The following is a 57,671-nucleotide window of genomic DNA, read 5'->3' as shown; positions in this document are numbered from 1 at the left end:
AATCACCCGGATCTTGGAGCGCGAATCAGCATGAGCAGCAACTCCGTTCAGGAGCAGGCTGGTGCAGGACTTGATTCACTCTCACAAGAGCAATACAACGAACTTCAACAATTAAACAAAGTATATACAAGCCAATTTGGCTTTCCATTCATATTGGCCGTTAAAGGCCATACCGCAAGTTCCGTCCTCGAATCCATGCGGCAACGTCATCGCCGAGGCAGGGAAGAAGAATTCGAGACTGCAATGAAGGAAGTATTCAAAATTGCGGGCATTCGTTTGGAGCAGTGGCTTGCACAGATCGGTCATGAACATGAGTTCGTGAGCAAGCCAGCCACAGTGCAGCAGCGGACGATGTATTACGGCAAAGGGGATGTGTGGATGTACCGTTCCTACGCCAAACCGTTGACGGGTATCCAGTCCATTCCGGAATCTCCTTTTATGGGACGCAGCAATATTCTGTTTGGATTGAACATCAAGGTGGCTGTGCAGGGGGATGAATTCTTGCCTTCTTTTGCAGAAGGGGATAATTCGCTGGTGGTCGCAACCGATTCGATGAAAAATTTCATTCTCAAACATGCAGCGGATTACACAGGAGCGACGGTGGAAGGATTTCTTGCGCTGGTAAGTCGGCGTTTCCTGGAGACGTATCCGCAGATGAGCAAGGTTCAGATGACAGCGGACCAGATTCCGTTTGAAGATATACCCATTGGATTAGAAGGAAGTTATCGACCGAGTGCGCTCGTATTTCGTTATTCGCAGAATGATCGGGCGACAGCTGCCGTGGAAGCAGAACGATCAGGAGACTCGATTGAACTCAGCAACCATTTCAGTGGTGTAGCCGATCTGAGACTGATCAAGGTCAAAGGCAGTGAATTTGCCGGATTCATGCAGGATGAATATACCACTCTTCCAGAGACATGGGATCGACCGTTATTTATTTTTCTGAATATCAATTGGCGTTATGAAGATCCGAGAGATGGCATGGACGATCAGCGTGGACGGTATGTAGCGGCGGAACAGGTCAGAGATTTGACTGCTGCGGTATTTCATGAGTGTCGATCCGCTTCCATTCAACATCTGATCTACCAGATTGGACGAAGGTTGTTAAGTCGATTTGAGCAACTGAGTGAGGTTTCATTTGAGTCCAACAATCGGACATGGGAGACAGTGCTGGAGGAAGTAAAAGAGGGGGAAGGCAAAGTGTTTACCGAGCCGAGACCGCCATATGGATTCCAGGGTTTCTCGATGACAAGGGATGATCTGGGAACAGACGGCCGTGACTCCGGGAAAGCAGGTGACGTCTAATGGCGCTGTCTGATGGACGAATTACAACTCATGTGCTGGATACATCCAAAGGCGTGCCTGCTTCGGGTGTTCGGATCGAGCTGTATACCCTGAAGAGGGATGGGGAGCAGGAAAGCAAGACAAAAGTGGCTGAATCGGTTACCAATGCGGATGGACGTTTGGATGCACCGCTACTGGATGGAGGCAAGTTGGAGTCAGCCATATATGAGCTTCAATTCCATGTCGAGAGTTATTACGCACAGCGTTCGTTGGAGGAGCTAGGCCAGGCATTATGGACGATTGTTCCGATTCGTTTTGCCGTATCTGATACCTCAAGCCATTACCATATTCCATTATTGATTGCTCCAGGAGGTTACAGTACATACCGGGGAAGCTGAACATGCACACATCCGGTTCTGATTCAGGGGGAGGGTCATCCACATGACAACATTTGATACCATCATCCGGGGGGCCCGGGTGGTGCTGAGAGATCGGGTAGAACAACTGGATATTGGCATAACTGGTGAAAAAATAACGGAACTATCCACGCGGCTGACCGCTGGTGAAGCGACTTGCATCATAGAAGCTGAGGGGCTTACAGTGATGCCGGGTGTCGTGGACATTCATGTACACTTCAATGAACCCGGACTCGCCAGTTGGGAGGGATTTCGATCGGGTTCGGCAGCTCTTGCCGCAGGTGGAATCACGACCTATGTCGATATGCCGCTTAACGGTGTACCACCAACCACAAGGCCGGAAGCATGGGAGATGAAAAAGAAAGTAGCTACCGACCAATCCTATGTTGATTATGCCTTCTGGGGAGGTTTGGTTCCCGGCAATCGTGAGGAACTTGCTCCACTGGCAGGGTTGGGTGCTGCCGGATTCAAGGCATTTATGTCTGAGCCGGGAGGCGAAGGGGAAGACATCTTTGCCAGAGCCGATGACCACACGCTATTGGACGGAATGCATGAAATTGCAACATTGAAACGTGTGCTGGCACTTCATGCAGAGGACGAAGGCATGGTTGCCGAACTCGGCGCGAAAAGCATTGCGGAGGGAAAGACTGAACCGATGGATTATGTCCGGTCCCGTCCTGTTGAAGCCGAAGTCGTCGCGGTTGCGCGGGCATTGAGATACGGTGAACAGACCGGGTGTGCGCTGCATTTTGTGCACATTAGCACCCGGGAAGCACTGGATCTGATTGCAGCGGCCAAACGGCGTGGGCAGGATGTCACTTCGGAGACATGCCCTCATTATCTGACGCTAATTGATCAGGATGTGGTCCGATTGGGTGCTGTAGCGAAATGCGCTCCACCGCTTCGCAGCTCTTCCGAACAGGAGCTGTTATGGGATGCACTGACGTCAGGATTAATTGATGTTATTGCTTCAGACCATTCTCCATGTCCGCCATCCATGAAACAATCCGATAGCTTTTTTGAAATCTGGGGCGGTATATCCGGTGCACAAAGCACACTGCTAATCATGCTGGAGGATGGACATCTTCAGCGTAATATCGACCTCCCCTTACTTGGAAGAGTGCTCTCCCTTCAGCCTGCCAGAAGGCTTGGTTTGGAGAACAAAGGAGAGATTGCGATTGGCAAGGATGCAGATCTGGTCCTGATTGACTGGGAGAGAAGCACAACCCTGAACACGGAGGATCTGCTCTATACGCATAAACAGAGCCCTTATGTGGGACGTACATTTAACTGTCAGATTGCAGACGTATTTTGCCGTGGGCAACGGGTATATAACTCGGAATCCGGATTATCTCCTGTGCCTCTCGGGCAACACATTGTGGCTTACTCTTCTAGTCCCATCGAAGCGGGAATGGAGGAGACGCCATGACAGAATCTGGAGTATACCGGTCATCCGGTACCAATAATGCACCTCTTCCTTTGCCGGATGTGGAACAGGTGGAGCTGCAAGCCATGCTTGACTGGCTGTCGACATATGGCGCGGATGCACAGGGCGGCGTTACAAGACTGTTGTATGACTCGGCTTGGTGTGAAGCACAAGGTGCCCTTGCAGCCAAAATGCAGGAGAAAGGGCTGTCTCCCGAATTTGACCAGTCCGGTAATCTGTATGGCACACTCAAGAGTGAGGGTAAGGAATCAGCGACTGGTGCTGAAGAATTGCCGATTGTGACCGGATCACATATTGATACGGTGGTGTATGGCGGCAAATATGATGGTGCTTACGGTGTGGTGGCTGGTGTTCTTGCTTTGGAGTATTTACAGAAGCATTTTGGAGCACCGAAGCGAACACTTCAAGTGGTATCGTTATGCGAAGAAGAGGGAAGTCGATTCCCTTTTGCGTATTGGGGTTCACGCAGTATAACAGGAATAACGGCTCTGGAAGATGTAGAGCATCTGAAGGATCAAGATGGCGTTACCTTTGCACAAGCGATCCGGGATGCGGGTTTTGGACCTGATAGTGCATATAGACCTGCCGCGAAAAATTACGGTGCCTTTATTGAGCTTCACATTGAGCAAGGTGAGGTTCTGGAACGTCTTGGACATTCGATTGGAGTTGTATCCGATATCGTAGGTCAGAAGCGGTTCAGTATTACCGTAAGCGGGGAAGCGAATCACGCAGGAACGACGCCGATGTCCTGGCGCAAAGACGCACTTGCCGGAGCAGCCGAGATGATTACTGTGGTAAGGAGTGTCGCATTGGATGCAGGAGAACCGCTTGTAGCTACGGTTGGGCGAATCACGGCCGATCCGGGTGTTGGGAATGTAGTTGCAGCACGGGCGGTGTTTTCACTCGATATCCGCCATATCAGGCAGGAGAGTATTGATCGCTGCTGGCAGGATATGCTCCAGGCATTTAGTCGTATCGCAGCCGAGCAGCAGCTTGTACTGGACTGGCAAGAGCATCTATCCGTCACACCTATTCCCATGAACGCACAGATGATCTCAGACATTCAGGATACCTGTGAGCAGGAGCAGTTGTCCTACTGGTTAATGCCAAGCGGCGCGGGACATGATTCGCAGATTTTTCAGCCGGCTTGTCCGACGGCCATGATCTTTGTGCCGAGTCAGGACGGTATTAGTCATAATCCACTTGAATATACAGCTGAAGCAGACCTGATGCACGGTTTTCAGGTTCTGGTCCGGCTACTCTATAAATACGGTTACGGGAGTTGAATGCAGATGTCCAACTATAAAGAGTTATCTCCGTCCTTGCGGACCATTATGACCCCGGGACCCGTTGAGGTTGATCCGCGTGTGCTAAGAGCATTATCCTTTCCGATCCTGGGGCAGTTTGACCCGGAGTTCACATCCTTGATGAACGAGACAATGGCGATGCTGCGAGAGCTGTATATGACAGATAACGAGTGGTGTTATCCAGTTGATGGTACATCCCGTTCAGGGATAGAAGCTGTGTTGGTCAGCCTAATTCAGCCCGGTGACAAAGTTCTCGTTCCGATCTACGGGCGATTCGGACATCTGCTGGTTGAAATCTCGGAACGTTGCGGTGCAGAGGTTGTCTTTTTTGAAACGGAATGGGGAACGGTATTTGATCCGGAAGAGGTGATCAAGGCGATCCATACCCATAAACCAAGTCTGGTTGCGATGGTTCACGGTGAGACTTCCACCGGACAGATGCAGCCCCTTGCCGAGATTGGCAAAGCCTGTCGTGATCTTGATATTTTACTCGTTGTGGATGCTGTGGCTACCATTGGTGGGACTCCGGTGGAGACGGATGCGTGGCATCTGGATGCGGTAATGGGTGGTACGCAGAAATGCCTGTCTGTTCCTTCAGGGATGGCACCTCTCACATACAACAGTCGAGTGGAGCAGAAACTGATGAGCCGCAAAACAGTTGAACGCGGACTGCGAGATGCAACCAGTGCGAGGGCAGAAGGCCGCACGATTGCCAGCAATTATTTTGACCTGAGCCAATTGCAGGATTACTGGAGTTCAGCACGGTTGAACCACCATACAGAAGCTACCTCCATGCTCTACGGTCTTCACGAAGGATTACGTATTCTGCTGCAAGAAGGATTGGAGGCAAGGTTCCAGAGACATCTGGTGAATGAACGTGCGTTGGTCGCTGGAATTCAAGGAATGGGACTACAGTTGTATGGGGATATGTCTAGCAAACTTCCGGTAGTCACCTGTATCACCATTCCGGAGGGGATTGATGGTGAGTCGGTGCGCAGCATGTTGCTGAACGATTTCAGCATTGAGATTGCCAGTTCATTTGGACCGTTGAAAGGGCAGATCTGGCGGATCGGTACAATGGGATTCAGCTGCCAACGCAAGAACGTACTTCATGTGCTGGGAGCGCTGGAAGCTGTTCTTCTCCGTCATCGTCACGTATTACCAGCCGGTGAAGCGGTGCAGGCCGCATTGGATGTGTATGCAGGGAAGGAGGGTGCCTTATGTTAAACCAGATGCCAATCTCCAGAGAGGTTATGGTCACCTCTCCTCATTATCTAGCGAGTGCAGTTGGAAGTTCTATCCTCCAGCAGGGCGGTAATGCTTATGATGCTGCTGTTGCGGTCAGTGCAGCTCTGGGTGTGGTATATCCGCATATGACCGGACTTGGAGGGGACGCCTTCTTCCTGATTCATGATGGAACGAGCGGTGAGATTATCGCTTATAACGGAAGTGGCCGCTCAGCCGCAGGCATTCATGCCGATACGTTCAAAGCGATGGGCATGAATGCCATCCCTCAACGCGGTGTGCTTAGTGCCATCACGGTTCCGGGAATGGTGGATGCCTGGTGGGAAGTCTGGTCTCGGTACGGTAAGTTACCGTGGGAGCAGTTGCTTGAACCTGCCGCACAGTATGCGGAAAAAGGATGCCCTGTATCCCGGAATCTCCGCCTGTGGATGGAAAGGGATGAAGATTTCATTATGGGCCATACACCGCTGCGAGCGGTATTTGCGCCTTTGGGTACACTTTTGCAGGAAGGTGAACTGCTGATCCAGCCTGATCTTGCTGCCTCCATTCGTCTGATTCAGACGGGTGGAAGAGACTCTTTTTATACAGGAGAGCTTGCGGATCGTCTGACTTCGGCTATTCGTGAGGATGGGGGCATGCTTGCCCCAGCAGACTTTGCAGGCCATCGGGGGGAGTGGGTGAAACCGGTCAGTACGGGGTATCGTGGCTATGAAGTTCATCAGATGCCGCCCAACTCGCAGGGATTCTCGATGCTGATGATGTTAAATATGCTGGAGCATACGGATCTGTCCTCTGTAGCACGTACCTCACCGGAATTCTATCATCTGATGGCGGAAGTGGTGAAAAAGGCGTTTCGTGATCGTGATCGTTATCTGACTGACCCGGATTTCAGGGATATTCCGCTGGATCATCTGTTATCCAAGGGTTATGGAGACCAACTGTGGAATGAGATTCAGTCTGCTCCACCTGTGGCACAGCCGTTTTTGTCCAAAACGATAGGTCAGGACACGGCGTATGCAGCGGTTGTTGATAGCGAAGGCAATGCCGTTTCATTCATCCAAAGCCTGTATTTTGACTTCGGTGCAGCGTATGTTCCGGGGGATACGGGGGTTATCATGCAGAACCGGGGGTCGTTTTTCTCCTTAGATCCGAGGGATGCCAACGTTCTGGAACCCAACAAACGCTCATTCCACACCCTCATGCCGGGCCTTGTTACACGAGATGGCAAACCTTATATGCTCGTGGGTACACAGGGGGGAGAAGGGCAACCGCAGACACAATTATCTGTGCTTACCGGAGTGCTTGATTATGGGCTGAACATTCAGGAAGCAATCAGCCTGCCGCGTTGGGTGTATGGACGTACCTGGGGCGAAGAAGGCGATACGATGCGTGTGGAGAACCGATATCACGATGACGTATGTGCAACCCTTGCCCAATGGGGACATAACGTTGAAGCGAGAGCGCCGTGGGACGGCATTATGGGACAGTCGCAAGGCATTGTCATTCGTGAGGACGGCATGATTAGTGGCGCAGCAGACCCTAGAGGTGATGGTATGGCTATTGGGTGGTAACAGCTACATTGGACATTTATAAGTTCAACTAGATATTTACACGATAACAGCGATCGGAAGATTGGTCTGTCAGCGGAGTGCAAGTGTAAATATGTATGAGTTGTAATATATAGACAGACACAGATAGGGGAGATTGGCATGGGAACGATCCTGCTGAAAGGTGCACAGCTTGTGACGATGAATGCAGAAGAAGAAGTGTTCATCGGAGATCTGTTGATCGAGGATAACAAAATCAAGGAGATTGCAGCGCACATCGACATGCAAGCTGACCAAGTCATTGATGCTCGTGGTAAAGTGCTGTTGCCAGGTTTCATCCAGACGCATATTCATCTGTGTCAGACCTTGTTCCGTGGACGTGCGGATGATCTGGAACTGATGGATTGGCTCCGTCAACGTATCTGGCCGCTGGAAGCAGCGCATGATGAGGAGTCCGTGTATTATTCGGCAATGCTTGGACTCGGCGAATTGATCTCCAGCGGAACCACGACCATTCTGGATATGGAGACGGTACATCACACGGACTCGGCGTTTCAGGCGATGGCACAGAGCGGCATCCGGGTCATCTCTGGCAAAGTGATGATGGATCATGGAGACGAAGTTCCGGAACCCCTGCGTGAGGATACAGCAACTTCGCTGCAACAGAGTGTAGATCTGCTGGAGAAATGGAACGGGTTTGGCGGAGGTCGCATTCAGTATGCTTTCTGTCCACGCTTCGTTGTATCCTGTACCGAAGAATTGCTGGTAGAGGTGCGCGACCTGTCGAATAAATATCATGTCAAAGTCCACACCCATGCCTCCGAGAATCGCGGAGAGATTGAACTGGTAGAACACGAACGCGGAATGCGTAATATCGTATACCTTGATCATATCGGTCTGGCTACCCCAAGATTGGTGCTGGCCCACTGTGTATGGCTGAGTGAGGAAGAGAAGGAGATCATCCGCAAGCGCGGTGTCAAAGTCACTCACTGTCCTGGATCAAATATGAAACTTTCCTCCGGGGTAGCAGATATTCCGGATCTACTGAATCGGCAGATCGCGGTTGGGATTGGGGCAGATGGTGCCGCATGCAACAATAATCTGGATATGTTTCAGGAGATGCGCCTGACGGCCCTGATGCAGAAGATTCCTCATGGTCCAACGGTGATGGATGCTCGGACCGTATTACGCATGGCTACCATGGGCGGTGCAGAGGTGCTTGGCTTGTCGAAGGAAATTGGCAGTCTCGAAGTGGGCAAAAAGGCAGATATGCTGTTGCTGGATCTGGATGATTTCCACACGTACCCTTCCTATGAGACGGATGTCTATTCCCGCGTAGTGTATTCCGCAACACGTAGCTGTGTGGATACCGTTATTATTGACGGAAGTATCGTGCTCAAGAATCGTAAGATTCAGACGATTGATCGTGGCATTGTGCTGCGTGAGTCGGATAAGAGTATTGCAAGATTGATGAAACGTATCTGATCGAAGGAAGTTTATGCAATTCCAGAAAGGATGGAGACCGCTATGGAAATGCATGATCTGTGTGCAATTGCAGCCCGTGAAACGCGCTGCGTGCTCGCAACAGCGATTAAGGTAGAGGGTCATGCTTACCGTAAGCAGGGAGTCTCTATGCTGTTGACCGAGGATGGCAAAATGGTTGGCAGTATCAGTCCGGGATGTCTGGAGAGTGATCTTCAGGCCCGGGTGAGCCATGTGCTGGATACGAAGCAGATGGAATTCGCGGAATACGACATGCGTCCCGAGGATGATCTGTCCTGGGGTGAGACGATTGGCTGCGGCGGACTCGTTGTTGTGTTGCTTGAACCCGTGTGTGGTGAACTCCGATATACGTTGCAGAAGATGCAAGAGTGTTTTCAATCCGGCGTTGCAACAGCGTTAACCCGAACGTTCCAAGATGGTTACACAAGGGTTCGATATGGCTGGAGACAGATTGAACCAACGGGTCCCCGGCGCCAGCCAATCTTGCGTCCTTCGCTCGTCCCACCTCATGATCGCGTGACGAACAATAATCCAGCTTCATTGCAGGTTGATGTACAACACAGCAGTGGTAATATCAAGCATGAACATACGGCATCAAAACAATATTCTCCCGACATACCTCGCCTTACGCTTGTGCCTGAAGTGGTACCTGTTTTGTCAAACGAATCTCACTCTTCCCATCTATCCGGTGATTCACAACATATCTCTGAGTCTGATGCTGAAATAGCGACAAACAACATGGTTTCAACGAATCCCTGGGACCTCCCGCAGCAACTTACTTCGCTGTACACGCCTAAACCTCGCCTGATTATCATCGGAGCCGGGAATGATGTTATTCCTGTTGCCAGACTCGCCCAATCCGCAGGATTCCGTGTTGTGGTAGCCGATTGGCGAGAGTCCTTGTGCACCTCGGAAAGGTTCCCAGAAACTGAACTTATACTTGGTTTCCCATGTGAGATCATGCCTCAGTTAAACGTAAACAACGGAGATTATTTGATTTTAATGAGTCACAATTTTCCCCGCGAACGTGAACTGTTGGAGATGGTAGTGGACTGTGAGTACGCGTATCTTGGCATCATGGGTTCCAAAACACGAACAGCCCGTCTGCTGGATGGCTTACCACCGTTGAAATATGTGCATTCTCCCGTTGGTTTGAGCATCGGAGCAGACGGTCCCGAACAGATCGCCATCAGCATTGCAGCGGAATTGATCGCATGTAAACATAAGGTTTCTTCCTTGAGTTCTGAGGTGCAGAGGGGGAGCGTTGCACATGCGAATGACGGGCATAGTTCTGGCAGCTGGTAAGAGTCGTCGCCTTGGTCGGGATAAACTCTCGGTTGTCATGCCAGACGGGAGGTCCCTGGCTGGCTGGTCACTGGAAGCTGCGCTGAATTCGGATCTGGATCAGGTGGTCTGTGTGGTCAAACCGGAAGATTCATTGGCATGGCTGCCTGTAAAATGGATTGATTCAGCCACGTATGCCTATCATCCCACAGCAAAACTTCGAATTGTGGTCTGTGCTGACTATGCCTGCGGCATGGCCAATTCTCTTCATTCTGGCGTATTGTCGGCCATGGAGTACAAACCGGAGGGCATTCTCATGTTACTGGGTGATCAGCCTTTATTACAAGTACAGGATATTAATCAGGTGACCACAGCACTGGCTATCCACAAGCTAAGTGACTATGTCGCAGCTACCGACGGAGAGGGAGGCAAGCCGCCCGTTGCTTTTCGCTCCCATATGTTCGGACCTCTGTTATCCTTGCATGGAGATGAGGGGGCACGCAAGATTATGCGCAGCGCTAACTATTCAGGTGTACATGTACCACTGTCTGAGACTAGTTTCTGGGATGCGGATACAGAACCGGAATTGGAACGCATTCTGAGTCATGTATATGAATCACAGCAGACAGACTAAATAACAGGAGAAGATTATTAACTATGTATAATTTAATAACATGATCAGGTCAGCCAGGCAGTCTGGTTGGCCTATTTGTCTTCTTTTCACGTATGGTGAAAGAGAGCCAATGTTAGCTTTCGATAGATCGTGATGCATCAAGCACAAATAAAACGCAGGTTTTATACATTTATCCAAAACGATGTAAAGGTAATTGACGTTGCTGCTGAACTCTCATATGATTTGAAGAATTATTTGGATCAGACGGTTGAATTTCCTGCCCAAGGAAGAGAGAGAAAGGGGATGCAGCGATGGTAACACCGGCATACGGTTCTGGAGCCATGCCATCGGTATGGCAACCTGAGAACCTGCAAGAACTGCAAACGTTAAGAAGAAGACTCAAAGGAATATGTTGTTTCACGGCAGGTGGAACATTGCTACGAACCCAGTGGGAGGGTGGCTTGGTTCCAGCGCCTGAACATATGATTAGTCTGGCTCGTATTCCTGAAATGAGCGGTATATCTATTCGTGGAGATGAGATAGTCATTGGAGCAATGACCCGATTAAAGGAATGTGCTGCACAAGCGTTGCTGCATCAACTGCCGATTCTGCAAGAAGCTGTGAATGCAATTGCGGCCCCTTCCATTCGTAATGTGGCAACCATTGGCGGGAATATTGTGTCCGGAGTAGGGGATACGCTGCCTGCTTTGCTTGTATATGATGCGAAGCTGCAGTGGTTGACGGATAGCGGAATCGAGACCCGCAGCGTGTCTTCCTGGCTTCAGGGTGGACGGGATGGCATCCGTAATCCAGGGGATGTATTAATCTCGATTCATATCCCGATGAGACCGTCATCTCTGCTTGATGTGGACAGTGAGCAGAGACATGCAGCACGAGAAGTTTCCTTTTACCGCAAGCTGGGTCGACGGGAGACGTTCAGTGCATCGCTGGTGACGGTTGCGTTATACGGTGAGATTGATTTGAATAACCGCTGGACCAAGATTGCGATTGCAGCTGGTGGAGGCTCAGGCATGACGATGCGACTTCTGGATTCGGAACGACAGCTTCTTGGTAGCGAAGCTACTGTCATGCAAGCGGCGACTCTTGCAGCTGCTGTGACTGACGAGTTTACGACATATGGCGATGTATTTGCAACGGAACATTATCGCAAACAGACCGCGGGCAACATGCTTGGCGCCGGGCTATGGGAAGAACTTCACGAATAGAAGACTTCGATCACACAAAGGAGGAGAGGCATCATGCTGCTGAATCGGAAACAGAGCGGGAAACGCTGGCACCTGCGGCCAGATGGGGCACCCAAAGTTACAGGCCAACTTCAATATCTGACGGATATGACGTTACCTGACATGATCCATGGCAGAGTATTGCGAAGCGAATATCCTTATGCTCGTATACTGTCTATAGATACTTCGGAAGCTGAGGCATTGGAAGGTGTCTATGCGGTGCTGACCTCCAAAGATGTGCCTGGTCTGAATCGTTTTGGCATAGCGACCCCGGATCAGCCTGTGTTCTGCGAGGATATTGTACGTTATGTTGGGGATGCCATTACAGCGGTAGCTGCGGATTCCCCGGAACGTGCGGCGCTTGCACTGGATGCGATCCGTGTAGTGTATGAGGAACTCACACCTCTGAATAGTACAGACGCTGCCTTGGCTCCAGGTGCACCAGAGCTGCATGAGCATGGACCAGGTAATGTGCTGCATCGGACGGAGATCAAACGTGGAGACGCCGAGCAAGCTTTTGCCACTTGTGATCATATCGTGACAGAGACGTATTATACGCCTCGCCAGATGCATGCGTACATGGAGACAGAAGGTGGCCTGTTTGTCCCGGATGAAGAGGGAAGGCTGAATGTATACGCGGCAACGCAACATGGCTATAAAGACCGGATGCAGCTTGCACGCATTATTGGCTGTCCTGAAGAAGATATCCGGGTGGTGTCTTCACCGATTGGTGGTTCATTTGGCGGAAAAGATGAACTAAACGTACAGCCCTATGGTGCACTACTGGCTTTAAGATGTGGACGTCCTGTGAAAATGCATAATTCACGTAAAGAATCCGTGCGTGCAGGGTTGAAACGTCACCCAATGAAGATTGAAATGCAGACCGGCATGAGTCGAGAAGGCATCATCCAAGCGCATCGTGTCCGTATAACAGCAGATACCGGAGCGTACGCCACACTTGGTGCACCCGTACTGAACTTCTGTACCGAGCATTGCCTTGGACCGTACGCTATTCCAAATGTGGATGTGGAAGGCGTATCTGTATATACGAATAACGGGCTGTCAGGTGAGTTTCGCGGATTTGGCGGGAATCAGGCGATTTTTGCCATGGAAGGCCAGATGGATCGGCTTGCAGCAATCATGAACATGGACCCTTGGGAGTTCCGCAGACGTAATATGAGGGAAAAGAATGATCCTGGACCACTGAATCAACGCATTCTGGTTACGGATGGATTGTCCCAAGTATGGGAGGCATTGGATCGCTCCGAACTGTGGCAAAAACATCAGAGTCCCCCGGCAGATCCTGCTCTGCCGCCGTGGATCAAACGCGGAGTCGGAGCAGCCATCGCTATGCATGGTGCAGGGCTCGGTTATGGCATTCCAGATCCTGCGGGAGGCCGTCTGTCTCTGAACAACGAAGGCAAGATTGAGGTGGCGTTCAGCTACGAGGAATTTGGTCAGGGGCTCATTGCAACGCTGGAAATTATGTTATGTGATCTGTTTCAATGCAGTACATCGGATCTCAGTATTATCATCGGAGATACGGATCGTGTGCCCCACAGCGGATCAAGTACAGCTTCACGTTCAACAACGATGGCATGGATGGCTCTTCAACGCTTGCAGACTCCATTTCGTTCCCGTGTTCTCGCTGTCGCGTCTGAAATGTCAGGTGTTCCGGCAGATGAACTGTTAACAGGACCTGGGGGTATATGGCGCAAAGGCCAGCTTCCTGCCGAAACTTCAGAAGTAGAAACAGATGTGCAAAGAACAGGAAAGAGCGAGAAGAAAGTAGCATTGGCGCTGGAAGGCGTAAATCAAACGTCTGAAGAAGCAGGAAAACTAGAGAAGGCTGAAAGAATTGAAGTGGCTGAGATCGTTGCTGGAGGGACTGAAAGTGATCAAACTGCTGAAAGTAGTTATTTAGGTGCATCTCCATACCTGGCGAAACAGGGAGTTTCATCAGGCTTATTGATCTCGTATGCTGAACTCGCAACGCAGGGCGAAGCCGATGAATGGATTTTTGATACAAAGTTTGATTACCCAACTACGCCAGACAACGTGGTAGGCGGGCATTATTTGTATACGTATGCGGCGGTTGCGGCAGAGGTGGAAGTAAATACTTTGACCGGAGAAACCAAGCTTCTTGATACGCGCCATGTTGTTGCGGCAGGTCCAGTTATCAACCCTATGGGTTATATCGGACAGATTGAAGGTGGCAGTGTCATGGCGCTTGGATTCACGTTAACGGAGGATGCGGTCATGCAGGACAGCCGTTATGTAACCACGAACCTCGACACGTATCTGATCCCAACCATTCAGGATATTCATACCAATCTGGAGGTTGAGGCTATTGAAGACTTACCCGAATGTGATGCGTTTGGTCCTAGGGGGATCGGTGAGATAGGCTCCGTTGCGCTTGCGCCGGCCATAACAGCTGCAATTCACCAGGCGACAGGCGTTTGGGTTAACCGTCTTCCTGTACCGAGGGAACAACTGGTCAGACCTTTAAATGTACCTTTGCAGGAAGGAGTGAGTCCATCATGAGTAAACCACTTGAGAATCACTGGACAGCCGTTGTGAATGGCGAACAAAAACATCTGGAGATCGCGCAAACGACCCGACTTGTCGATGTGCTTCGGACTCATTTGCAACTAACGGGTACCAAAGTATCCTGCGAAGTTGGTCGCTGCGGCGCATGTATGGTTCTGATGGATGGAGAACCCGTGAACTCCTGTCTTGTCATGGCTTATCAATGTGAAGGCAGTGACATTATGACGATTGAAGGTCTGCACGGCGAGGAGAAAGGCACTCTGCATCCGATTCAACAGGCTTTTGTGGAGGAAGGTGGCTTCCAGTGCGGCTACTGTACTCCAGGCATGGTGATCTCAACCAAGGCATTACTGGATGCACATCCTGAGCCTTCTCAAGAACAGATTGAAACAGGATTGTGCGGGAATCTGTGTCGTTGTACCGGCTACGGTGGCATTATTCGGGCGGTACGCAAGGCAGGGGAACGCTGTGTGGTAAAAGAAACGTCTACCGAGGAAACCGTAAGTTGAGGCGGGACGCAGGACGCAGACATAAGCAAGGGCAATTGAAGAAACATACGTGAAAAAGCATCCGAATAGGAATGCTTTTTTTTGTTGTTTATCAGTTTTTCTTTCAAGTACACATCTAATGTGAGATGAAGTTTCATACGCTAAATTGATTGGATTATGAACCGTTTTCGTCAATTATCAAGTCGGAAGAGAGAAAGGAGATATAATGTTCAAAGTACTGGTACAAAAGAAGTTTAAACATTTAAACAAACCATATATTTACAAAAATTGATGCGCATGCTATGTTTAAAATGAAAGCGCCATCATGAATGGGTTCATTGACATTTCATTATCATATTTCACTTGGGAAGGAAGATGGAATTGATGAAAAATTTGCTCAAAAAGGCAACCGCAATGATGCTGGCATTGGTCCTACTGCTTGGATTAATGACAGCGCCCGTTCATGCAGACACACCATTGTTCACCATCGAAAGCGAAGATGCTCAGCTCACCCCGGATCTTCAAGTGGTTACTTCAATCTATGGGCAACCCAAGCCCGGATTCTCAGGGGCCGGATTTGTCTGGATGCAGAACTCTGGCACATTAACCTTCACAGTAACTGTCCCGGAAACCGGCATGTACGCGATCTCCACACGATATATGCAGGAGCTCAGTGCAGATGGCAGGTCACAAAATTTAATCGTGAATGGTGTTACGAAAGGGGCGTTCATGCTACCTTACACGACAACATGGTCAGACTTCGATTTTGGCTTTCACAAGCTGAATCAGGGTGCCAACACGATTGAACTGAAGGCTGGCTGGGGCTTCGCGTATTTTGATACTTTTACAGTGGATCATGCTGATCTGGATCCCCTGAATGTGCAGCCAGTTCTCACTGATCCTGAAGCTACACCTGAAACTCAAATTTTGATGAATTATTTAACGGAGGTATACGGAAACAACATTATTTCTGGTCAGCAAGAGATCTACGGAGGAGGAAATGACGGAGATACAGAGCTTGAATTCGAGTGGATTCATGATCTTACCGGAAAGTATCCTGCAATCCGTGGCTTTGATCTGATGAACTATAATCCGTTGTATGGTTGGGAGGACGGTACAACCGATCGCATGATTGATTGGGTGAATAACCGTGAAGGTATAGCAACAGCTTCCTGGCATATCAATGTGCCTCGTAATTTCAATACGTATGAGCTTGGGGACTTTGTGGATTGGAAAGAGGCGACCTACAAGCCAACAGAAACGAATTTTAATACAGCAAATGCGGTAATTCCCGGTACGAAAGAGTATCAATACGTGATGATGACCATCGAGGATCTGGCAGAACAATTGCTGATTTTGCAAGATAACGATGTGCCAGTGCTTTTCCGTCCGTATCATGAAGCAGAAGGCAACGGCGGGCTGAACGGGGAAGGTGCATGGTTCTGGTGGGCTTCGGCAGGCGCAGAAGTGTACAAAGAGCTATGGGATCTGCTGTATACCGAACTGACCGAGACGTATGGCTTGCATAATCTGATCTGGACCTACAACAGCTACGTATACAGCACTTCTCCTGCCTGGTATCCGGGCGATGATCAGGTAGATCTTGTCGGATATGATAAATACAATACGATCTACAACCGTTATGACGGTTTGTCCGGCGTACCGAATGAGGATGCAATTACCTCGATTTTCTATAAGCTTGTTGAATTGACGAACGGTACGAAAATGGTAGCCATGACGGAGAACGACACGATCCCAAGCGTGAAAAATCTGACCGAGGAGAAATCAGGATGGCTGTACTTCTGTCCTTGGTATGGCGAACATCTGATGAGTTCTGCTTTTAATTACCCGGCAACATTGAAAACGCTTTATCAAAGTGATTATGTCATTACGTTGGATGAGCTGCCAAATCTAAAGGTTAACAATCCCAACCCCAGTGCATCCATCACACCTGGAAACGTTGAATTTGACAAATACACCCCCAATCAAAGCGATAAAACCGTAACCGTGAATGCAAACGGCAATACGCTAACTGCTCTCCGGGCAGGCAACAATGCGTTGACCGCAACGACAGATTATACCTTGAACGGAAGCACATTGCTGTTGAAAAAAGCTTATCTGGCAACCTTGCCAGTTGGTGAGCATTCGATTGTTCTGGATTTTAATCAAGGCCAGGACCCTGTGTTAAAAGTCAAAATTGTGGATTCAACACCGGGTACAAATGCTGTGATTTCTCCTGTGAATGCAACATTTGATAAAGCGACGAATCCCGCACAGGATATTTCCGTATCTCTCACCTTAAACGGCCGTCAGCTTACAGGCATCACAAAGGGGAATGTTACACTTGTATCAGGTCAGAATTATACAGCATCCAGCTCTGCTGTTGTTCTGAACAAATCCTATCTTGCTACACTACCGCTGGGCCAGAACGTATTGACCTTTCACTTCAATGGAGGAAATAACGCTGTGCTAACGGTGAACGTAGTAGACAGTACCGTTACTGTGCCAGCAGGGGATTTGACGATTCAAGCTTTTAACGGCAATACAAGTGCATCCACTAACGGCGTCTCACCCAAGTTCAAATTGGTCAACTCAGGCAATTCGGATATTCCGTTAAGTGATGTAAAACTTCGGTATTACTATACAATTGATGGGGAGGAAGCTCAGAGTTTCTGGTCCGACTGGGCCAGTATGGGCAGTGCGAATGTAACGAGCAATTTCGTTAAACTGGCGACTCCAGTTGCCGGAGCGGATCATTATCTTGAAGTGGGTTTTACAAGTGCGGCGGGATCACTGAATGCGGGCCAGAGCGCAGAGATTCAAACGCGCTTTTCCAAAAATAATTGGTCGAATTACACTCAGACTAACGATTACTCGTTCAAGGCAACCGGTAGTCAGTTCGCAAACCATGATAAGGTTACCGGGTATGTGAACGGTCAGCTGGTATGGGGGATTGAGCCGTAAAGGTAGATAGCACGTTTAATGGGCTGGATCAGGGTTTGAACCTCTGATTCAGCCTTTTTATGGTGTAGAAGGTGTACACCGATTAGACGGAATGTTCTTTTTCACTTGTAGTATGTGACGACGTATCCACGTCTGTTAATATGCGATCTATTATCTTTTTCGTATGGCCCATAATGAACTGAAGAAGTACACCTGCACAACATACGGTTATCAACGTTCCAACCCCGATTGGCCCACTGAGCAGAAACGCCAGAATTAAAAATACAAGGTAAATGAACGTTCTCGATACAAATAAGGGTGTTTGAGTGATTTCATGCAAGATTAATGTTAAGCGGTCAATCGGAATGGGTGCAAAATTGGTCTGTAAATAAATTGCCGTGCCGATACTTATGATCACTAAACCAATGACAAAAGTCATTAATTTGCTGTACCAAACTTCGGGTGTGATCAAGGAATCAGATACATAAAGCCAGATATCAATCCCGACACCAGTAATGAATGCGGTGACGAGTCCCAAAAACTCGGGTTTTTGCTGCTTCAAAAGCGAATTACATCCAATTAATAGGAAAGCAATGATGACCTCCCAGCTTCCTACACTTAGCCCTACATGATGTGACAGCCCTACCAGAAGTGCATCAAACGGTGAGGTGCCCAGTTCAGATTGGATGGTAAGGGAAATGCCAAGTGTTAAGATGAGAATACCTGCGACAAAAAGTATATATTTCAAATTCATTCAACCTCTTTTTCAATATTATGTTGCAAATACAACAAAATTGAGCTAAATTCAATGTAACCCTTTTTTAGTGCATTTGCAACAAACGATTAACTTGTTAAAGGAATGTGAATATAGATGACGATTCGTATAGAGATATGTACCATTGAACATGTATGTGAACTGCAGGAGATTAGTTATGAGACGTTTAATGAAACGTTTAAAGCGCAAAATTCACCCGAAAACATGAAAGCTTATCTGGAAAAGGCGTTTAATCGGGAGCGATTAGAAACTGAACTGTCCATAGCGGATTCACAATTTCTTTTTATTTATGTCAACCACAAAGTGGCAGGGTACATGAAGGTAAATATCAATGATGCTCAGTCTGAGAATATGGGTGTGGAATCTCTTGAGATCGAGCGTGTGTACATCAAGAAAGAGTTCCAAAAACATGGCTTGGGTAAGGTACTGCTCCATAAAGCCATAGAGATGGCAACAGAACATCACAAAACGAATATCTGGTTAGGCGTGTGGGAGAAAAATGAAAATGCCATTGCATTTTATGAAAAGATGGGTTTTGTACAGACAGGAGCCCATGCTTTTTACATGGGAGATGAGAAACAGATTGATTTTATAATGACCAAAAAGATATTGTAACGGGATCATCGAAGGAAAAGCTTGAGAGAAAAATGCTATTGAGCAGAATTCTTTCAGGCTTTTTTATGTTTTGCCAGAACCGTTGAATAATAAAATGAAGAAATTGGCCGAGGTTAATACATAACAAATATTATGTAAACTTATTATTTTCGATGACCTTCATAAGCTGCATCTATGGCTTTAGCAAAAGTTAAAGGCCTGACTAATACATAATTGGCAGTAATATTTTGCTCAATAATCGTGAAGGTAATAGGCTGATCTCAAGGATCATCAATACAATTTATTAGTTTATTCCTACGTTTGGACAGTCGGCCGAAAATCGTTTTCGTTCGTAGTTTGTTAGATAGCGTTACGTTCTTAATAATCAGTATATAAGTTGTATATACCTCATGTTAAAAGAACTTTTTGCGCATGAAATGGATGTGTTAATCCACCATGTTGAATTATTTAGTTTTAGAGCGGAAAATGGAAAATAAAATTAATATTTCAGGTGAGAAATCAGGAGGATTGGACTCTTAAAACCAGCCGAAAAAAGGAGCGAAATCGATCAATATATTAATTGGATAAATAAGGGGTTAATCGTTAAAAAGGCGCTACTACGCCGATTATAGATCAATTTCATATGGATTTGCGATGGATTTAGTACCGCTTTCACGTTATGCTTTTGGAAATTGGAAAGGAAGTGGGAAAAATGGAACGCGAACTGGCGTTGGAAATTGTCAGAGTAACAGAATTGGCTGCGTTAGCTTCAGCCCCCTGGATGGGACGAGGCGACAAGAACAGTGCAGATGAAGCGGCTACTTTGGCCATGCGCGCCATGTTCGATTCCGTGTCCATTCGCGGCACGGTGGTAATCGGTGAAGGAGAAATGGATGAAGCACCCATGTTGTACATCGGCGAGGAAGTAGGCAACGCTGAGGGCCCTGAGGTTGACGTGGCTGTAGACCCGCTCGAAGGTACAGAAATCGTGGCCAAAGGACTAAACAACGCTCTATCGGTTATTGCAGTGGCGGGAAAAGGTAACCTGCTCCACGCACCGGACATGTATATGGAGAAACTGGCGGTAGGGCCTGCGCTTGTAGGCAAGGTCAGCATTGAAGACCCGGTTGAAGTCACACTGGAGAAAGCCGCTGCCGCATTGAACAAAAACATCTCGGACCTCACTGTGATGATTCTGGATCGTGTGCGACACGAGAGTACCATCAAGACGCTACGCAAGGTTGGCGTACGGATCAAGTTTCTCAGTGACGGTGATGTTGCGGGTGCGATGGCACCGGCCTTCCCGGAGGCGGGCATTGATCTGTATGTCGGATCTGGAGGAGCGCCAGAAGGTGTGCTGGCTGCCGCAGCGCTATCTTGCCTTGGGGGTGAGATCCAAGGTCGTCTGATGCCTGCCAACGCAGACGAATTCCAGCGTTGCTTGCAGATGGGGATCGATAATCCCTACAAAGTGTTAACGATGCAGGATATGATCGGCACGGAGGATGTCATTTTTGCCGCAACGGGTGTGACGCCAGGTGAGATCTTGGGAGGGGTACGATATCTTGCGGATGATCGTGCCGAGACGGATTCGATAGTTATGCGTGCCAAAACCAAAACAATTCGGTTTATTCGTTCCCAACACTTCCTGCCGAACAAAGAAGTGTTGCACAAAGTAAGACAGCTCCAATCCACGCCAGAACCCTCGGATCGCATTCCGAGTCATGCGAAAACGATGGAGCAAGCTGAGTTTAGTCAATCCTCCGTTGATCTTGGCGTTACAACGACGTTGTGAGCTGCACTCCCCATAATTGAACAAACAGGATCAACTGAAATCGTTGTAGTGAGTTTGATAAGTAACTTGAACCTCTAAGGTTACAGGGCACGGATTCAATGAAAGTACCATCTCTGGCAAGATAATAATGAGGGCTTGGATTAACCCAAACCCTCATTATTTTTTTGTGTTAAAATCATTGACAACGGTTACATGGCATGAGAAAATGTACGCGCGTACATAAATATCGATTTGTTAATTATTACATCATTTATAGGTGAGCTAGAAGGGGGTGAAATTCATGGCATCTCGTAAAGAAGTGGCTGATCTTGCGGGTGTTTCCGAGGCGACGGTCTCCCGGGTGCTTAATGGGGTAGGTCCTATTAAAGAAGAGACACGCCGCAAGGTTCTTGAAGCTTCCGAACAGTTAGGCTATGTGCCCAGCGCGCTTGCTCGCAGTTTTGCCAGAAGTAAAAGCGGAAACCTTGGCGTGGTATTACCTTATGTTCCGAAGGCGCATCTGTTCTCGGCGTATTTCTTCTCGGAAATGCTGAGTGGGATTGGAAGCAAAGCCAGAGACAATAGCATGGACCTGTTGGTTATGTTCCGAACACCCGGTGAAGTGATGAATTATACGGATCTGTTCCGGCGTCAGAAAGTGGACGCCTGCATTATCCTTGGTGCCAGAGATGATCATGAAGAACTGGCGGCCATGCAGCAACTTCATCAAGAAGGACACCCATTCTGTGTCATGAATCAGCATTTTGAGGGCCAATCGTTCACGGAAGTGGATGCGGATCATGTGGAAGGAAGCAGACTTGCCATACGGCATCTTACGGATCAGGGGTATCGCAAAATCGCTTTTCTCAATGGTCCAGACAGCTATTCCAACAGCCAGGAGCGAATGGAAGGCGTTCGTCTTGGCCTGCAAGAAGCAGGTATGGAGCTGAAGCCGAGTCTATTGCTTAAAGGGAATTATAGTAGAAGAAGTGGCATTGAGGCGGCAGCGATTGTAGCAGATCGCCTACATGAGATTGATGCTGTATTTGCGGCCAATGACCGGATGGCCATTGGTATCATGCATGGTTTACGTGAGCGGGGAATAGGGCCTGCGGATTTTCCGGCATTTGTGGGTTATGACGACTCTGATGCCGCCGAGATGGCGGTTCCGCCGCTGAGCAGCGTCAGGGTTCCATTTTTTGAGATGGGTGAACTTGCAGTATCGAAGCTTATGCATGGGTCTGTGGGTGATACACATGAAGCGAATAACTCTGTTGTAGCGGTACCCAAATCTGCGAGAGCGTTGTTGCCTACCGAACTGATTATCCGTGCTTCTTCTATCCGTCAATAGTTTATTGGTACACATATTGAAAGACTTTTTATTATTCCAAAGGAGGAAATGATCATGTCAAATCGTCTTCGTGTCGGAATGGTTGGATACAAGTTTATGGGGAAGGCCCACAGTAATGCCTATCGCAGTCTGCCGATGTTTTTCCCGTCTACTCCGTTGCAACCTGAGATGTCTGTGATCTGTGGACGTAACGAGCAGGGAGTGCACCAGGCAGCGAATCAGTTCGGTTGGTCCGAAAGTGTAACGGATTGGCGTGAACTGGTGAAGCGGGATGATATCGATCTGATTGATATTAACGCACCAAGTGATGCCCATAAGGAAATTGCGTTGGAAGCAGCTCGTCAGGGCAAACATCTGTTTTGTGAGAAGCCTCTGGCCCTGTCGCTTGCGGATTCGCGTGAGATGCTTCAGGCAGCTGAGGATGCTGGAGTCGCACATATGGTCGGGTTCAACTACCGTTTCTCACCAGCGGTGCAATTAGCGAAGGATCTGGTGGAGAGCGGACGACTGGGTAAAATCTATCATTTCCGTGCTTTTTTCTTGCAGGACTGGATCATGGATCCTTCGTTCCCGCTGGTATGGCGTTTGCAAAAAGAAGTGGCTGGCTCCGGTTCCCACGGGGATCTGGGTGCACACTTAATCGACCTGGCTCGTTTCCTCGTTGGTGAATTCCAGGAAGTCATCGGCATGAGCGAAACCTTCATCAAAGAACGACCGCTTGCAGCTGAGATGACCGGTCTGAGTGCAAAGGGCAGTTCGAATGCGGATGCACCGAAAGGAGAAGTGACCGTCGACGACGCTACGTTGTTCCTGGCACGATTCGCAGGAGGGGCGCTGGGCAGCTTCGAGGCTACACGTTTTGCAGCGGGGCATCGCAGTACGAACTCGTTTGAGATTAACGGCAGTCTCGGCAGTGTACGATTTGATTTTGAGCGGATGAACGAACTGGAAGTGTATTTCACAAAGGATGAAGAGGACGTGCAGGGATTCCGCCGTGTACTGGCGACCGATCCGGCACATAAATATGCTGAAGCCTGGTGGCCTGCTGGACATACGATTGGATTCGAGCACACGTTCACCCATGAAATGCTGGAGCTGGTGACAGCGATCTCTGAAGGACGCCAACCATCACCGAGTTTCCACGATGGGGTCGCGTGTCAGGCTGTACTGGAAGCAGTAGAACGTTCGGTAACAGAACGGCGCTGGGTGACGCTTGAAGAGATGTGAGCAAGCAAGACAGTGACGTCAGAAATAAGGTTGAACACATAAAACTAGGCGAAAGCGAGTGAATAAACGATGAGTAAAGCACTGATTGTATGGGGCGGCTGGGATGGACATGAACCGGAGCAGGTAGCAGCGATATTTGAGCGTATTTTGAAGGAAGAGCAGTTTGAGGTTGAAGTCTCGAATACGTTGGAGTCTTATGCGGATGCAGAGAAGCTGCTAGGTCTGGATCTGATTGTGCCGTTGTGGACAATGGGACAGATTGAGCAAGAACTCGTCAATAACGTATCAGCGGCTGTTCAGAGCGGTGTGGGCTTGGCTGGTCTTCATGGCGGGATGTGTGATGCCTTCCGAAATAACGTAGACTGGCAGTTTATGACGGGTGGACAATGGGTTGCTCATCCAGGTAACGATGGTGTGGAGTATATGGTGAACATGAAGCGTGGCTCTAGCCCGTTATTGGATCATATCGAAGATTTTCAGGTGAAAAGTGAACAGTACTACCTGCACGTAGACCCGGCAGTGGAAGTGCTGGCAACAACTCGTTTCCCAGTGGTGGCTGGTCCGCATGCGGCGAATGGTCCTGTAGATATGCCTGTTGTCTGGACAAAACGCTGGGGCGCAGGACGGGTATTCTACAACTCACTGGGACATCATGCAGACATTGTAGACATGAAACCCGTGACTGAAATGATGCGCAGTGGGTTCAAATGGACAGCAGCAGGCAAAGAACTTGCCAAGAGTCGATTAAGTTCAGCAACCGAAGTGTACACAGGTATGGCGGACAACCAGAACTAATGAGATTATAGTTTGATTGCAAACGTAACTTCAGTGTTAACCATTCATCCTCAATGGATAAACCATTTCTGATCCACGGCGAAGGGAGCCCCAGGTATGAAAACAATGAAAGTAGGCATTATTGGCTGCGGTAAAATCAGCGGTATTTATATGGAAAACTGTCACCGGTTCGAGGTGCTGGAACTTGTTGCTGTTGCGGATCTCGACCGGAAACGTGCCGAGGAGCAGGCAGCAGCCTATAACGTGCCTAACGTATACAGCGTCGACGAAATCTTGGCTGATCCCGAGATTGAGCTGATCATCAACCTGACGATTCCTTCCGTTCATGCGGATGTATGCTTGCGGGCGCTTGAATCTGGCAAACATGTGTATGTAGAAAAACCGCTCGCTGTTACCCGTGAAGAAGGGCAGGCCGTGCTTGAAACAGCGAAGCGTAAGGGACTGCTCGTGGGTTGTGCACCAGAAACGTTCTTTGGTTCAGGCATCCAGACTTCCCTTCAATTGGTGGAAGAAGGGGTAATCGGCAAGCCGGTGGCGGCGACCGCATTTATGATGAGCCGTGGTCATGAGCATTGGCACCCAGATCCGGAGTTTTATTACGCGTCAGGCGGTGGGCCAATGTTTGACATGGGTCCGTACTACCTCACCGCATTGGTCCAACTAATGGGCCCGATCAAGTCAATTGCAGGCATGACGGGTAAAGCCATGGAAGAACGGACGATTACGAGTGAGAAAAAGAGAGGTCAGACGGTTCCCGTCGAAATTCCAACTCACGTTACCGGTCTGTTACAGTTTGAACAGGGAGCCATTGGCACACTGATTACAAGTTTTGACGTATTTGGCGGAAGTGCATTGCCACCGATTGAGATATATGGCACGCACGGTACATTGCAGGTACCTGACCCCAACACCTTTGGTGGTCCGGTTCGTTATCGCTTGCTGGGTGAACATGAATGGACGGAAGTTCCGCTCCTCCCAGGATATCAGGAAAATACACGCGGCATCGGTGTGGCAGATATGGCCTATGCAGCACATAGTGGACGTGCACACCGTGCGAGTGGGGAACTGGCATACCACGTACTTGAGGCCATGTGGGCATTCCACGATTCATCAGATGAACAGACGTTCTACCAGATGAAAAGCTCGTGTCAGCGCCCGGCTGCATTGCCGGTGGATCTGCCATTGTATACATTGGATAAATAAGATAGCCATTATGACTTATATTATGATAAACAGCCCCTTTTCCTTCGAACAAGGAAAGGGGCTGTTTTTTATTAAATCAAAAAAATCTGGGAATAACAGCGATCGGAAGGTTGTTCTGTCATCGGAGTGACCAGTGTAAATATTCTTTAGTTCAGCTTATATATCCATTTAGGGCTCAAATCCCGCCTGACTGATCCAGATCTCATCCTCGGCAAAATAGTCTTTCATCCGCTGAACTACAGTCTGATACGCATCTGGATGATACCAATGCTCCATCCCCACTTGCTGATAGAGCGACTCCATACCGAGTCGGCGGGTGCGCTTGCCCTCACTGCCATCGCCCATGAAATAATCGTCAATGCATACACGCTGAACCAGAGGTCTCAAGATGGCAGCAAACTGTTCACTGCTGGGTAATACTGGAGCAATCGCAACCTGCGTGGGTATTCCGGCATCCCGCAACTGTTCCAGTGCACGTAATCGGCCTGCAATTGGGGGAGCGGAAGGACTGAAATGCTTCCGCATATCGTCCAGATCTGTCTCCACCGTCATGCTGACCCGAACCCGGTCACTTAACTGCTGTAGCAGATCTATATCCCGGGTAACGAGTGGACTGCGGGTCTGGACTAATACGAAATCTGGAGGATGCTGTACCATCGTTTCAAGTAATGAACGCGTGATACACTCCTTGTATTCGGCGGGTTGATACGGGTCGGTACTGGATGACATGAACAGAGTAACTTTCCCTTTGGTCAGGGCACGCTGCAACTCTTTGGCGAACACCCGGGAGGCCTCTTGTTTTACATCCACCCAGCTCCCCCAATCCTCTTTACGAAATAGGGAGACAGGCATCTGTCTGACATAACAATAAGAACAACCGAAGGCGCAGCCTGTGTAAGGATTCAGTGTATGTGTATATCCATTAAGGAACCCTGTCCCCTTGTTGAGTAACGTTTTGGGTACTTTGTAAGTAAGATTTGTCTTCATAAGTTCTCATGCCTTTCGCGGTAGTGTGCAGGTGTGAGACCTGTGTGTTTGCGAAATACAGTAATGAAATAAGCTGAGTTAGGTATACCGACATGGCGGCCAATATCGGTGACGGTAAGTCCGGTATGTTCAAGCAACTTCCGGGCTTCGGTAATTCGTTTATTCTGAATATATTGAACCGGTGTGCGGCCTGTAATCCGCTTGAACACACGATGCAGATGATAAGGACTGCCATGACTTACAGTGGCAAGGACATCCAAGGTTAGAGGTTCGGCGTAATGATGTTCGATGTAATTCGTGATCCCATATATCCACTCCTGATCAGGTACCCGCTCGCCTGTAGGTTTACAACGTTTGCAGGGTCTGAACTTTCGTGCCAATGCTTCTTCAACATGTTGAAATATCAGCACATTTTCAGCTTTGGGTGCTCTGGACTTACAGGAAGGTCGGCAAAAGATACCCGTTGTCTGCACACCGTAAAAGAACGTTCCATCATAAGAATTATCGTTGTGGATGATGGCGTGCCAGTATTTTTCATCTATAGATTCGGGCAGTATGCGATCTTGATCTCGACTTTCCACGGTGATCACCTCATCTCTAATTATACCCTTGATTCGAAGGGATTGACGAAGTTCTAACTTAAAAAGCAAGATATCAATATTTGGGGATATGGCCCCTTCCTTCAATCTGAACGAAATATGAGCTACAATATACAGGATGGAAGTGGTTTATATCTCAAATGAAATTTATAGATGAAAGAGGTAGGTAAGCATGGTTCGTTTTGGAGTAGTGGGTACCAACTGGATTACAGAAAGGCTTCTTGAAGCCGCAGCACAGGTTGAAGGATTCAAATTAACCGCCGTGTATTCAAGAACTGAAGATAAGGCTATTGCATTCGCAGATAAATATGATGTTGAACACCGATTCACCGATCTGGAAGAGTTGGCGGCAAGTGATGTGATTGATGCAGTCTACATCGCAACACCGAATACGGTTCATGCGGAGCAGGCTGAGCTTTTTCTGAGAAACGGTAAACATGTATTGTGCGAGAAACCTCTGGCTGCAAATAGCGCCGAAGTTCGGAGTATGATCGATACTGCACGAGAACACGAGGTTCTGCTCATGGAAGCGATGAAATCGACTCTTGTTCCCCAGTTCAAAATGGTGCAGAAGAGCCTGCATAAAATCGGTCCTGTCCGCAAATACGTAGCAGGATACTCTCAGTATTCTTCGCGTTACGACAAGTACAAAGAGGGGATTGTCCTGAACGCGTTCAAGCCTGAACTCGCTAATGGGGCGTTAATGGATCTCGGTGTGTATTGTCTCTATCCATTGATTACGTTGTTCGGTGAACCTAACCGGGTTCAATCCCAAGCGATGATGCTGGAATCTGGCGTGGATGGACAAGGTAGTGTGCTGCTGGACTATGATGGGATGGATGCGGTCGTTACATACTCTAAAATCTCCAACTCTCATCTGCCAAGCGAAATCATGGGGGAACTGGGCAGTATCATCATTGACAAGATTGGTTCACCGGAACATGCAGAGATACGATACAATGACGGTACGGTGGAGCAGCTCACAGTCGAACAAAACCATCCGGCAATGTATTATGAAGTGGAGGAGTTCGTGAATCTGGTTCAGGAAGGCAAAAAGGAATCTGACATGAACACGTATGAACGCTCCTATGTTACGATGCAGGTCATGGATCAGATTCGGAAGCAGATTGGGCTTGTGTTCCCTAACGATTGATTCAAGCGCAGGAAAGGAAGCTGAGACGAGATGAGCAGAGATGAGCAGAGCAACAGTAGAGTAAAGAAGAAGAACCGTAGAGAAGGTAATCGGTCCAGTAATTCTGGCGGTTTGGAACTGAAACAGATCGTTTTCATAGGAAGAACCTTCGAAGAATATATGAAGATGTTCAACCTGACGGTGGACGAGATTAATGGCAAGTCTATTCTGGATTGTCCAGGTGGAGCATGTTCGTTCAGTAGCCAGGCGCGCAAGTTGGGTGCTGATCCCGTGGCCGTGGATATTGCCTACGAATACGAGATCGACGAGCTTGAAATAAAGGGATTTCAGGACATTGAGCATACGATGAAACAGATGGAACCCGTGCAAGGGAGATATGTGTGGGATCAATTTGGATCAATCCAGGGGTTAAAGGAAGAACGAACTCGTGCCATCACAGATTGCATCGCAGATATGAGAATGTTTCCTGACCGTTATGTGGCGTCTGTGCTCCCGGATCTACCCTTTGCAGATGAACAATTCGATCTGACGTTATCCGCCCATTTCCTGTTTACGTATGCGGATCGATTGGATGTTGATTTTCATGTTGCAACCATAATGGAGTTGCTGCGTGTGACCAAACAAGAGGTTCGCATTTTTCCAACAGTGGATCTGTCTGGCGAACGTTACAAACACATGGATGAGTTGAAATTAATACTCGAAGAGCGTGGGTGTACGGTATCCGAAGAACCAACTTCATATGAGTTTCAACGGAATGCTCATACCATGCTTCAAATTGTTAAACATAATCGAACAAGATAGGAGGTTTTTTGGATGAATAAAGTACTTATACTTGGGGGTACACGTTTTTTTGGTAAACGTCTGGTGGATCACTTGCTGTGGGAAGGGAAGTCTCAGATCACAGTCGCAACTCGTGGTAAAACGGATGTCGACTTCGGACCCGAAGTAAACCGAATCAAGATGGATCGTAAAGACCCGGAATCTCTGGCAGAGGTTGCACAGACAGACATGTGGGATGTTGTGTACGATAATATTTGTTATTCTCCAGATGCGGCGAAAGCGGCATGTGAAGCTTTTGCAGGACGCACCAAAAGATACGTTCTGACATCCACACTCTCGGTGTACGGTGATCCCAGACCTGGATTTAAGGAAACGGATTTTGACCCGTATACATATCCATTGCAGTATGGAAGTGCAGAGGATTTTTCGTATGGAGAAGGCAAACGGCTTGCGGAGGCTGTGTTTTTTCAGGAAGCGGATTTCCCGGTTGTGGCGATGCGCATTCCCATTGTACTCGGGATTGATGATTATACGAGAAGACTTCATTTTCATATTGAACATGTGCAAAAAGGAAAACCGATCGGCATGCCAAATCCGGATGCGGAGATTGGATTTATCAATTCCACCGAAGCGGCAAGATTTCTCGCTTGGCTTGGACATTCGTCCATTACAGGTCCGGTGAATGCAGCTTCCAAGGGTGCGATTACGCTGTCAGCCATGATACATCTGATCGAGACGGTCACGGGCATGCAGTCCCAGATCCTCACGGAAACGGTGAAAGAGGACATGTCACCCTTCGGAATTGAGCAATCATGGACGATGGAGACGACCAAAGCTGAACAAGCGGGGTATACGTTCGAACCTTTGATGGACTGGTTCCCGGGACTCGTTCGTGAGGTCGCTCTTGCATTACAGTCGGAGCGGTAGAAATATCGGTCCGGATGGAACCAAAATGAATTCGACGAGCCTTAGTGAAACAGACGAACCAAACGGCTCGAACGACGGATTATTTCAGCGAATGAACATCCAACAGGGTGCAACCAGAGTGTAATCTCCGGTGCACCCTGTTTATGTTGTACATTTTTACGAATTTGAACGGGACCTAATTTAGATAAGTGGGACTAATCATTTACACGATATTATTTAGTCAACTCACGCGCTTAACTCTATTTTTGCTCACGTGGAGCAGTAGCTGATGCCCGTATGCGCAGTTCTGACGGTAGAATGACGGTTTGGGCTTCGGAAGGGGACTTACCCTCAATTCGGTCAATCAGCATCTGTACGCCCTGAAACCCAAAGTCATATGCTGGCTGTGCAGCTACAGTCAGGAAAGGATCGAAGGCAGAAGCCAGATCCAGATCGTCGAAACACACAACAGAAATGTCTTCTGGTACACGCAGTCCTCGTTTGCGCAAAAGCCGAATGACCCCAATCGCCAGCATGTTGTTGGCTGCAAAAATGGCTGTTGGTTGATTTGGTTGAGAGAGTAGTCGATCGAGTCCCTCTACATCACTGAAATCCCGGTACCCGGTTCGAAGCACAAGCTCGGGATCAATATCAGCTCCGGCCTCTCGTAAACCCGCTATATAACCTTCCTCCCGCAGTCTGGCGGTAGAAACCTCCGAAGAACCATTGACCAGTGCAATGCGCCGGTGCCCCAATTGCACCAGATATCGGATCAGAGCAATCGCGCCTTCCCGGCTATCTCCAGCAATGATATCTGACGTAATGCCAGGTACGGTGCGGTCCAGAAAAACAAACGGAATGTGACGTTCCTGCAGCTGTTTCAGATGTTGGAGAGAACGATCTCCCGCTGGGGCAAAGAGTACACCATCCACACGAGTAGACAGAATCGCATCTACATAATCCTTTTCCTTTTTGTAATCCTCGTCACTATTGCCGAATAAAAGACGGTACCCACGAAGATGGGCTGCATCTTCAGCACCACGCGCCAGTGTTGTATAAAAAGGGTTGGTAATATCCGTAATAAGCAGGGAGAGCATCTGGGTTCGTTGAAGCACAAGGCTACGTGCATTGGAGTTCGGGATGTAACCCAGTTCGTCGATCACCTGTTGCACACGTTCACGTGTCGCGGAACTTATACGGCCTGTATGATTAATGACCTTGGAGACCGTCATGGCGGAGACGTTGGCTTTTTTGGCAATATCGTAAATGGTAATCATTAGAATCTAACCTTTCCGCAACATAGTCTTACCATTCTATAGGATAATGTCAATTGACAGCAAGATAGGCTCGTGCTATGTTAGGGTTACCGATAACCCTAAAGGGTTCTGAACGTCTTTACTACATAAACCATTTCGTTGAATTCGCTCATGCACGTTCCATTTTCTTGAATAGAGGAACTACATACATAGCTAATTAATGAAATGGTTTATTGTTATTTTTTAAATATGTAAACGTATTCAAACTAAAATAAGGCTCTTGGTAATCTGTGTATGCAGCTCTTGCGTGCCACCCGGGTATCGGTTGTATTTCCGTCATTATTTCATTCCAATCAATGCATATGGATCAGACAGAAGGCTACTCAATTCAACCCAAATTCTATGAAACGAATTGAAGGAGGACATTCCAGTATGACACATCAGGATTATCGTTATAAGCAGGCTTTTCCCAAGATTGGTATTCGTCCCACGATTGATGGAAGACGCAAAGGTGTTCGGGAGTCACTGGAAGAACAAACGATGAGGATGGCGACATCTGTTGCGGAACTGCTTGCAGCTGAACTGCGTTATCCTGACGGCTCCGCTGTGGAGTGTGTTGTGGCCGAGACCTGTATTGGCGGAGTGGCTGAAGCGGCCGCAGCATCAGAACTATTCAGCCGTTCCAACGTTGGCGTAACAATCACCGTGACACCATGCTGGTGTTATGGTACGGAAACGATGGATATGTCACCATCCACTCCAACAGCCATCTGGGGTTTTAACGGAACTGAACGTCCGGGTGCAGTCTATCTGGCAGCGGTACTTTCTGCTCATGCACAGAAGGGGATTCCTGCCTTTGGAATCTATGGAGAGGATGTTCAAGACGGCGGGGATACAACAATTCCCGAGGACGTGCGTGAGAAATTGCTCCGGTTCAGCCGCGCGGGTCTTGCAGCCGCGACCTTGAAAGGGCAAGCGTATCTGTCCATTGGATCGGTATCCATGGGGATTGCAGGTTCGATTGTGAACGATTCATTTTTCCAAGAGTATCTGGGCATGCGTAATGAATACGTGGATATGAGTGAACTCACTCGTCGTATCGAAGAAGAAATCTACGACCCCGAGGAGTATAAGCTCGCACTGGCCTGGGTGAAGGAGAATTGTAGCGAGGGTCCGGACAACAACGCTGCCCATCTGCAAACGGATCGCAAACGCAAAGAGTACGAATGGGAAACCGTTGTGAAAATGACCCAAATTGTGCGTGACTTGATGGCGGGCAACCCAAGATTGGCAGAGCTTGGTTTTACAGAGGAATCGATGGGCCACCACGCGATTGTATCCGGCTTCCAGGGACAACGGCAGTGGACAGATCATTCACCTAACGGAGATTTTCTGGAGTCGATATTAAACTCTTCCTTTGACTGGAATGGCAAACGTGCGTCTTATCTGGTTGCAACGGAGAATGACAGCCTGAACGGGGTATCGATGTTATTCGGTTCGCTGCTGACGCATACGGCGCAGATCTTTGCTGATGTGCGTACGTATTGGAGTCCGGATTCAGTACAGCGTGTGACGGGGCACCAGTTGGAAGGAAACGCAAAGGATGGCATTCTGCATCTAATCAACTCTGGTTCGGCAGCCTTGGATGGCACTGGGCAACAGTCCAGAGATGGTAAGCCTGTACTCAAGCCTTTCTGGGAAATTACAGATGAGGAAGTTCAGGACTGCCTGAAAGCAACATCATGGAGACCGGCATCCGTAGAGTATTTCCGTGGGGGCGGCTATTCAGCGGATTTTCTGACCAAAGGTGGCATGCCTGTAACGATGACACGTCTAAATCTGGTCAAAGGACTGGGACCAGTGTTGCAAATCGCTCAGGGTTACACAGTCGATCTGCCTGAAGATGTGCATGATACGCTGGATCAGCGGACAGATCCAACCTGGCCATCCACTTGGTTTGCACCTGTTCTAACTGGAGCGGGAGCTTTTACTTCCGTATACGAGGTCATGAATCAATGGGGAGCGAACCATGGCTCCATCTCATACGGACATATTGGTGCAGATCTGATTACGCTCGCTTCCATGCTTCGCATTCCGGTAAATATGCATAATGTACCTGAAACGGAAATTTTCCGTCCGCGTGCATGGGGATTATTCGGCACAAGTGAGCCGGAGAGCGCAGACTACCGTGCTTGCAGTGTGTTTGGCCCGTTGTATCGTTAAAATAAAGTTCCATTCCTGTCAAACGCCATGTTCCTTGTGAGATGAGGTAACATGGCTTTTTCTTGAAAGCTGTGCTCAGAACTCGAATACGGCTTATCGCGAAGAGTTAAGGAGGCTTGAAAGAATGGGCAATCAAGCAACACATGTGCTTGCTGCCGATTACGGCGCCGGGAGTGGACGCGTAGTCCGTGGTTCTTTTGATGGAAACAGACTCTCGTTACAAGAAGTGCATCGATTCAACAACGAACCCGTGCAGCTGGGGGACGGATTGTATTGGGATTTCTTGCGACTTTTTCATGAATTAAAACAAGGCATTGTGAAAGGGACGCAAGGCGTCTCTCCATCGGTCCGTTCTATAGCAGTGGATACGTGGGGAGTGGACTATGGACTGGTGGATGGTGCGGGAAGGTTGTGCTCGAACCCACGTCACTATCGGGAAGCACGCAATGCACAGTGGATGGAAGAAGTTCTGCACATGGTGAAAGATGAAGAACTGTATGCCATGTCCGGCGTTTTGCCGCAGCAGATCAATACAGTATTTCAACTGCTAGGCAGTGTACGAGAGCAGGCCGAAGGTTTGCGTACGGATGTGCGCATGTTATTTATGCCGGATTTATTTCACTATTATCTATCCGGTCAGCAGGCTTGTGAGTATACGATTGCAAGTACTAGCGGGCTGTTGCATGCAGGCGAGGCGCGTTGGAATGAACATCTGATCGGGCGTCTCGGTATACCGGAAACATTATTTCCAAAACTCGTTCAACCGGGTACCGTGCTGGGTGATTTAACAAATGAGTTGTGCGAAGAGTTACGGACTGGACCGATGCAGGTAGTCTCTGTGGGTTCACATGATACGGCATCTGCCTTGGCAGCAATACCTGCGAATGATTCGGATTTCGCTTTTATCAGCTGTGGTACCTGGTCTCTTATGGGGGTGGAGCGTGATACACCTGTATTGGATGACCGAAGTCGTGCATTGGGATTCACCAATGAAGGGACGGTAAGTGGAAAAGTACGCACCCTGAAAAATCGTTCAGGCTTGTGGCTGCTACAGGAATGCAAACGGCAATGGGAGCAGGAGAATCAACTTTTTACACATGAAGAACTGATTCAACTGGCTACCTTGGCAACGCCACATCAAAGTTATGTATCGCCGGGAGATGGCGTATATTTGGCCCCAGGGAATATGGCCGAACGAATACGGCAACAATGCAGTCTCACCGGACAGACTGTGCCTGAAACGACTGGAGCGATTGTACGCTGCATTCTGGAAAGTCTGGCACTGGAATTCAGACAGACGCTGGATGAACTGCAGTTGGTTACAGGTACAAGACCTCGTGTCATTCATATGGTTGGTGGTGGTGTACACAATCGACTATTATGCCAGTTTACAGCTAATGCAGCCGGTGTCGCGGTTGTGGCAGGCCCGGCAGAGGCGACTTCAGCCGGGAATTGCATGCTGCAATTCCTTGCGCATGGAGAGGTGAGTAGCTTGGCCGAGGTACGGGAGGTCATGGCTGCTTCCTTTTCCCCCGAGACCTATGAGCCTGAGGATACAGAGCTGTGGCAGGAAGCTTATGAAAACTACCAAAGTCTAAATCAAATCAACAGGTAATAAATAGATTCAATGCAATGAGCATTGACGCAAAATGCTAAAAAGAAAAGTATGAGGAGTGGTGAGCAACATGTCTGAACAACAAGTAAGGGAAGAGTTGACGAAGTATGCACGTAGAGCAGTTGCCCAAGGGTTGGTGGTAGGACCCGGTGGGAATCTGAGCGCTCGCTCTGGGGGAACGATGTTGTTGTCTCCGAGTGGTTATGCACTTGAGGATCTGGAGCCTGACGAATGGATCGCCATTGATATCGAGACAGGAGAGACTCGTGCGGGATCAACACGTCCATCTTCCGAAGTATTGATGCATCTGTACAGTTATCGTGTGAATCCTGATATCCAAGCCATTGTGCATACGCACCCGGCATATACGATCGCACTTAGTCTCGTTTTCGATGAATTGCCACACTTGTTCCCTGATCAGTCCGCCTTGGTAGGTGATATCGGATTTGTTCCATATGTTCTACCAACGACGAAACAACTTGCCGATGCAGTCTCAGCAAAGGTAGAAGAACATACGGCACTCATTCTCGTCAATCACGGATTGGTCACAACGGGTAAAAACCTCCGCGAAGCCTATTACCGCACCCAAGTGGTGGAAGAAAGCGCGAAGGTATATATGATCGCCAAAGCAGCCGGGGAACCCAAAGTGCTTACTGCCGAAGAATATAAGGAAATTCAATCGCTTGAAAGTGAAGCCTACCGTGTGCAGTTATTGCAACAACTCAAGTCCTGATACCTGATTTGAGTATTAATGATTACATTTGTGATCTTAAAAGATTGCTACGTTTAAGGGCAGATTGCATCCTCCAGATAAACGCTGGAATAAAGGATGTGAAATGCTCTTTTTTAATTTTAATTTTGAATTGAAAAGGTGCACAGTATAGTTGAGGGAATAATTCGCACTATTTTGATGAGAATTGTTGAAATTGTGATGTCTGCAAGGTATACTAACGTTAATCATCAGTGAGTAACAACTACGAAGAAGATAAAAAAACAATTAAGTATCTAAGAGGGGTGAGATCAGTGGGTCCTGAGCTAAACGAAATGGAGTTGGAATACGAACTGTTGAAGCAGCTTCGAGACGCTAATGCTCCCATCGGGGCCAGTACGTTGGTTCATACTTTGGGCAAAACGTATGGTCTGAGTCAGGCAACCATCGGAAGAAGACTTATGGAGATGGATGTTGAAGGTTTTACAGTTCTGGAAGGTCGCAAGGGAAGAACTTTGACCGAACAGGGTCTGGATCGAATGAAGACGTTGGAAAAAGATTTGCAGCAACAAAGCGTGAACTCACAGTTAATTCAGATGCTGAACCATTCCGGGGAAAAGGCTCTGCTAGATGTTCTCGTTGCCAGAAGGGCACTTGAGCGGGAGATCGCTTCCTTGGCAGCACAACGTGCCTCGAAAGAATACATAGTACTGTTGCAAGCATCTATTGCCAACCAGCATGAATTGCTCTCCAAGAATATTATACCATACGAGGAGGACCGGGAGTTTCACAGATTGCTGGCTTATGCTGCGCAAAACCAAATTCTTCTGCATGCGGTTGAACTGGTATGGGAGACAAGCCGCGATTTTCTGGAAACAGCGTATATTCGCCGGAGAGTAGGAAGTGAATTAGTTGTAGATCATCAGCAGATTCTGGATGCTATTGTAGCGGGCTCTCCGGAGCAGGCTGAAGCGGCAATGGTGAATCATATCAACCAAATGATCGATGATGTCAAACGTTATTTCGCCATGCAAAACCAATAACATTCCTTAGAAACAGACCCGGTGATAAAGGAGTTGAGCTTGTGGACACAATCTACCGTTTAGGCATAGATATCGGAGGTACTTTCACGGATGCGCTGGTGATGGACCATCAGGGCAGGGTAATTGCGGCGCTGAAGACGCCATCGATTGCAGTAGCTCCGGAACAGGCGATTTTTAACGCACTTGATCAGTTGAAGGCGAGTGGCGTGAATATTCATGAGATTGATCTGTTTGTGCATGGAACAACGCTTGGCGTCAACACGTTGATTGAGCGAAATGGCGCAGTTACAGGTCTGCTGGTCACTAAAGGATTCCGTGACATTCTTGAAATCCGCCGGTTGCGACTTGAGGATACAACCAATCTGTATGGTGACAAGACCGATGCTCTGGTACCGAGACATCGCGTTAAGGAAGTCGATGAACGGGTCATTGCGAGTGGAGGCATACTCCAGCCACTGAATGAGGAACAACTGTTGCAATCGGTGGATGAGCTGGTGGAGGATGGCGTTACCGCTTTGGCGATTAGCTTTTTACATGCTTATGTGAATCCTGCTCATGAGCAGCTTGCAGAAGATCTGATCAGGGAACGTTATCCGCAACTGTTCATCTGCCGAAGCAGCGCCATCTGGCCACAACAGCGTGAGTTCGAACGAACACTCGCAACGGCCATGAACGCTTATGTAGGTGAACGGATGGGGTCTTACTTCCTGCGTCTGCAAGAAGGGATTCAGGCATACGGCCTCAAAGCCAACTTGCTGTCGACCATGTCCAACGGTGGAATTATGACGGCTGCCAGAGCGGCTAATGAGCCGGTACGTACGCTTCTGTCCGGGCCTGCTTCCGGTGTAATCGCCGCGACCCATATTGCTGAACGAGCGGGCATTCATCAGGTCATCACATTTGACATGGGTGGGACAAGCGTTGATGTCGCCCTTATTGACAAAGAACCGAGTTATTCTTCTGAGAACAAGGTTGGAGATTTTCCTGTCATCATTCCCGCTGTTGATGTAACGGCTATAGGAGCAGGTGGTGGTTCAATTGCCTGGCTCGATTCCGTGGGCGTACTCAAGGTTGGGCCACGCAGCGCGGGAGCCAACCCCGGTCCGGCATGTTATCAGCGCGGGGGAGAAGAGCCGACAACCACAGATGCCTATCTACAGCTCGGTATCCTGCATGCTGACCGTTTCCTTGGCGGACAAATGAGTCTGTATCCAGAACTTGCAGAGCGTACTCTGGGCAATCTGGGAGAGAAGCTTGGACTGAATGCCGAACAGACTGCACAAGCCATTCTTGATGTGGCAACTGCCAATATGTACGCCCAGTTTTCTCCCCTCATGGCTCGCAAGGGCGTGGATCCCCGCGATTTTACGTTGCTCGCATATGGTGGAGCAGGCCCGATGCATGCTTTTCTGATGGCACGTGAGGTAGGTATCGGCAGAGTGTTGATACCGCCATCTCCGGGAACACTGTGTGCCATGGGCTGCACGGTCGCCAATCTCCGCAATGATTTCGTTCATACGTTACACAAAAGTACCCAGACTCTGGAGTCTGGTGAATTGAGCTCTCTTTTTGCTGAATTGGAAAACCAGGGACGTAGCTGGGTCGAAGAGGAAGCCCGTTGTGGTGTCAAGCTGGACAATATTTATTGCCTATACAGTGCGGATATGCGATATGAGGGACAGGCCTTTGATATAGAGGTCACGCTGACATTGGAAGAAATTGAAGATCCCAAGAAGGCAGGGGTTAAATTCCATACGTCTTACCAAAACGTGTTTGGCATCAGTCAGCCAGAGGCAGAGGTTATGTTTGTAAGTCTCAGAGCAACCATTGTTGGTGTTTTACCTACCCATAACACGGTAGATCCGGCAAATTTGCCATTTGATGAGAGTGTAGCGGAAGAAAGGCTCATCACCTTTGACCATGTACAGCAGATTGCCAAGGCACTGAAAAGGGGACAAATTCCATCGGTGGATGCCCCCATCCCCGGGCCCATTATTGTGGAGGAATATGATACAACGATCTTTATTCCGCCAGGATATAAGGTATACCGGGATGTGCATGGGAACGTGATTGGGGAGGTGGAAGCATGATCGGCGACAAGGTCTTTCTTGAGATTTTTAACAACCGGATTCAAGCTGCCGTGGAAGAGATGGCAAATGTTGTTCTGCGCACAGGATTCACCGCTTTTGTCAAAGAAACTGGCGATTTTGGAACCTACCTCTTATCTCCATCCGGGGAAACGTTCGGATCGCCGCTGGAGACGGGTTACAATCTGTCCCTGGGCATCCCTGCTGCTGCGACCATTAACAGTATAGAAGACTGGAAAGAAGGGGATCTCGTCATATGTAATGATCCTTATTCCACCAAAGGCATGGTCACACACCTTCCAGACATTCATCTCATCAAGCCTTATTTTCACGAAGGGCGAATCATTGCTTACGGCATGTGCTTTGTCCATTCATCCGATGTGGGCGGCAAGGTACCGGGGAGCGTATCTCCCAGCGCCTACGATATTCATATGGAAGGCATTCGAATTGCACCAGTCAAGCTGTATGAAGCTGGTGTTCTCAACGAGCAGATCCTGCGAATGTTTATGGACAACAGCCGAATTCCGGAGCAAAATCTCGGTGATCTCAAAGCGCTTATGGCTGCATTGAATCGGGGAGAGCAACGGCTTGAGGAACTCATTGCACGATATGGCGTGGGAAAAATCCAGCAGGGCATCGAACATTTGCTGGAATATGCCGAGCTGAAGGCACGTGTTATCGTGCAAGATATCCCGGACGGTTCCTATGACTTCTGGGACTATCTGGAGAAAGGACCAGGGGGATATCCTATTCGGTTGCGTTGCAAGATGACGATTGCAGGTAGTGACATTCATCTGGACTTTAGCGGCACCGATCCTCAGGTTAGGGCTTCATTCAACATTCCTACCCACAACCAACAGGGCCATTACATGCTGGTGCCCGCACTCATTCGTTATTTCCGTACGCTCGATCCGACCATTCCTTGGAATTCGGGCATGATTCGTATGGTGCGAAATTACGCGCCGCCTGCTTCCGTACTAAACCCGGAGCCGATGGCAGCAGTTGGGGCACGTGCTGCGACCTTTATCCGGCTGATGGACGTTATCACGGGAGCACTGGGGAAAGCTCAGGGCAGTATGGTTCCCGCGGCAGGAGCTGGACAAGCCTGCATCGTCATGATGGCGATGACAGATGCATCCGATGGCAAGAAAAAGGTGGGCGTAATTCAGCCGATCTGCGGAGGTTCGGGAGCTAGGCCGATGAAAGACGGCATTGATGGCATGGATTTTGCGGTCGGTCATCTTCGGAATATTCCTGCGGAAACGGTGGAATCCGAGATGCCTGTGTTGATTGAGCATTATGGTCTTCGTGCTGACTCGGCGGGTGCAGGAACCTTCCGTGGCGGAAGCGGAATTGATTTATGTGTCAGAATTCTAACACCGGATACCGTGATGACGGCCAGAAACATGGAGCGTATGGAGTTCCAGCCCTGGGGCAGGCTCGGTGGTGGCGTAGGTTCACATGGAGAAGCGATTCTTAATGCTGGACGTGCAAGTGAGCATCATCTGGGAAGAATTGATGAGCTGCTGCTTCAACCTGGAGAAACGGTTACGTTCCTGTCGCAAGGCGGAGGCGGATATGGTGATCCACTTGAACGTGAACCACGCCTAGTTCTGGAGGATGTAAGAAGTGGGCTGGTATCCCCGAAGAAAGCTCTTGAGTTATATGGTGTTGTGATTGACGGCCTGGAGCTGAACGAGAGCGATACCGAACAAATGCGAGCCAAGCGACCACGGCAGCAGGAGGAATTCGCCTTTGGCAAGGCGCGGGAGCAATTTGAAGACATATGGAGCGATGAGATGCAGGTAACACTGAATCAGGCCTTGCTGAATGCTCCGCTTGCACTAAGAGACTACCTGAAGCGTCAGACCATGGGCGTTGTAGAGGAGAAGTATAAGGATTCCCTATCTGTAAATCCACGGGAGATATCCGACATTATGGAAGGTTTACGCCAGCAAATAGGGTTGCATTGATCAAGTGTATGGAGACTATCTAGTTCTGTCTTATCGGTAAAACCAACTACATGGATGGGGGAATTTGCATGTTCAAATCCAACAAAAAACGCTTTCTCAGCCTCGCCTCTCTGACACTGGCCGGTACATTGGTGCTTTCCGCCTGCGGTGGAGCAGGCAGCTCAAGTAATACTGCCGGAGAGAGCGACTCTTCAGGAGCAAGCGGAGACAAAGTTAAGCTGACGATGTTTATCTGGGCTGGCTCCAATCAGGATGTCGTTCCGAAAGAAGTGGTTGCCGAGTATGTGAAAGAACATCCCAACGTTGAAGTCACCTTTGAGGAATCCTCCAATTCGGTAATGTACCCCAAGATGGTCGCAGGCAAGCAGGCTGATGCCAACAATCCGATTGTTAACTTCGGTTACTTCAATGCAGATGCGACGGCAAAAGGCTTGAATGATGACATGTGGGAGCCACTGGATACCAGCATCGTGACCAATATTAAGGATATTCCCGAGTCCTTCCACAAGCCAGACAATAAAGGTGTGGTCTGGGGCGTTTCGAGCTTCGCCCTGGTATATAACAAAGATCTGGTGAAAACGCCACCTACCAGCTGGAACGATCTATGGGATAACGAGGAGTTCAAAGGAAAAACTGCGCTCTGGGACTACATGTTCTATTCCTATATCTCCCCACTTATTGCTACCAAAGGTCAAGAGATTGGCGCATCCTATGAAAATCCCGAGCCAGCCTTCCAGTTCTGGGCAGATCGCAGTGACCAGATTGGCACATTGGTTTCATCCAATGATCAGCTGAAGGCACTGCTGGAGTCAGGTGATGCGCTCATTGCCCCATTCAGTGCACAGGTTGCACAGACATGGATTGATGGTGGTTCTCCACTTGCTGTAACGTATCCGAGTGAAGGTGCCATCTCCTTCCCGTACACACTTCAGGTAGTGAAGGGCTCAACACCTGAGCAAGCACGTGTTGCAAATGAAATTATTAACGAGTTGTTGAGCGCCGAGGCGCTGTCACAATATGCAGAAGCTACGGGTACGCCGGTAACCAGTACGACAGCTGCAGTTCCGGACAAGTACAAGGATGATCCTTCATTCTCCGTCGAAACGCAAAGTAACGGCATTAATCCAGACTGGGATGTGCTTGCACAGAACAGTTCTTCTTGGAAAGAACTATGGGATCGACTCGTGAAAACAAAGCTTCAATAAAAGGATTGTTGCCAGGTACACTACGATTCCGGGTCTTGTTATGAACCTGGAATGGATGGGAGGGAATCAGAGATGAGCAGCGGACAAGAGACCATATCCATTGAAACAAGGGAAGTCACGAAGACTTATGGTGAGCGAGCCGCCGTTGATCAAGTAACACTCCAAGTGAAAAAGGGCGAATTCGTTTCCTTGCTTGGTCCGAGTGGCTGTGGCAAAACCACACTGCTGCGCATGCTTGGGGGACTTGAGCAACCGGATCAGGGCACCATTATGCTGGGAGGTCGGGATGTTACTGGCATCCCGGCTTATGGACGCAATAGCAATATGATTTTTCAGCAGCTTGCGCTGTTCCCTCATATGGATGTATTCAACAACATTGCCTATGGGCTAAAGGTGAAGAAGTTACCAAAAGCCGATATCCAACGGCAGGTAGGTGAAATGCTTGATCTAGTCCAGCTCGGAGACTATGGCAGGCGTGCTGTATCCGAGCTGTCCGGGGGGCAGGCCCAACGCGTCGCCATTGCTCGCGCACTGATCAACAGACCCGAAGTGCTGCTGCTTGATGAACCTCTCTCTGCATTGGACATGCAGCTGCGTCTCGATATGCAGCGTGAACTGAAACGCATCCAGCGTGAATTCGGCGGAACGTTTATCTTTGTAACGCATGATCAGAGCGAAGCCATGAATATGTCTGACCGAATTGGCGTTATGCGCGATGGAAGGCTGCTGCAATACGCAACCCCTGATGAAATCTATGAAAGACCGACCGATAGTTTCGTGGCCAAGTTTATTGGAGATACCAATCTCTTTGAGACGGAAGTACTGGGACATGATGTGAATGGAATTCGGGTGGAATGCTTCGGCAAGCCATTGCTGGTGAAAGTCAGTGATGGCAATGCTGTACCGAAAGCGGGAGCACGACATTCCTTATCAATCCGCAATGAGTATATTCGACTTGGAGAAGATGCAACTCATTGCCTGAACAAGCTGGATGGACACGTGATTGAAGCGGTGTATGGCGGAGCAAATATTCGATACAACGTGCAGATTGCTGAGGGTTTTCTAATTCAGGCCAGTGTGCTGCATCAGCGGGGAACCTCACGTTATAGTCCAGGTGAGCCAATACAGGTTGGCTTTGATCCAGAGGACGCGCTCTTGTTATCCGAACCCATTGATGACCGTGTACAGGGGGCAAGAATATGAACCGGATCGCGGAACGGATCGTGAATCTGTATTCCTTTGGAAACCGCACATGGGTAACCCGGTTACTGCTTCTGTTGCCTGCGCTTGCTCTGATGGGCATCGTGTATCTGGGTGGGTTGCTGATCTTTGGCAGATATAGCTTTGATATGTATGAGAATGGAAAGCTTATTCGGGGCTGGGATTTAGGAGCTTATCGTGCGTTTCTGTCCGACCCTTATTATTGGAAGCTGATTGGCACAACGTTTCGCATTGCCTTCAAGGTTACGCTATGGAGTCTTCTGCTTGCCTATCCGCTGGCCTATTGCATTGCGGGTCTAAAGAAGCCTGGCATGAAGCAATTGTTGCTGCTGCTCACGTTTCTTCCGCTACTGGTCAGTGCCGTTGTGCGTTCTTACGGATGGCAGCTTTTGTTGTCCAAACAGGGCTTCATGAACTGGCTGTTCATCCGTCTGGGGCTAACCGAGGAAGGATTCAGCATGATATACAACGAGACAGGTGTTGTCGTGGCCCTTGTCCATATTTTCCTGCCATTTATGGTCTTTCCGATTCTAAATGTACTGTCCCAAAGTGACGCTTCCTTAAAGGCAGCTGCTCAGGATCTGGGGGCGGGCAGCTGGAGAACGTTCCTGACCATTACCCTGCCTTTATCGGCAAGAGGCATTGCAAGCGGGGTGCAGATTGTGTTCACGCTATGTCTCACCGCATTCACCACACCTCAGCTGATCGGCGGGGGAAGAGTCATGACACTTCCGGTATTTATATATCAGCGAACCTTGGACACCAACTGGCCGATGGCTGCGGTTGCCAGCCTGTTTTTACTTGTGTCTTCCATTGTTGTTTCGTTGCTTGTGAATAAAGGAGCAGAAACGTTGATGTTCCGTCGTTCCCGCAAGGGAGGTCAGGCGTATGGTTAAGTCGAACAGGGGCACCAAGCTGTTACTCTACATCTTTGTGGGTGCCGTAGCGATTTATTTGCTGCTGCCACTGCTGATGATTATGTTGACATCTGTAGGCTCAGGTTCAGCCAGCAAATTTCCCCCGGAAGGTCTCACCTTGAAGTGGTATGCCAATCTGAGTGAGCAAACCCAGTTTCTCGATGCATTCAAGAACAGCCTTATTGCTTCTACAGGGGCGGTTCTGCTGGCTTTGATCACAGGTACGCTTGCTGCGTTAGCAATCGTGCAATACCCTTTCCCGGGCTCTGGTATCTTAAGGGCATTTTTTGTATCTCCAATGGTTATGCCAAAAATTACGCTGGGTATTGCATACCTGATTTTATTCTCAAAAATGCATATTGCAGGCGGACTGTTTGCACTTATTTTGGGTGAAGCGGTCATTGTGCTGCCATTTGTGCTCACTATTGTTGGCAGTGCGTTAGCCAATCTGCACCCGGCTCATCGGGAAGCTGCCGCGGACCTTGGTGCTGGGCCGATACGCATTTTTTTCACAATTACGCTGCCACAGCTCCGACTATCCCTGCTTTTGTCAGGGTCAATCGCTTTTGTCTTCACTTTTGATCAGGTAGAGGCTGCTCTGTTGCTGCTCCGTCAGGACAGCTACACGTTGCCAATACAACTATTCCTGTATATGGAGAAATGGCAGGACCCAACGATAGCCGTGGTGTCTGTTGTTCTGATCGCGTTTGCGCTGGCTCTGTTTATGACGATTAAACTAGTGTTGTGCTCTGTACCAGGACTTGAAAGTTTGTTTGGTCGCAGGAAAACAAAAGGAGGACTGGATCAAAATGAATAATTCACAGCATCTATCCCATAGCTCAGGTCTTAACTGGGACCGGGCGGAAGAAGTGATGAAAACTCAAGGGCTAAGCGCCCTGATCGCAACAACTCCGGAGAATATTCACTATGTCATCGGGTCCCAGCTACGCGCAAGCAACTGGACCATGCAGATTTATGCTGTTTTACCTGCCGACAGATCTGCAAAGCCTTGTATCGTCATTCCAACGAATCGGTTAGGCGTTGTAGCTCAGTTCGGTATTACGGGGGTAGATATATTTGCCTACAGTGATTTCTTTGTGGAAGGTTCAATTGAAGGCAAACCTTCCACTGACGACATTGATCTCTTTTATTCTCTTCTGCAAACGACGGTTATTCATCCGGGTCCTGTTGAAGCACTCAAGGCTGCATTAAAACAGCTTGAGATCGAAGATCAGCCGATTGGAATCGATGAGATGCGGATCGCTCCCGATATTCTGGCTAGAATCAGGGAGGAGGTTCCTGACAGACCGGTAATTCCCGCATATAAGTTGTTCCGAGAAATCCGTCTGGTCAAGACCCCTTTTGAGATCGAGCAACTGCGTCAGGCTGCCCAATTAAATGAACGGATTGAGCAGGAACTAATTGACCTGATTGCAGCAGGTGTTCATGAGAAGCAACTTGCCGATCATTATCGTCTGGCTGTGATGAGAGCGGGTGGAACTCCGGCAATGACAGCGGTAGGGGCAGGGCCACGTAGTGCGCTACCACTCATCGAAAATTATTTTCATATGATTGAGGTTGGAGATCAGGTCCGTTTCGATCTTTGCCTGCAGCTGGAAGGATACTGGGGAGATACGGGCCGCACGGTTGTTGCAGGGGAGCCTACCGCTTGGATGAAAAAACATTTTGCTGCGGTCAAAAGTGGATGGGAGACGGCACTTGAAACGGTGCGCCCTGGCGTCAAGGCGTCGGAAGTATTCCATGCGGCAGTATCTCGCGTACAGCGTGAAGGGATTCCACATTACCGACGTCAGCATGTCGGACATGCCATCGGGTTGGAACTGTACGACGATATAACCCTCTCCCCTGGGGACCAGCGTATACTGGAGCCCGGTATGGTGTTATGTGTTGAGGTACCATATTACGAGCTAGGTGCTGGTGGATTCCAAATCGAAGATACAATTGTTGTAACGCCAGATGGTTATGATTTTTTAACCCATATGGAGCGGAATTTGTTCACTAAATAACGATAGATGGAAGGCTTCGCTGACCGGCGATCAGACCACAGTCGATCCAAGAAGCTTTCTTACTGGGAAAGTTGGAACATCCATGATTCAGCAGGGAACTAAGACGTTTCGTAACATTAGCCTTGCGCTGTTCGCCGGAGGTTTTGTCACTTTTGCTTTGCTCTACAGCCTCCAGCCCCTGATGCCTGAGATTAGCAACGCATTCTCCATTACGCCGGCACACGCCAGTCTTACGTTATCCGTTACAACGATCGCCATGGCACTGACGATGCTGTTCATCGGGTCCTTGTCTGATTCTGTGGGCCGACGCTTTATAATGACAGCTGCACTGGTGATATCTTCTGTTATTGCTTTGCTCAGCGCATTCAGCCCGGGATATACGGAGCTTCTTCTACTTCGTATTCTCCAGGGTGTGGCACTCGCGGGGTTGCCAGCGATAGCTATGACATATTTGTCAGAAGAAATTGAACCTAGAAGTCTTGGTTATGCTATGGGCCTATATATAAGTGGCAATTCGATAGGAGGCATGGCCGGCCGTTTCATCAGCGGTGTGGTGACAGATTGGTTCAGTTGGCGCGCTGCTGTGGGTTTCATTGGTATTCTTGGACTGTGTGCAGCCGTTATTTTTTGGCTTGTCATCCCGCCATCCCGTCATTTTGTCAAAGCTGCACCCGGATTCAAAAATCCAATACCTCTTTTGTGGTCACAATGTCGCAATCCAAGGCTGTTATGCCTGTATGGACTCGGTTTTCTCCTGATGGGGGGATTCGTGACCCTGTTCAACTATATCGGTTTTGAATTAACGGGTGAACCCTATCATCTTAGCCAGTCTATCGTTGGAAGTCTTTTTGTGGTATATCTGATGGGCACGGTAAGCAGCACCTGGATGGGCAGGCTGGCAGATCGGTACGGCAGGTCACATGTGCTTGGAATCGCGCTGGGAATTATTCTGGCTGGTGCAGTCTGTACCGTTCATCCAGCGCTTTGGGTCAAAATTATCGGACTCGCCCTGTTTGCCTTTGGTTTCTTTGGCGGTCATTCCATCGCAAGCAGCTGGGTTGGACTCGTGGCCAATCAGCACAAATCCCAGGCCAATGCGTTGTATTTATTTTTCTACTATCTTGGTTCAAGCGTAAGTGGAACAGGAGGTGGACTGCTTTACAGTCATCTTGGATGGATAGGCATTGTGGGGATGATCGGTGTGTACGTTTTGATCGGTTTTGTCTTGTGTAATTTGCTTGTTCACAGGTTGAAGGGACAGGCTACATAAATCAACTTTTTCCGACAGCTATTGCATATCCTGAAATACCGAGTATAATACTTGGTAAATAGACGAAAAGGGGATGCAATAAACGATGAAAACACATGCTGAATTGAACTCACTTCTTGTTGACGATTATCTGGATCTCCTGAACATTGCGAAACAGCTAGGTGATGACGAATGGAAAGATGCTATTCTGCAAGCATTGAAGGAAGAAGTCGATGCGAATCATCATCTGGATTCCAAAGAGGTGAGACAGGATTTATGGATTCAATTTGAAGGCATTAATGAACAAATGCATGATCTGTTAATGCAATTGAAGCATGCCGACAGTCCTGAGGAGAAAGAACAGATTATTGAAATGATCTGGGGATTGAAAGTAGACCGTCATGCGATCACACGTAAACTTGAAACCATGAGCCGTGCCAGTGCTGGACATCAGTAAGCTCTAGGTTGATTATACATTGAAAACCCGCGTGTCTCCTGGGATCATCCCCTAGGTCGCACGCGGGTTTTGTTTATGTTTTGAGTGATATTCAACTTTTTGAACTACCTCTCTTAAAACTGTTTCGCGAAAGTGCGTGCTTGCTCTATAGCTTGTTGCTTGATCTCATCTGCACGATCTTTATATTGATTATGCCCCTCAACAAAAATGCCATCAAGCTTCGGCACACCGAGGAATGACATGATAATGCTTAAGTAACGATGACCGGATTCCATCTGAGCCGCTGGGCCTTCGGAATAAATGCCGCCGCGGGCCTGAATATGCAGTGCTTTTTTATCAGACAGCAGTCCGACAGGACCTTGTTCGGTATAACGAAATGTTTTGCCAGCTACGCAGATCGAGTCCACATAAGCCTTCAGAATAGGAGGGAATGAGAAGTTCCACATCGGAGTTACAAAAACATATTTATCTGCTGAGGCAAATTGATCCGATAGTTCATTCAAACGGCTTACTTTGGTCTGTTCTTCGGCAGTCAGATCACTGCCCGATTGCAGTTTGCCCCAACCACTGAAGACATCCGCATCGATATGCGGAATATCCGAGCGATACAGATCGAGGTGAACAACCTCATCAGATGGGTGACTTTCACGATAAGCATCAATAAATGCTTTGCCCGTAGCCATGCTGAAGGAGGTTTCATGATCATGAGGATGGGCAGTAATATACAATAAGGTAGACATGTAGTTCTTCCTCTCTGTGCGATTAATGGGGTGAAGTGATCTTGGCAATGATGAAGCGACCGCAGTAGTATGCATCGTTTCCCCATTTTTATACGTCAGAAAGGGATATGAATGAATGGATCGATCATGATACTGAATTGGATGTTATATGGTGACCGGATACTCAATCCATGTATAATATACAGGACGAGTATTTATTTTCCAAAGACAATAGGATGAGTGAGATGAGCGCACATGGGAATGGACCTGGAGAAGCAACGATTAAGCATTGAAGCAGCGAAATTGTATTATCAGTCCGATTATAGCCAGCAGGATATTGCCGCAAGGTTGGGCGTGTCGCGTCCAACCGTATCAAGGTTACTTCAGTACGCCAAAGATCGTGGATATGTCCGGATTGAAATTATGGACCCGCTGGAGGATATCGACATCATTGCCGGAGAACTTAAGTCAAAATATGATCTGGATACGGCACTTGTGTGTTTTACCCCGTTGAAGAGTGATGAGGAAATACAGAAGCATATCAGCAAAAGAGCAGCAGACTACCTTCAAGAGACGGTTCAGGATGCAGATATTATCGGGGTGACTTGGGGAACAACCATGCATGCTGTAGCACGCCAGCTTCGTCCCAAGCAGGTTAAAGGTGTCGAAGTCGTGCAATTGAAGGGGGGCGTAAGCCACTCCCATGTCAATACGTATGCCGCTGAGATTGTTCATTTGTTCGCTGAGGCATTCCATACGGTACCAAGGTATCTGCCGCTGCCTGTTATTTTCGACAACATTGAAGTGAAAAACATGGTGGAAGCGGATCGACATATCGGCAGAATCGTGGAACTTGGGAGACAGGCCAACATTGCTTTGTTTACCGTGGGTACTGTGAAGGAAGATGCGTTACTGTTCAGGCTCGGTTACTTCAATGAAGAAGAGCAACAATTGCTGATGAACTCCGGTGCAGGTGACATTTGTTCACGCTTTTTCGACGCGGAAGGTCAGTTGATCAGTGAAGAGATTAACAGCAGAACCGTTGGAATTGATCTAGCCGAGTTGAGAAATAAGGAAAAATCAATCCTTGTCGCTGGGGGACAACGCAAAATTGAAGCCATACACGCCGCGCTCAAAGGTCATTACGCAAATATTCTGGTCACGGATCAGTACACAGCGCAGGCATTACTTCGATTTTAATTTCAAATGGATATGGATGACAACATCTGCCATGCAAACAGGGCGGATGTTTTGCTTTTTTAGGAAGAAAATATAACGAAGAAGAAATGTAAGTGTAACTGTGAACAAAAGTTCAAGTTGATTTTTACATATGTTCATGTTAGTGTAAGTGTATAGAAAATAACTAGTTCAGATAAGGGAGAGATTCAATTGACTACACCACAATTAGCGAAAATGATCGACCATACGTTGCTTCGTGCGGACGCAACGCAAAGTGAAATGGCCAAGTTAACCGAAGAAGCGAAGCAATACCAGTTTGCTTCCGTATGTGTTAATCCAGGCTGGGTTGCTTATGCTGCTGAGCAGTTGCAGGGTACTGGCGTAGATATCTGCACCGTTATTGGTTTCCCTCTGGGAGCATCTACATCGGAGACAAAAGCTTTCGAAACGAAAGATGCGATTGCTAAAGGTGCAACTGAAGTCGATACGGTCATCAACATCAGTGCTTTGAAAGATGGCAAAGATGATTACGTTGAACAAGATATTCGTGTTGTCGTTGAAGCGGCTGCGGGTAAAGCTTTGGTGAAAGTTATTATTGAAGCTTGTCTGTTGACGGATGAAGAGAAAGTACGTGCTTGTCAGGCAGCTGTGCGAGCTGGAGCTGATTTTGTTAAAACTTCTACAGGTTTCTCCACAGGTGGAGCAACGCCAGAAGATATCGCTTTGATGCGTCGTACTGTAGGTCCTGATGTTGGCGTTAAAGCTTCCGGTGGCGTACGTAGCCTGGAAGATATGCAGAAAATGATCGAAGCGGGTGCGACTCGTATCGGTGCAAGCTCTGGCGTGAAGATCATGCAGGGTGGTCAGTCTACATCTTCTTATTAAGCAAAAGCATCTTATCAAGATAAAGCTTAATAAATAAAAGTAATGTTATATTCTCTGTACTTGGGCGTTCGACTCAGGTACAGGGAATACAACTTACACTTATATTTTAATTAACTGAACTTATTGTAAGCGCTTCATAAGTTTTCTGAAAGATTACTGATAAGAATGCTTAAGAGCCCTTTGAGCTGAATTTTCACATCCGGCTTAACTACCTTCAAAGGAGAAATCAAATGAAATTTCTAATTGCCATTATCGGCTTACTCGTTGTTTTTGGACTGGCTTATATCGCAAGCAACGGCAAAAAGCAGATACGTTACCGGCCGCTGGCTATCATGATTGTTTTGCAAGTTATACTAGCTTATGCTCTGTTGAATACAGGAGTGGGTACTTTTTTAATTGGCGGTTTCGCGACCGTATTTAAAAGTTTACTCGACTATGCGAATGAAGGTATCGCATTTGTATTTGGGGGTTTAACTACCGTAGGTGCAGAGAGCGGGGGGGCGCCGTTCTTCCTCAGCGTATTGATGCCGATTGTTGTCATCTCGGCACTCATTGGGATATTGCAGTATATCCGAATCTTGCCTTTTGTTATAAAATATATTGGTCTGGTATTAAGCAAAATCAACGGAATGGGCAGACTGGAATCATATAACGCGGTTGCTTCGGCTGTATTGGGGCAATCTGAAGTGTTCATTTCTGTGAAAAAACAAATTGGGTTGTTGCCAAAACATCGGCTGTACACCTTGTGTGCTTCGGCGATGTCCACGGTATCGATGTCGATTGTTGGTGCTTATATGACCATGATCGAGCCGAAATATGTGGTTACAGCTCTTGTACTGAACCTGTTTGGCGGTTTTATCATTGCTTCTATTGTGAATCCTTATGAGGTTACAGAGGAAGAAGATATATTGGAAGTACAGGAAGAGGAGAAACAGTCCTTCTTCGAAATGCTCGGCGAATACATCCTGGATGGATTCAAAGTTGCTATCATCGTAGCTGCGATGTTAATCGGTTTTGTTGCCTTGATCGCACTTGTTAACGGAATTTTCAGCGCGGTGCTTGGCATTTCGTTCCAGGAGCTACTTGGTTATGTGTTTGCACCATTTGCCTTTATCATGGGTGTTCCATGGAAAGAAGCGATTCAGGCAGGAAGTATTATGGCAACCAAAATGGTGTCCAACGAATTCGTAGCTATGCTTAATTTGAAGGAGACTGCAATGTCTGCCAGAACAACGGGTATCGTATCTGTCTTCCTCGTGTCGTTTGCCAACTTCTCCTCCATCGGTATCATTGCTGGTGCGGTGAAGGGACTCCATGAGAAGCAAGGTAATGTGGTCGCCCGCTTCGGTCTGAAACTGCTTTACGGTGCTTCGCTTGTCAGCGTGCTGTCAGCGATCATTACTGGACTGTTCTTGTAAACCGGATTATTGGAAGGAGTGCTTAGGTTATGTCAACATTCAAAAGAGTACATCTGATCGTTATGGATTCTGTAGGGATCGGCGAAGCGCCGGATGCAGCAGAATTTGATGATTTTGATGTAGATACCTTCGGTCACATTGCACGTGAACGCGGAGGTCTGAAAATGCCTCACATGGCCAGTCTCGGACTGTCCAACATCAAAGAAATTGAGGGTGTCCCTGTAGCGGATGCACCTAAAGCGTATTACACCAAGATGCAGGAAGCATCCAGAGGCAAAGACACAATGACAGGTCACTGGGAGCTGATGGGTCTTTACATTGATACACCTTTCCGTGTGTTCGAGAATGGTTTTCCCGATGAGTTGATTCAGCGCATTGAAGAGAAAACGGGCCGCAAAGTAATTGGTAACAAACCGGCCAGTGGCACGGAAATTCTGGATGAGCTGGGTGCAGAACATGTTGAAACTGGCGCGCTCATCGTATATACATCCGCGGATTCGGTTCTGCAAATTGCAGCACATGAGGACGTTGTTCCACTGAAAGAACTGTATGAGATCTGTGAGTTCTGCCGTGAGATTACACTTGAAGATCCGTACATGCTCGGCCGCATTATTGCACGTCCATTTGTAGGAGAAGCGGGTAACTGGAAACGTACTGCGAATCGTCATGACTATGCGCTCAAACCTTTTGGTCGTACTGTTATGAATGAACTGCAAGATGGTGGATTTGATGTGATTGCTTTGGGTAAAATCGCAGATATCTATGATGGCGAAGGTGTGACCAAGGCTGTTCGTACCGTCTCCAACATGGATGGCATGGACAAGTTGTCTGAAACGATGGATGAAGAGTTCACTGGACTCAGCTTCCTGAACCTGGTTGATTTTGATGCCCTGTACGGTCACCGTCGTGATCCGCAAGGTTATGCTCAGGCACTTGAAGAATATGATGCACGGCTGCCAGAGATTTTTGCCAAAATGACCAATGATGATCTGCTGCTGATCACAGCTGACCATGGTAACGATCCAACATACCGTGGTACAGACCATACACGTGAATACGTACCACTGCTTGCCTACTCTCCGCGCTTCAGCGAGGGCAAAAAGCTTGATCTGCGCAGCACATTTGCTGACCTTGGCGCAACCGTCGCCGAGAACTTTGGAGTGAAAATGCCGGAATACGGCACCAGCTTCCTGAAAGATTTGAAATAAGTTTTTCAAAACTGGATAGGGGAGGTCGGAGTAGCTTGCCTGCTCCGGTCCTGCCATCATAATAGACTAATTTGTATAACTGGAGGAGATTCATTCATGAGTACACATATTGGAGCAAAACCCGGGGATATCGCAGAAACGATCCTATTGCCAGGAGACCCTTTGCGCGCGAAATATATTGCAGATACGTACCTCGAAGATGTTGTATGTTACAACGAAGTTCGTGGAATGCTCGGTTACACAGGTACATATCAAGGACACCGGATTTCGGTGCAAGGTTCAGGGATGGGTATTCCGTCCTTCGCAATCTATGCTAACGAATTGATCAGCGAATATGGCGTGAAAAACCTGATTCGTGTGGGTACTTGTGGCGGTATGCAGGAGCATGTACGTGTACGTGACGTTATCCTTGCACAAGCAGCATGTACAGATTCCAGCATGAACAAACACGTATTCGGTGGTTATGACTTCTCACCAATCGCTACGTTCTCCCTGCTGAAAGAAGCATATGACCGTGCAACAGCTAAAGGTATGAAGATTCACGTCGGTAACGTATTCAGCTCCGATTCTTTCTACCGCGATGACCGTTCCGTAACCGAGAAGTTGATGAAACACGGCGTACTCGGCGTAGAGATGGAAACAACAGCATTGTACACTATCGCTGCCAAGTTTGGTGTTAACGCACTGACCATCCTGACGGTAAGTGACCACTTGCTGACAGGCGAAGAAACATCTGCCGAAGAGCGTCAAAAAACGTTCAACGACATGATGGTAGTTGCCCTGGACACAGCAATCACACTGTAATTGTTGTATTTTATATTCATAATCATTTGAGTTTAATCGAAACTTTTGTTTTAAGCACAGAGTGAAGGACCCGGAATCGATTCTGAAGAAGCAAAGCGTTGAAGGAACGATCCGGAGCCGGAACGGTCCCAGTACAAAGTGTTCTATACAAATCATTTACCCGAGGAGAGATCATCATGAGAATGGTAGACATTATTGCTAAGAAACGCGACGGAAAAGAACTGACAACAGCTGAGATTGATTTTGTTGTTCAAGGATACACACAAGGAGAGATCCCAGACTATCAAGTCAGCGCTTGGGCGATGGCGGTATTCTTCAAAGATATGACAGACAAGGAACGCGCCGATCTGACAATGTCGATGGTAAATTCCGGTGAAACGATTGACCTGTCCGCTATCGAAGGCATCAAAGTAGACAAGCACTCCACGGGAGGAGTGGGCGATACAACAACACTGGTACTGGCTCCGCTTGTTGCTGCGCTAGATGTACCTGTTGCCAAAATGTCCGGACGTGGACTTGGTCACACGGGTGGTACAACAGACAAGCTGGAATCCGTTGCTGGTTTCCACGTAGAGCTTGAAAAAGAAGAGTTCATTCGTCTCGTAAACGAACATAAGGTTGCAGTTATCGGACAAAGTGGTAACCTAACGCCTGCAGACAAAAAGCTCTATGCACTGCGTGACGTAACAGCTACCGTTAACTCCATTCCACTGATCGCCAGTTCCATCATGAGTAAGAAAATTGCAGCAGGTGCAGATGCAATCGTTTTGGATGTTAAAACGGGTGCTGGTGCATTCATGAAAACAACGGAAGATGCTAAAGAATTGGCACATGCCATGGTAAGCATCGGTAACAATGTTGGCCGTAAAACGATGGCTGTTATCTCCGATATGTCCCAACCACTGGGTCTGGCGATTGGTAACGCACTTGAAGTGAAAGAAGCCATCCTCACCCTGCAAGGTAAAGGTCCAAAAGATCTGGAAGAACTGTGTCTGGCACTTGGACGTCAGATGGTATTCCTTGCTGGCAAAGCAGATTCCTTGGAGCACGCTGAGGAGAAATTGAAAGAAGTGATCCAGAACGGTAAAGCACTGGAGAAATTCAAAGATTTCTTGGCAAACCAAGGCGGAGACGCTTCGGTTGTGGATCATCCAGATCGTTTGCCACAAGCACAATATCTGGTTGAAGTCCCAGCAGACAAAGACGGCTATGTTGCCGGAATCGTTGCTGACGAAATCGGAACTGCAGCAATGCTGCTCGGCGCAGGCCGTGCAACAAAAGAGTCCGAGATTGATCTCGCGGTTGGTCTGATGCTGAACAAAAAAGTTGGTGACCCAGTTAAAGCTGGTGAGTCCCTCGTAACGATCCATGCCAATCGTGAAGACGTAGCAGACGTCATCGCGAAAATCAAAGAAAACATTACAATTGCGGATCATGCCGATGCTCCTGTATTGGTTCATGATATCGTAACGGAATAATACAATCAGAGCAGACGAGATGTAATCTCATATCTGACTGAACATGTAAGCCCCAAAGCGATGTAATCCAGAGCTTTGGGGCTTTTTTTAGTTATTATAATTATATTTTGTGAGATTATATTTACTCTTACTTCAATATTTGAGATAATATTAAAGTTATATTTTTCCTTTTGAGGAGGGTAGAAATTAGGTTAATATAAAGATCGAAATAGCTCTTTTGAGGTCCGAGGTATCTAAAGAAAGCTAAAATTCAATTCGTTCAAACGGGTAAGTTAGATTTTTAGCAAGTACATACTTTAGGAGGAATTCAAGTTGTTTAGGAAATTTCAGAAAACATTATTTAGAAGAACATTTATTGTGTTGAACGTTTTCATTTTATTGTTTGTAGCGACAGTCCAATTTCAAGCAGAGGCAGCTAATTCAGACTTTGCTTCTGGTGAACTGGAAGCGGGAGCAATCATGCAATGGGGTGGAACGGCACTCTTAGCAGCAGCGGAGAATGCAACGAATATTGATCGAAATATTATGGAACAGGTGTATCACTTTGGACAACAAGCGTGGCGAGATGCAGACGCAACTACAAAATCTGAAATTACGTCTTCCATTCAGGGATACAATAACTTATGGGCGACCAATAGAAAGTACAGTCTACAATGGTCCTCTGATGCGCAGATTTATTTGGTGAAAAAATGGAATGAATATTTCGGTGCAGGAGCCCTAATTAATGCTTCAACAAGTACAATAGAAAAAGTTGCAACAATTAATTCAGTTATTGTTCCTTCAACAGTAAAAACATCAAACCCTCCAGGAGAAAGTAAAAATGATCTTGGTACTTTTATGAGATGGAATAGTAACTATTTTTTGTATGATACACATGTAGATGCTCATGGTAAAATACAGTTGTATACCCATCCATATGAAAGAAGTTGGGCGGATGTTCTGGGTAATAAAGAATATCCCAATGCTTTTGCCGCTTATACGTCAGCATTTGAAGAATTAAAAATGAAGTCAACTTATCAAACGGATAAGCCTATTTTTGTAGATAACAGCACTGGAAAAAGTATACAGTATAAACCTTTATTTGTGCCGAGTAGCTTTCCTACTAAAATAACTATTCCTGCCCTTAAAGGAATTGTAAACAACCAAGGTGTAATAACAACTCTCGAAAAACCAAACATTGGTCGGGTCGGAAACAGTTTAACAGGAGAAATCGCTATTAGTTATCCTACCTATATTGGAGACACAGGCACGTTTACAAAGGAGGATTCTGTAACTCAGGTACCTCCAGAAGAGCCGGTTAATGATGGTGGGAATGGTAATGGAGATGGAAGCTCCAATGACACGCCTACTTATTCTCCGCTTGATCTTATTGTATATAGAGCCATGGTGCAATTCATACAAGAATATCGACTTAATCATTCGAATAATCTGGATCAGCTACTGGATTATATGAAATTAAATGATTCCGGCAAGCCATCCAACAATCAAGCTTGGAGTGAGTGGCTGGGAAGCTTCACCAAATAAAGACTAAAAAACACACTATGAAATGTAGAGGCCACTGAAAAAGTCCAACATCTATAAACAGATATCCCTCCTCATTTTTTTGAGGAGGGATATCTGTTTTCCTGTATAATTAAATGATTAATTTCAGGTGGTGTCTCGAATGATTTCAAACCAACAATCTCTTAACCTTAGTGCATTTATGGACATATACGATATCGTCGTACCTAAAGATAATATGCTTCGTCAAATCAATGATCTCGTAGATTTTTCATTTGTTCAGGTAGAATTGCAACATAGATACTGCCTCGACAATGGTCGCAATGCAGTGCCTCCCATTCGAATGTTTAAATACCTATTGTTGAAATCCATTTTCGATGTATCCGATGCGGATGTTGTGGAACGTTCTAAATATGACATGTCCTTTAAGTACTTTTTAGATATGGCGCCTGAAGATGAAGTCATTAATCCTAGTTCACTAAC

General features: G+C 47.9%; 49 protein-coding genes (1 of these 49 running past the window's edge). 44 read left to right on the top strand and 5 right to left on the bottom strand.

Annotated elements, in window-relative coordinates; genetic code table 11:
- From pucL to AC1DE7_RS09145, 14 genes are all read left to right on the top strand, one after another.
- Positions 1–1,305, top strand: partial view of a factor-independent urate hydroxylase gene (gene pucL, locus AC1DE7_RS09210; RefSeq protein ID WP_477534202.1) — the 3' portion only. It extends 201 nt beyond the left edge of the window; 1,305 of the gene's 1,506 nt are visible here — the last part of the coding sequence; its start codon lies beyond the left edge, outside the window; its stop codon occupies positions 1,303–1,305.
- Positions 1,305–1,682: a hydroxyisourate hydrolase gene (uraH, locus tag AC1DE7_RS09205; RefSeq protein WP_315372273.1), complete on the top strand. Its 378-nt coding sequence runs from the start codon at positions 1,305–1,307 to the stop codon at positions 1,680–1,682. Before pucL ends, uraH begins: the two co-directional genes overlap by 1 nt.
- 43 nt (positions 1,683–1,725) lie before the next feature.
- Positions 1,726–3,129: an allantoinase AllB gene (gene allB, locus AC1DE7_RS09200; protein WP_477534201.1), complete on the top strand. Its 1,404-nt coding sequence runs from the start codon at positions 1,726–1,728 to the stop codon at positions 3,127–3,129.
- Positions 3,126–4,433 carry a hydantoinase/carbamoylase family amidase gene (locus AC1DE7_RS09195; RefSeq protein WP_477534200.1) on the top strand — a complete coding sequence of 436 codons (1,308 nt, stop codon included), beginning with the start codon at positions 3,126–3,128 and terminating at the stop codon, positions 4,431–4,433. Before allB ends, AC1DE7_RS09195 begins: the two co-directional genes overlap by 4 nt.
- A 6-nt stretch (positions 4,434–4,439) precedes the next feature.
- Complete coding sequence (locus AC1DE7_RS09190) at positions 4,440–5,681, top strand: pyridoxal-phosphate-dependent aminotransferase family protein (RefSeq protein ID WP_076250345.1); 1,242 nt, start codon at positions 4,440–4,442, stop codon at positions 5,679–5,681.
- On the top strand, positions 5,675–7,270 hold the full coding sequence (gene ggt, locus AC1DE7_RS09185; protein ID WP_477534199.1) for a gamma-glutamyltransferase: 1,596 nt from the start codon (positions 5,675–5,677) through the stop codon (positions 7,268–7,270). The genes AC1DE7_RS09190 and ggt overlap by 7 nt, the downstream gene beginning before the upstream one ends.
- A gap of 138 nt (positions 7,271–7,408) precedes the next feature.
- The gene (locus AC1DE7_RS09180; RefSeq protein WP_047843321.1) at positions 7,409–8,731 is read left to right on the top strand and encodes a 5'-deoxyadenosine deaminase; all 1,323 of its coding nucleotides are present in this window, start codon (positions 7,409–7,411) and stop codon (positions 8,729–8,731) included.
- 42 nt (positions 8,732–8,773) lie between these two features.
- Positions 8,774–10,054, top strand: coding sequence for an XdhC family protein (locus AC1DE7_RS09175; protein WP_315372212.1), 1,281 nt, complete (start codon positions 8,774–8,776; stop codon positions 10,052–10,054).
- Positions 10,026–10,667, top strand: a complete 642-nt coding sequence (locus tag AC1DE7_RS09170; protein WP_477534198.1) for a nucleotidyltransferase family protein — start codon at positions 10,026–10,028, stop codon at positions 10,665–10,667. The genes AC1DE7_RS09175 and AC1DE7_RS09170 overlap by 29 nt, the downstream gene beginning before the upstream one ends.
- A 129-nt stretch (positions 10,668–10,796) precedes the next feature.
- Positions 10,797–10,964 (top strand): hypothetical protein, encoded by a 168-nt coding sequence (locus AC1DE7_RS09165; RefSeq protein ID WP_179087845.1) that lies wholly within the window; start codon positions 10,797–10,799, stop codon positions 10,962–10,964.
- The gene (locus AC1DE7_RS09160; RefSeq protein ID WP_315372214.1) at positions 10,958–11,872 is read left to right on the top strand and encodes an FAD binding domain-containing protein; all 915 of its coding nucleotides are present in this window, start codon (positions 10,958–10,960) and stop codon (positions 11,870–11,872) included. The genes AC1DE7_RS09165 and AC1DE7_RS09160 overlap by 7 nt, the downstream gene beginning before the upstream one ends.
- A gap of 33 nt (positions 11,873–11,905) precedes the next feature.
- Positions 11,906–14,434 (top strand): molybdopterin cofactor-binding domain-containing protein, encoded by a 2,529-nt coding sequence (locus AC1DE7_RS09155; protein WP_477534197.1) that lies wholly within the window; start codon positions 11,906–11,908, stop codon positions 14,432–14,434.
- Entirely contained in the window at positions 14,431–14,949 is a 519-nt protein-coding gene (locus AC1DE7_RS09150; RefSeq protein WP_127550719.1) for a (2Fe-2S)-binding protein, read from the top strand. Before AC1DE7_RS09155 ends, AC1DE7_RS09150 begins: the two co-directional genes overlap by 4 nt.
- A gap of 363 nt (positions 14,950–15,312) precedes the next feature.
- Complete coding sequence (locus AC1DE7_RS09145) at positions 15,313–17,892, top strand: X2-like carbohydrate binding domain-containing protein (protein WP_477534196.1); 2,580 nt, start codon at positions 15,313–15,315, stop codon at positions 17,890–17,892.
- Positions 17,893–17,974: 82 nt separating this feature from the next.
- Here AC1DE7_RS09145 and AC1DE7_RS09140 read toward each other — a convergent pair whose 3' ends face one another.
- Complete coding sequence (locus tag AC1DE7_RS09140) at positions 17,975–18,619, bottom strand: YczE/YyaS/YitT family protein (RefSeq protein WP_477534195.1); 645 nt, start codon at positions 18,617–18,619, stop codon at positions 17,975–17,977.
- A 123-nt stretch (positions 18,620–18,742) separates the two neighbouring features.
- On the opposite strand from AC1DE7_RS09140, the gene paiA reads away from it, so the two are divergent.
- The 6 genes from paiA to AC1DE7_RS09110 all read left to right on the top strand — a co-directional run bounded on the left by paiA (position 18,743) and on the right by AC1DE7_RS09110 (position 25,590).
- A complete protein-coding gene (paiA, locus tag AC1DE7_RS09135; protein ID WP_477534194.1) occupies positions 18,743–19,261 on the top strand; it encodes a spermidine/spermine N(1)-acetyltransferase in 519 nt (172 codons plus the stop codon).
- 691 nt (positions 19,262–19,952) lie between these two features.
- A complete protein-coding gene (gene glpX / locus AC1DE7_RS09130; RefSeq protein WP_036613775.1) occupies positions 19,953–21,035 on the top strand; it encodes a class II fructose-bisphosphatase in 1,083 nt (360 codons plus the stop codon).
- Between the two features lie 280 nt (positions 21,036–21,315).
- Positions 21,316–22,365, top strand: a complete 1,050-nt coding sequence (locus AC1DE7_RS09125; RefSeq protein WP_477534193.1) for a LacI family DNA-binding transcriptional regulator — start codon at positions 21,316–21,318, stop codon at positions 22,363–22,365.
- Positions 22,366–22,419: 54 nt separating this feature from the next.
- On the top strand, positions 22,420–23,592 hold the full coding sequence (locus AC1DE7_RS09120; protein ID WP_477534192.1) for a Gfo/Idh/MocA family protein: 1,173 nt from the start codon (positions 22,420–22,422) through the stop codon (positions 23,590–23,592).
- Between the two features lie 69 nt (positions 23,593–23,661).
- Entirely contained in the window at positions 23,662–24,387 is a 726-nt protein-coding gene (locus tag AC1DE7_RS09115; protein WP_477534191.1) for a ThuA domain-containing protein, read from the top strand.
- A gap of 96 nt (positions 24,388–24,483) precedes the next feature.
- On the top strand, positions 24,484–25,590 hold the full coding sequence (locus AC1DE7_RS09110) for a Gfo/Idh/MocA family protein (protein ID WP_047843312.1): 1,107 nt from the start codon (positions 24,484–24,486) through the stop codon (positions 25,588–25,590).
- A 168-nt stretch (positions 25,591–25,758) separates the two neighbouring features.
- Here AC1DE7_RS09110 and AC1DE7_RS09105 read toward each other — a convergent pair whose 3' ends face one another.
- Positions 25,759–26,577: an SPL family radical SAM protein gene (locus AC1DE7_RS09105; protein ID WP_477534190.1), complete on the bottom strand. Its 819-nt coding sequence runs from the start codon at positions 26,575–26,577 to the stop codon at positions 25,759–25,761.
- A complete protein-coding gene (locus AC1DE7_RS09100) occupies positions 26,574–27,158 on the bottom strand; it encodes a bifunctional transcriptional activator/DNA repair enzyme AdaA (protein ID WP_477534442.1) in 585 nt (194 codons plus the stop codon). The genes AC1DE7_RS09105 and AC1DE7_RS09100 overlap by 4 nt, the downstream gene beginning before the upstream one ends.
- Positions 27,159–27,348: 190 nt before the next feature.
- Here AC1DE7_RS09100 and AC1DE7_RS09095 point away from each other — a divergent pair, with 190 nt between their 5' ends.
- From AC1DE7_RS09095 to AC1DE7_RS09085, 3 genes are read left to right on the top strand one after another with little or no spacing between them, the layout of a single operon-like run.
- Positions 27,349–28,329 (top strand): Gfo/Idh/MocA family protein, encoded by a 981-nt coding sequence (locus AC1DE7_RS09095; RefSeq protein ID WP_477534189.1) that lies wholly within the window; start codon positions 27,349–27,351, stop codon positions 28,327–28,329.
- Positions 28,330–28,359: 30 nt separating this feature from the next.
- Complete coding sequence (locus AC1DE7_RS09090; protein ID WP_340030521.1) at positions 28,360–29,130, top strand: SAM-dependent methyltransferase; 771 nt, start codon at positions 28,360–28,362, stop codon at positions 29,128–29,130.
- A gap of 12 nt (positions 29,131–29,142) precedes the next feature.
- Positions 29,143–30,036: an NAD-dependent epimerase/dehydratase family protein gene (locus tag AC1DE7_RS09085; RefSeq protein ID WP_477534188.1), complete on the top strand. Its 894-nt coding sequence runs from the start codon at positions 29,143–29,145 to the stop codon at positions 30,034–30,036.
- Between the two features lie 239 nt (positions 30,037–30,275).
- On the opposite strand, the gene AC1DE7_RS09080 is transcribed toward AC1DE7_RS09085, so the two are convergent.
- Positions 30,276–31,292 carry a LacI family DNA-binding transcriptional regulator gene (locus AC1DE7_RS09080; protein WP_477534187.1) on the bottom strand — a complete coding sequence of 339 codons (1,017 nt, stop codon included), beginning with the start codon at positions 31,290–31,292 and terminating at the stop codon, positions 30,276–30,278.
- Between the two features lie 411 nt (positions 31,293–31,703).
- On the opposite strand from AC1DE7_RS09080, the gene AC1DE7_RS09075 reads away from it, so the two are divergent.
- The 13 genes from AC1DE7_RS09075 to AC1DE7_RS09015 all read left to right on the top strand — a co-directional run bounded on the left by AC1DE7_RS09075 (position 31,704) and on the right by AC1DE7_RS09015 (position 47,997).
- Positions 31,704–33,494 (top strand): L-fucose isomerase, encoded by a 1,791-nt coding sequence (locus tag AC1DE7_RS09075; RefSeq protein WP_477534186.1) that lies wholly within the window; start codon positions 31,704–31,706, stop codon positions 33,492–33,494.
- 124 nt (positions 33,495–33,618) lie between these two features.
- Positions 33,619–35,109 (top strand): rhamnulokinase, encoded by a 1,491-nt coding sequence (locus AC1DE7_RS09070; protein WP_477534185.1) that lies wholly within the window; start codon positions 33,619–33,621, stop codon positions 35,107–35,109.
- A gap of 70 nt (positions 35,110–35,179) precedes the next feature.
- A complete protein-coding gene (locus AC1DE7_RS09065) occupies positions 35,180–35,842 on the top strand; it encodes a class II aldolase/adducin family protein (RefSeq protein WP_127549126.1) in 663 nt (220 codons plus the stop codon).
- Between the two features lie 290 nt (positions 35,843–36,132).
- Entirely contained in the window at positions 36,133–36,861 is a 729-nt protein-coding gene (locus tag AC1DE7_RS09060; protein ID WP_245838229.1) for an FCD domain-containing protein, read from the top strand.
- 41 nt (positions 36,862–36,902) lie between these two features.
- Positions 36,903–38,951: a hydantoinase/oxoprolinase family protein gene (locus AC1DE7_RS09055; RefSeq protein WP_477534184.1), complete on the top strand. Its 2,049-nt coding sequence runs from the start codon at positions 36,903–36,905 to the stop codon at positions 38,949–38,951.
- Positions 38,948–40,921, top strand: a complete 1,974-nt coding sequence (locus AC1DE7_RS09050) for a hydantoinase B/oxoprolinase family protein (protein ID WP_315372045.1) — start codon at positions 38,948–38,950, stop codon at positions 40,919–40,921. The genes AC1DE7_RS09055 and AC1DE7_RS09050 overlap by 4 nt, the downstream gene beginning before the upstream one ends.
- Before the next feature lie 68 nt (positions 40,922–40,989).
- Positions 40,990–42,126 (top strand): ABC transporter substrate-binding protein, encoded by a 1,137-nt coding sequence (locus tag AC1DE7_RS09045; protein ID WP_315372046.1) that lies wholly within the window; start codon positions 40,990–40,992, stop codon positions 42,124–42,126.
- Positions 42,127–42,198: 72 nt separating this feature from the next.
- Positions 42,199–43,329 carry an ABC transporter ATP-binding protein gene (locus tag AC1DE7_RS09040; RefSeq protein WP_315372047.1) on the top strand — a complete coding sequence of 377 codons (1,131 nt, stop codon included), beginning with the start codon at positions 42,199–42,201 and terminating at the stop codon, positions 43,327–43,329.
- Entirely contained in the window at positions 43,326–44,243 is a 918-nt protein-coding gene (locus AC1DE7_RS09035; RefSeq protein WP_076328594.1) for an ABC transporter permease, read from the top strand. The genes AC1DE7_RS09040 and AC1DE7_RS09035 overlap by 4 nt, the downstream gene beginning before the upstream one ends.
- On the top strand, positions 44,236–45,081 hold the full coding sequence (locus AC1DE7_RS09030) for an ABC transporter permease (protein WP_477534183.1): 846 nt from the start codon (positions 44,236–44,238) through the stop codon (positions 45,079–45,081). Before AC1DE7_RS09035 ends, AC1DE7_RS09030 begins: the two co-directional genes overlap by 8 nt.
- Complete coding sequence (locus AC1DE7_RS09025; RefSeq protein ID WP_477534182.1) at positions 45,074–46,291, top strand: M24 family metallopeptidase; 1,218 nt, start codon at positions 45,074–45,076, stop codon at positions 46,289–46,291. Before AC1DE7_RS09030 ends, AC1DE7_RS09025 begins: the two co-directional genes overlap by 8 nt.
- A gap of 82 nt (positions 46,292–46,373) precedes the next feature.
- Positions 46,374–47,561: an MFS transporter gene (locus AC1DE7_RS09020; RefSeq protein WP_315372408.1), complete on the top strand. Its 1,188-nt coding sequence runs from the start codon at positions 46,374–46,376 to the stop codon at positions 47,559–47,561.
- An 85-nt stretch (positions 47,562–47,646) separates the two neighbouring features.
- Entirely contained in the window at positions 47,647–47,997 is a 351-nt protein-coding gene (locus tag AC1DE7_RS09015) for a hypothetical protein (protein ID WP_036613800.1), read from the top strand.
- Positions 47,998–48,110: 113 nt separating this feature from the next.
- Here AC1DE7_RS09015 and AC1DE7_RS09010 read toward each other — a convergent pair whose 3' ends face one another.
- Positions 48,111–48,737, bottom strand: coding sequence for an FMN-dependent NADH-azoreductase (locus tag AC1DE7_RS09010; RefSeq protein WP_036613802.1), 627 nt, complete (start codon positions 48,735–48,737; stop codon positions 48,111–48,113).
- 240 nt (positions 48,738–48,977) lie between these two features.
- On the opposite strand from AC1DE7_RS09010, the gene AC1DE7_RS09005 reads away from it, so the two are divergent.
- The 8 genes from AC1DE7_RS09005 to AC1DE7_RS08970 all read left to right on the top strand — a co-directional run.
- Complete coding sequence (locus AC1DE7_RS09005) at positions 48,978–49,916, top strand: sugar-binding transcriptional regulator (RefSeq protein ID WP_036613997.1); 939 nt, start codon at positions 48,978–48,980, stop codon at positions 49,914–49,916.
- Positions 49,917–50,129: 213 nt separating this feature from the next.
- Entirely contained in the window at positions 50,130–50,780 is a 651-nt protein-coding gene (deoC, locus tag AC1DE7_RS09000; protein ID WP_036613998.1) for a deoxyribose-phosphate aldolase, read from the top strand.
- A 230-nt stretch (positions 50,781–51,010) separates the two neighbouring features.
- Positions 51,011–52,198, top strand: coding sequence for a NupC/NupG family nucleoside CNT transporter (locus tag AC1DE7_RS08995; protein ID WP_036613804.1), 1,188 nt, complete (start codon positions 51,011–51,013; stop codon positions 52,196–52,198).
- A 29-nt stretch (positions 52,199–52,227) separates the two neighbouring features.
- Entirely contained in the window at positions 52,228–53,406 is a 1,179-nt protein-coding gene (deoB, locus tag AC1DE7_RS08990) for a phosphopentomutase (RefSeq protein WP_477534181.1), read from the top strand.
- 96 nt (positions 53,407–53,502) lie between these two features.
- The gene (deoD, locus tag AC1DE7_RS08985; protein ID WP_017688193.1) at positions 53,503–54,210 is read left to right on the top strand and encodes a purine-nucleoside phosphorylase; all 708 of its coding nucleotides are present in this window, start codon (positions 53,503–53,505) and stop codon (positions 54,208–54,210) included.
- A gap of 176 nt (positions 54,211–54,386) precedes the next feature.
- On the top strand, positions 54,387–55,688 hold the full coding sequence (locus AC1DE7_RS08980) for a pyrimidine-nucleoside phosphorylase (RefSeq protein WP_036613808.1): 1,302 nt from the start codon (positions 54,387–54,389) through the stop codon (positions 55,686–55,688).
- A 312-nt stretch (positions 55,689–56,000) separates the two neighbouring features.
- Positions 56,001–57,212 (top strand): hypothetical protein, encoded by a 1,212-nt coding sequence (locus tag AC1DE7_RS08975; RefSeq protein WP_282321166.1) that lies wholly within the window; start codon positions 56,001–56,003, stop codon positions 57,210–57,212.
- A 139-nt stretch (positions 57,213–57,351) separates the two neighbouring features.
- Positions 57,352–57,671: transposase (locus tag AC1DE7_RS08970; RefSeq protein WP_477534180.1), on the top strand; the 320-nt coding region annotated here is incomplete at its 3' end.

Source organism: Paenibacillus sp. 10L310 (genome assembly GCF_056395745.1).
The sequence above is the reverse complement of the archived record's forward strand: the minus strand, read 5'-3'. Positions and strand labels throughout refer to the sequence as shown.

Coding starts and splice junctions, on each gene's coding strand:
- AC1DE7_RS09105 (WP_477534190.1), bottom strand. CDS start 26,577: ATGAAGACAAATCTTACTTACAAAGTACCCAAAACGTTACTCAACAAG.
- AC1DE7_RS09120 (WP_477534192.1), top strand. CDS start 22,420: ATGTCAAATCGTCTTCGTGTCGGAATGGTTGGATACAAGTTTATGGGG.
- AC1DE7_RS09090 (WP_340030521.1), top strand. CDS start 28,360: ATGAGCAGAGATGAGCAGAGCAACAGTAGAGTAAAGAAGAAGAACCGT.
- AC1DE7_RS09070 (WP_477534185.1), top strand. CDS start 33,619: ATGGGCAATCAAGCAACACATGTGCTTGCTGCCGATTACGGCGCCGGG.
- AC1DE7_RS09160 (WP_315372214.1), top strand. CDS start 10,958: ATGGTAACACCGGCATACGGTTCTGGAGCCATGCCATCGGTATGGCAA.
- AC1DE7_RS09155 (WP_477534197.1), top strand. CDS start 11,906: ATGCTGCTGAATCGGAAACAGAGCGGGAAACGCTGGCACCTGCGGCCA.
- AC1DE7_RS09170 (WP_477534198.1), top strand. CDS start 10,026: ATGACGGGCATAGTTCTGGCAGCTGGTAAGAGTCGTCGCCTTGGTCGG.
- AC1DE7_RS09015 (WP_036613800.1), top strand. CDS start 47,647: ATGAAAACACATGCTGAATTGAACTCACTTCTTGTTGACGATTATCTG.
- AC1DE7_RS09150 (WP_127550719.1), top strand. CDS start 14,431: ATGAGTAAACCACTTGAGAATCACTGGACAGCCGTTGTGAATGGCGAA.
- deoD (WP_017688193.1), top strand. CDS start 53,503: ATGAGTACACATATTGGAGCAAAACCCGGGGATATCGCAGAAACGATC.
- AC1DE7_RS09115 (WP_477534191.1), top strand. CDS start 23,662: ATGAGTAAAGCACTGATTGTATGGGGCGGCTGGGATGGACATGAACCG.
- AC1DE7_RS09145 (WP_477534196.1), top strand. CDS start 15,313: ATGAAAAATTTGCTCAAAAAGGCAACCGCAATGATGCTGGCATTGGTC.
- AC1DE7_RS09065 (WP_127549126.1), top strand. CDS start 35,180: ATGTCTGAACAACAAGTAAGGGAAGAGTTGACGAAGTATGCACGTAGA.
- AC1DE7_RS09020 (WP_315372408.1), top strand. CDS start 46,374: ATGATTCAGCAGGGAACTAAGACGTTTCGTAACATTAGCCTTGCGCTG.
- AC1DE7_RS09005 (WP_036613997.1), top strand. CDS start 48,978: ATGGACCTGGAGAAGCAACGATTAAGCATTGAAGCAGCGAAATTGTAT.
- AC1DE7_RS09030 (WP_477534183.1), top strand. CDS start 44,236: ATGGTTAAGTCGAACAGGGGCACCAAGCTGTTACTCTACATCTTTGTG.
- deoC (WP_036613998.1), top strand. CDS start 50,130: ATGATCGACCATACGTTGCTTCGTGCGGACGCAACGCAAAGTGAAATG.
- AC1DE7_RS09125 (WP_477534193.1), top strand. CDS start 21,316: ATGGCATCTCGTAAAGAAGTGGCTGATCTTGCGGGTGTTTCCGAGGCG.
- uraH (WP_315372273.1), top strand. CDS start 1,305: ATGGCGCTGTCTGATGGACGAATTACAACTCATGTGCTGGATACATCC.
- deoB (WP_477534181.1), top strand. CDS start 52,228: ATGTCAACATTCAAAAGAGTACATCTGATCGTTATGGATTCTGTAGGG.
- AC1DE7_RS09035 (WP_076328594.1), top strand. CDS start 43,326: ATGAACCGGATCGCGGAACGGATCGTGAATCTGTATTCCTTTGGAAAC.
- paiA (WP_477534194.1), top strand. CDS start 18,743: ATGACGATTCGTATAGAGATATGTACCATTGAACATGTATGTGAACTG.
- allB (WP_477534201.1), top strand. CDS start 1,726: ATGACAACATTTGATACCATCATCCGGGGGGCCCGGGTGGTGCTGAGA.
- AC1DE7_RS08980 (WP_036613808.1), top strand. CDS start 54,387: ATGAGAATGGTAGACATTATTGCTAAGAAACGCGACGGAAAAGAACTG.
- AC1DE7_RS09095 (WP_477534189.1), top strand. CDS start 27,349: ATGGTTCGTTTTGGAGTAGTGGGTACCAACTGGATTACAGAAAGGCTT.
- AC1DE7_RS09050 (WP_315372045.1), top strand. CDS start 38,948: ATGATCGGCGACAAGGTCTTTCTTGAGATTTTTAACAACCGGATTCAA.
- AC1DE7_RS08995 (WP_036613804.1), top strand. CDS start 51,011: ATGAAATTTCTAATTGCCATTATCGGCTTACTCGTTGTTTTTGGACTG.
- AC1DE7_RS09175 (WP_315372212.1), top strand. CDS start 8,774: ATGGAAATGCATGATCTGTGTGCAATTGCAGCCCGTGAAACGCGCTGC.
- AC1DE7_RS09085 (WP_477534188.1), top strand. CDS start 29,143: ATGAATAAAGTACTTATACTTGGGGGTACACGTTTTTTTGGTAAACGT.
- ggt (WP_477534199.1), top strand. CDS start 5,675: ATGTTAAACCAGATGCCAATCTCCAGAGAGGTTATGGTCACCTCTCCT.
- AC1DE7_RS09195 (WP_477534200.1), top strand. CDS start 3,126: ATGACAGAATCTGGAGTATACCGGTCATCCGGTACCAATAATGCACCT.
- glpX (WP_036613775.1), top strand. CDS start 19,953: ATGGAACGCGAACTGGCGTTGGAAATTGTCAGAGTAACAGAATTGGCT.
- AC1DE7_RS09190 (WP_076250345.1), top strand. CDS start 4,440: ATGTCCAACTATAAAGAGTTATCTCCGTCCTTGCGGACCATTATGACC.
- AC1DE7_RS09075 (WP_477534186.1), top strand. CDS start 31,704: ATGACACATCAGGATTATCGTTATAAGCAGGCTTTTCCCAAGATTGGT.
- AC1DE7_RS09045 (WP_315372046.1), top strand. CDS start 40,990: ATGTTCAAATCCAACAAAAAACGCTTTCTCAGCCTCGCCTCTCTGACA.
- AC1DE7_RS09180 (WP_047843321.1), top strand. CDS start 7,409: ATGGGAACGATCCTGCTGAAAGGTGCACAGCTTGTGACGATGAATGCA.
- AC1DE7_RS09025 (WP_477534182.1), top strand. CDS start 45,074: ATGAATAATTCACAGCATCTATCCCATAGCTCAGGTCTTAACTGGGAC.
- AC1DE7_RS09010 (WP_036613802.1), bottom strand. CDS start 48,737: ATGTCTACCTTATTGTATATTACTGCCCATCCTCATGATCATGAAACC.
- AC1DE7_RS09040 (WP_315372047.1), top strand. CDS start 42,199: ATGAGCAGCGGACAAGAGACCATATCCATTGAAACAAGGGAAGTCACG.
- AC1DE7_RS09080 (WP_477534187.1), bottom strand. CDS start 31,292: ATGATTACCATTTACGATATTGCCAAAAAAGCCAACGTCTCCGCCATG.
- AC1DE7_RS09110 (WP_047843312.1), top strand. CDS start 24,484: ATGAAAACAATGAAAGTAGGCATTATTGGCTGCGGTAAAATCAGCGGT.